This is a genomic window from Saccharothrix sp. 6-C, from assembly GCF_016695385.1.
Taxonomy (GTDB): domain Bacteria; phylum Actinomycetota; class Actinomycetes; order Mycobacteriales; family Pseudonocardiaceae; genus Actinosynnema; species Actinosynnema texasense.
On sequence record NZ_CP064192.1, the window covers coordinates 2,917,775 to 2,975,445 of the forward strand.

Below are 57,671 nucleotides of genomic sequence, written 5' to 3' on the forward strand. Positions count from 1 at the left end.
CGGGGTGGCCGGGCGCGCCGCGATCACGGCCGCGTCCGCGTCGATGAGGACGGTCGGCGTGCCCGCGACGGTCCCCGACAGCCGGGAGTCGGTGACGACCAGCGGCGGCGCGGTGCGGGTCACCAGGTCGGCCAGGCGCGCGGCCGGGAACTTCGGGTCGAGCACGGTGTAGCCCGCGCCGGCGGTCAGGGCCGCGAGCACCGCGACCGCCAGCTCGTCGTCCCGCTCCAGCAGCACGCCCACCACGTCGCCGGGCCGCACGCCGGCCGCCACGAGGTGCTGCGCCAGCCGGTTCGCCCGCTCGACCAGGGCGCGGTAGGGCACGCGGCGGTCGCCGCTGACCAGGGCCACCGCGTCCGGGGTCGCCGCGGCCCGCGCGGCCACCAGGGCGTGCACGGTCGCGGGCGGCGCGGCCGGTCCGCCGTCGCTCCACCCCGCCAGCACGTCGTGCCGCTCGGCGGGGGTCAGCAGGTCGACGTCGCCGATCCGGCGGTGCGGGTCGGCCGCCAGGGCGCCCAGCAGGGACGTGAAGCGGGCCAGGAGGCGTTCGGTGGTGTCGGCGTCGAACAGGTCCGTCGCGTACTCCAGGTAGCCGCCGATGCCGTCCGCCGTCTCGGTCGCGGCGAGCGTCAGGTCGAACTTCGCGGCGGTGTTGGGCACCGGCTCCGGCACGCACGTCGCGCCCGCCAGGTCGACGGCGGCGCCGGCGTTGTTCTGCAGCACCACCATGACCTGGAACAGGGGGTGCCGGGCCGGGCTGCGGACCGGGTTCAGCTCCTCGACGAGGCGTTCGAACGGCACGTCCTGGTGGTCGTAGGCGGCGAGGTCCGCCTCGCGGACCCGTGCCAGGAGCTCCGCGAACGTGGGGTCGCCCGAGGTGTCGGTGCGCAGCACGAGCGTGTTGACGAAGAAGCCGACCAGGTCGTCCAGGGCTTCGTCGGCGCGACCGGCGACGGCGGCCCCGATCGGCAGGTCCGTGCCCGCGCCCATCCTGGTCAGCAGGGCGGCGAACGCGGCCTGGAGCACCATGAACAGGGTCACGCCGTGCGCGCGGGCCAGGTCGACCAGGTCCCGGTGCACCGCGCCGGGCACGCGCAGCGGCAGGGACTCGCCCCGGTGGCTCGGCACGGCCGGCCGGGGGCGGTCGGCGCGCAGGTCCAACCCTTCGGGCAGGCCGGCCAGCGCCGACCGCCAGTGCGCGAGGTCGCGGGCCAGGCGGGACGTCGGGTCGTCGGCGTCGCCCAGCAGGTCCCGCTGCCACCGCGCGTAGTCCACGTAGGACACGGGCAGGGGAGCCCAGGCCGGCGCGGCGCCGCCGAGCCGGGCGGTGTAGGCGGTGGCGAGGTCGTCCAGCAGCGGGCGCAGCGACCAGCCGTCGCCGGCGATGTGGTGCAGCGTCACCAGCAGCACGTGGTCGCGCTCGCCGGTGCTCAGCAGGTGCGCCCGGATCGGCGGCCGGGTGGCGAGGTCGAACCGGTGGCCCGACTCGGCGCGGATCACCGCGTCCAGCCGACCCGCCTCGACGTCGTGGGCGGTGAGCACGGACGTGACGTCGTCCTCGGCCAGCACCCGCTGGTACGGCTCGCCGTCGACGGAGGGGTACACCGTCCGCAGCGGCTCGTGCCGGAGCACCACGTCCGTGACCGCCCGGTCCAGCGCGTCGGCGTCCACCGGCCCGGTGACCCGCGCGGCGAACTGCACGTTGTACGTCGTGCCGCCGTCGACCTGGTCCAGGAACCACAGGCGGGCCTGCGCCGGCGACAGCGGCGGGCGCTCGGGCCGGTCGCCGGCGACCAGCGCCGGCCGCGCCGCCGAGGCCCCGTCCAGGCGCGCCGCCAGGTCGGCCACCACGGGCGCGGCGAACACGTCCCGCACGCCCAGCTCCACGCCGAACGCGGCCCGCACGCGAGCCACCAGCTTCGCCGCCAGCAGCGAGTGGCCGCCGAGCGCGAAGAAGTCGTCCTGCGCGCCCACCCGGTCCTCGGGCACGCCGAGCACGTCGGCGAACAGACCGCGCAGGATCTCCTCACGCGCGCCGCGGGCGGCCCTGCGGGGCGCGGCCGCGTGCTCCGGCGCGGGCAGCGCGGCCCGGTCCAGCTTGCCGTTCGGCGTCAGCGGGAGGGCGTCCACCAGCACGTACGCGGCCGGCCTCAGGTGTTCGGGCAGCAGGTCGGCGACGTGCGCGCGCAGGACCGCCGCGTCCGGCGCGGAGCCCGGCTCGGCCACCACGTAGGCCACCAGCCGCTCGTCCCGCACCACGACCGCGCTCTGCCGCACGCCGGGGTGCCGCTCGACGGCGGTGCGGACCTCGGCGGGCTCGACCCGGAAGCCCCGGATCTTGACCTGGTCGTCGACCCGGCCGAGGAAGTGGAGGACCGCAGACCGGGTCTGATCGTCGGCTCCGCTGACGGCCTGCCACTTCACCAGGTCGCCCGTGCGGTACATGCGACCGCCGGGCACGAACGGGTCGGCGACGAACCGTTCGGCGGTCAGGCCGGGCGCGCCGAGGTAGCCGTGCGCGAGCCCGCCGGTCATGTACGCCTCGCCGGGCACGCCGACCGGCACCGGGGTGAGCCGGTCGTCCAGCACGTACACCCGCTTGCCCGCGATCGGCGCGCCCACCGGGATCGTGGCCAGGCCCGTGTCGGCGAGGGCGATGTCGCGGCACAGCGTGAAGATCATGTTCTCGACGGGCGAGTAACCGTTGACCAGCCGCAGGTCCGGGCGCGCGGCCAGCAGCCGGCCGACGTGGGCCACGGACGCGGGCTCGCCACCGGTCATCAGCTGCCGCACGCCCCGCAGGGCCTCGGGGTGCTCGTCGACGAGGTGGTTGAGCAGGCTCGCGGAGAAGTGCGCGGTGGTGACGGCGTGCTCGGTGAGCAGGCCGGCGATGACGGCCGGGTCGGTGACGTGGCCGGGTTGCAGCACGCACGCCGCGCCGTGCAGGAGCGGGCCGAACAGCTCCAGCGCGAACGCGTCCCACGAGACCGGCGAGCACTGCAACCACACGTCGTCGGCGGTGAACTCGACGTAGTCCTGACCGGTGAGCGTGCCCACGAGAGCGCGGTGCGTCGACAGGACGCCCTTCGGCTCCCCTGTGGAACCGGAGGTGAACATGACGCAGGCCAGGTCGTCCGGGTGGACGACGACGTCCGGCGCGGTGGGGGGAAGCGCGTCGAGGCCGGTGACGTCCACGGTCGTCACGCCCGGGAAGCCCGCTGTGGACACCACGTGCCGCAGCCCGGCCCGGTCCGCCACGGCGGTGAGCCGGCCGGCCGGGAACCTCGGGTCCAGCACGGTGTACGCGGCGCCGGCCTTGAGCACCGCCAGCACCGCGGTGACCAGGGTCGCGTCCCGGTCCAGCAGCACGCCGACCACGTCACCCGGCACGACACCGGCCTCGACCAGCCGGTGCGCCAGGCGGTTCGCCGCCGCGTCCAGCTCGGCGTAGGTGACCGTGCCGCCCGCCACCAGGGCGACCGCGTCCGGCGTGCGCCGCGCCTGCTCGGCGAACACGACGTGCGCGGGCCGGTCGTCACCCCGCGCCGGCGCGCCGTTCCACGTCGACAGCAGGCGTTCCCGCTCGTCGGCGGCCAGCAGGTCGATCGCGGTGATCGGGGTGTCGGGCGCGGCGGCCACCGCGGTCAGCAGGCGGGTGAGCGCGGTGGCGAACCGCTCGGCCGTGGCGCGGTCGAACAGGTCGGTCGCGTACTTGAGCGCGCCGGTGAGGCCGTCGCCGGTCTCGGTGAGGTCGAGGGTGAGGTCGAACTTCGCCACGTCCAGGTCCACGACCCGGTGCTCGGCGCGCAGCCCGGTGAAGTCGACCGTCACCGGCGGCGTGTTCTGCAGGACCAGCATCACCTGGAACAGCGGGTGCCGGGAGAGCGAGCGGGCCGGGTTCAGCTCCTCCACCAGCCGGTCGAAGGGCACGTCCTGGTGGTCGTAGGCGGCGAGGTCCGCCTCGCGGACGCGGGCCAGCAGCTCGGTGAACGTGGGGTCGCCGGAGGTGTCGGTGCGCAGCACGAGCGTGTTGACGAAGAAGCCGACCAGCTCGTCCAGGGCTTCGTCCGACCGGCCCGCGACGGGCGTGCCGATCGCCAGGTCCGTGCCCGCGCCGAGGCGGGTGAGCAGAGCGGCCACGGCGGCGTGCAGCACCATGAACACGGTGCTGCCGGTCCGCCCGGCGAGCGCCTTCAACGCGGCGTGCGGCTCGGCGGCCAGCGCCAGGGGCACGGTGTCGCCGCGTGTGCCCCGGATCGCGGACCGGGGGCGGTCGGCGGGCGGGGTGGACTCCTCCGGCAGGCCGGCCAGGGCGGTGCGCCAGTGCTCGTGCCAGGAGTCCTGCTCCCACAGCGCGTAGTCCGCGTACTGCACGGGCAGCGCCGGCCACTCGGGCGTCGTGCCGTCCAGACGGGCCCGGTAGGCGGCGGCCAGGTCCCGCAGCAGCGGCGCGGTCGACCAGCCGTCGCCCGCGATGTGGTGCAGCACCAGCAGGAGCACGTGGTCGTCGTCGGCCAGGCGCAGCAGGTGGGCGCGCAGCGGCGGTTCGACGGCGAGGTCGAACGGTTCGGCCGCCAACGCGCGGACCAGCTCGTCGGGGTCGGCGCACGCGCGCTCGGACCACGCCGGCGCGGCCCGGTCGAGGATCCGCTGCACCGGCGTGCCGTCGACGACCGGGAACACGGTGCGCAGCGACTCGTGCCGCGCCACCACGTCGCCGACGGCGGCACGCAGGGCGTGCGGGTCGAGCGGGCCGCGCAGCCGCACGGTCACCGGGATCGTGTAGGTCGCGCCGCCCTCGACCTGGTCGAGGAACCACAGCCGGGACTGCGCGAACGACAGCGGCAGCACCTCGGGCCGGGTGGCCGCGGTGACCGGCGGGCGGGCCGGCGCGGCCGACGGCAGCGCGGCGGCCAGCGCCCGGGGCGTGCGCGCGGCGAACACGTCGGCGATGCGCAGCTCCACGCCCAGCGCGGCGCGCACCCGGCTGACCAGGGTCGCGACCAGCAGCGAGTGGCCGCCGAGGTCGAGGAAGTCGTCCAGCGCGCCGACCGCGGGCAGCCCGAGCACGTCGGCGAACAGCCCGCAGAGGACTTCCTCGGGCACCGTGCGGGGCGCGTCGGCCGACGTCGTGACGCCGGGCGCGGGCAGCGCGGCCCGGTCCAGCTTGCCGGTCGCCGTGCGGGGCAACGCGTCGAGCAGGACCACGGCCGAGGGCACCAGGTGCTCGGGCAGGCGTCCGGCGACGTGGGCGCGCAGCTCGCGCGGTGTCGTGCCGCCGGCCACCACGTAGGCGACCAGGCGCTTGTCGCCGGGGCGGTCCTCCCGGACCACGACCGCCGCCTGCCGCACGGCCGGGTGACCGGTCAGCGCGGCCTGCACCTCGCCGGGCTCGACCCGGAAACCGCGGATCTTCACCTGGTCGTCGGCGCGGCCGAGGAAGTCGACGGCCCCGTCCTCGCGCAGGCGGCCGAGGTCGCCCGTGCGGTACATCCGCCCGCCCGGCCGCGTCGGGTCCGCCACGAACCGCAGCGCGGTCAGCCCCGGCTGCTTCAGGTAGCCGTGCGCCAGGCCGCCGCTCATGTAGATCTCGCCGGTCTCGCCGGGCGCGACGGGGCGCAGGTCCGGGCCGAGCAGGACGGCGGTCTTGCCCGCCAACGGCCGGCCGACCGGGACGGTCGCGCGGCGCGCGTCGTCGCGGGTGACGTCGTGGCACAACGTGAAGATCATGTTCTCGACCGGCGAGTAGCCGTTCACCAGCCGCAGGTCCGGGCGCAGGTCCAGCAGGGCCGCCACGTGCCGGGTCGACGCGGCCTCGCCGCCGGTCATCAGCACCCGCAGACCCGCGAACACCGCGGGGTGCTCGTCGAGCAGGAAGTTCAGCAGGCTGGCCGAGAAGTGCGCGGTCGTCACGCCGTGCTCGGCCACGAGGTCGGCGATCAGGGCCGGGTCGGGGGTCTCGCCGTCCTGCAGCACGCACGTCGCGCCGTGCAGCAGGGGGCCGAACAGCTCCAGCGCGAACGCGTCCCACGAGACGGGGGAGCACTGGAGCCACACCTCGTCGGCGGTGAAGCCGGCGTAGTCCTGGCCGGTGAGGGTGCGGACCAGCGCCCGGTGCGGCGCCACGACGCCCTTGGGCTCGCCGGTCGAGCCGGAGGTGAACATGACGCACGCGACGTCGTCCGGGGAGGTGGCGACCCGCGGGGCGGTGGCGGGGAGCCCGGCGACCTCGGGCGCGGCGGGGTCCACGGCGGTGCGGTCGCCGACGCCGTCCGCGGTCACGACCACGTCGACGTCGGCCCGCTCGCACACCGCGATCAGCCGGGCGGCGGGGAAGCGGGGGTCCAGGACCGTGTAGGCCGCGCCCGCCTTCAGCACCGCGAACACCGCGACGACCAGCTCCACCCCGCGCGGCAGGCGCACGCCGACCACGTCGCCCGGTCGCACGCCCGAGCCGATCAGGTGGTGCGCCAGCCGGTTGGCGCGGGCGTCGAGCTCGCCGTAGGTCACCCGGTCCCGTCCGCTCACCAGCGCCGTGGCGTCGGGGGTCCGCCCGGCCTGGCGGGCGAACAGTGCGTGCACGGCCGGGAGGGCCGTGTCGATCGGGTGTGTCGTGGTCACCGCAAACCAGCTCCCCAGTCGTCGCGTGTCGTGGGCGGGTGTCGTCAGCCGCGCAGGGCGGCGAGGCTCGCCGGGCGCAGGTCGGTCCAGGTGGTCTCGATGTGCTCCAGGCAGGCGGCGCGGGTGTCCGGGCCGTGGGTGACGTCCCACCCGGCCGGGACCGCGATGTCGCCGGGCCACAGCGAGTGCTGGCCCTCGTCGTTGACCAGCACGAGGAACTCGCCGTCCTGGCGGTCGAAGGGGTTCGTCATCGGGATGCTCCTTGTCGTTGCGGGACAACGGTTTCGCTGCAAGGGCAACGCTAGGGCGGCGGGGTCGCGATTCCGGCAGTGCGGGCGGCAGATAGGCGGCAGCTCCCAGCCCGGAATCCCTGCCCCTGCCGCGGGCCGAGGCCTGTGCCCCAGCCCGATGCCGTGCCCGTGAACGACGACGGGGCCGGCACGGTCGGGAGGTTCCCCGCCGTGCCGGCCCCGTCCCCGGCGCTCGCGCGCTACGCCTCCGACAAGCGGGGCGCCCGTCGGTCCCCGCACACCGCCTCCACCGCGGCCGCGAGGGTGAGCGCCTCGAACGTGTCGCGCGGCCCGAACACCGACATGCCGAACGGCAGGTGGTCGAGGAAGCCCGTCGGCACCGTCACGTTCGGCACGCCCGCCATCGCCGGGATCGTGGAGGTGTTGCGGGTCGGCGGGTCGCCCTCGGGCGAGAGCCGCCACGCCGGTTCGCTCGTCGGCGCGACGATGCCGGCCAGCGCGTGGTCCGCCAGCACCGCGCCGATGGCGTCACGCGCCCACCACCGCGCCTGCGCCCGTTTCGCGGACGCCCCGGCGAGCTGCTCCTCGGTGACCTCGGCGGCCCGCTCCAGCACGTCCTGGCCGAACAGGCTCAGCTCGACGGCGTCCTCCCGGTTGCCCTCCACCAGCTCGGCCAGCGACGTCACCGGCCCGCCGCGCGCGGCCAGGTAGCCGTCCAGGCCGATCCGGAACTCCGCGAGCAGCGCGTCCATCCCGGCGATGAGCGGCGGCGCGTCCCAGGGCAGTTCGACCGGCACCACGACGACGCCCGCCGCGCGCAACCTCTCCGCCACGCGCGCCACTCCGGTCAGCACGGCGTCGTTCATCCGCCGCCCGTGCCACAGGCCGATCCGCAGGCCGCGCGCCGGGATGGGGCGCACCGCCGGACCGCCGGTCAACGCCGCCAGGCACGTGGCCGCGTCGACGACGCTCGGCGCGAGCACCCCCGCGGTGTCCTGCACCCGGGACACCGGCACGATCCCGCGCCCCGGCAGCAGCCCGAGGGCCGGTTTCACGCCGACGACCCCGTTGAGCGCGGCGGGCACGACGATCGACCCGTCGGTCTCCGTGCCGAGCGCGAGCGGGACCATGCCCGTCACGACCGCCACCGCCGAGCCCGACGACGACCCGCCGGGGCTGTGGTCGAGGGCGTGCGGGTTGCGGGTCTGCCCGCCGACCGCCGACCAGCCCTCGACCCCGCCGGTGGAGCGGAAGTTGCCCCACTCCGACAGGTTCGTCTTGCCCACCACCACGGCGCCGGCGCGCCGCAGGCGGATCACCACGTCGGCGTCCGCGCTCGGCGGCGCGCCGGCCAGCAGCCGCGACCCGGCGGTGCTCGCCAGGCCCGCCGTGTCGATGTTGTCCTTCACCAGCACCGGCACGCCCTCCAACGGGCGGGCCCGGCCGGCGGCGAGCCGCGAGTCGCTCTCCGCGGCCTGGGCGCGGGCCGTCGGGTCGAGCGCCAGGACCGCCCGCACGAGCGGGTCGACGTCCCCGATCCGGTCGAGGCACGCCGACAGCAGGCCGTCCGCGGTCAGCTCGCGGCCCGTCAGGCGGGCGCGCAGGTCGGTCAGCGACGGCCACTGCGCCGCGGTCGTCTCAGTCAAGGCGGGCTCCCCTCAGGACGGGCGAGGACGCGTACACGCACACCGCCACGACGGCCGACAGCGCGTGCAGCGCCATCGTCGTGGGCAGGCCGAACAGGTCGATGGAGGCGCCGATGACGGCGTTGCCCAGCAGGGGCGCGCCGAACACGACCAGCGCCATGATCGACATGACCCGGCCGCGCACCGGCGCGGGCGTGCGGCGCTGGACCAGCGAGGTCAGCACGACCCCGGACAGCGCGGTGACCAGGCCGAGCACGCCGTAGCCGCCGAGCAGCGCCGGCAGGGTGCCCAGCACGCCCAACGCGCCCAGCACCACGGCCTGCGCGCACACGCCCAGCACCAGCACCGGCCCGGCGCGGCGGCCCACCGGGCGCACCAGGGTGAGCAGGAAGGCCAGCGTCGCGCCGACCGTGAACGCGGTGAGCAGCAAGCCCGCGCCCGCGACGCCCGCGCCGATCGAGTGGGCCAGCAGCACGAGCCCGATGTTCACCGGACCCGCCGCGGCCAGCTCCACCAAGCCGACCACCAGCACGAGGGTCCGCAGCGCCGGGTCGCCGGCGACGTGCCGCAGCCCTTCGGCGACCCGCGTGCGCACGGCTACGCGGTCGTGCCGGGTGACGGCGCCGTCCGGTCGACTGCGGGCCACGGCCGCCGCGGACACCAGGAAGCCGGCGGCGTTCGCCGCCGCCACCGCCGCCACCCCGCCCAGGCCCAGCAGCGCCGCGCCGACCGGCCCACCCGCGGCCTGCCCGGTGCGCAGCCCGATGAGGTAGAGCGCGTTGCCGCGCACCAAGTGCTCCTCCGGGAGCAGCAACGGCCGCAGCGCGCCCGACGCCGGGACGAAGAACGCGCCGAGCACGGTCAGGACCGCGGCCACGACGGCCAGCAGGGCGGCGGTCGGCTCGACCGCCAGCACCAGACCGGCGGCCGCCACCATCACCGCGCAGCGCGCCAGGTCGGCCCACACCATCACCCGCACCGGCCCGTACCGGTCGGCGGCCACCCCGCCACCGAGCAGCGCGACCACGCGCGGCACGCCGGCCAGCGCGATCAGCAGTCCGGCGGTGGTCGCGCTGGAGACGCCGACGAGGGTCGTGGTGAGCGCCAGCACCCACGCCGCGTCGCCGAGCGAGGACAACCCGGTGGCGGACACGAAGGCCAGGTAGGGAGCCGAGAGCGGGCCGCGTCGGGTCCGCGCGGGAGCGGTCACCACGCCACCGCCGCGGCCGTGCGCCCCGCGCGGTCGGCCGGGTGGACGAGGCCGGTGGTCGGCGGCCCGCCGCGCCGGGCGGGGCCGCTGGGCGTCACCGGGTCACCGTCCCGGCCGGGGTGCGGGCCGGGACGGTCCAGCCCGTCGGCGACCACAGGTCGTCCGGCGTCAGCGCGCCGGCCCGGTACTTGCCCAGCGCGCTGATCAGCAGCCGCAGCTCCAGCGCCAGGCATTCCACCAGGCGGGTGAGCCCGGCCTCCGGGTCCTCGTCCACCGCGATCAACGCCGCCCGGCCCAGCCCCACCGCCCGCGCGCCGGCGGCCAGGCACTTCGCCGCCCGCAACCCCTCCCACACCCGCCCCGACGCCAGCAGGCACCCGGCCGGCCCGGCGATGCGCCGCAAGCACTCGGCCAACGGCAGCCCGACGCCCGCCAGGAACGACGTGGGCGCCCACCCGCTGCCGCCCTCCGCGCCGTCCACCGTCACCGCGTCCGCGCCCGCCTCCCACGCCACCGCCGCCGCGACCGCCACGTCACGTCCGGGTGGCAGCTTCACCCACACCCGGGCACGCGGGAAGTTGTTGCGCATCAACCGGATCTGCTGGCGCAGGATCTCCTCGGTGAACGTGCCGGGGCTCGCGCACCGCAGCACCCGACCCGACTCCGCGCCGAACACGGGCTCCACCGCGAACTGCTCCGACAACCGGTCGCCGTCCGCCGAGCTCACCACGGTCAGCCCGCCCAGCCCGGGTTTCGCGCCCTGGCCCACCTTCAGCTCGAACCCGAGCCGGCCGGAGTCCAGCAGCGGCCGTGCCGACGGGTCGCTGTAGACCAGGTTCCACACCTCGGCGTCCGCGTCCTCCGTGCTCTGCTGCACGACCACGCCGCCCACCCCGTCCGGCACGGCCTCCGCGTACGCCGAGATCCGCCCCAGCAGGGAGCGCCCGCCGCCACCGGCGAGCCGCCCGTACCCGTTGACGGGCACGACGTTCTCGCCGATCACCATCGGCACGCCCAGCGCGCCGGCCTGCGCGCCGGCCGCCCGCCCCAGGTCGGCGCTCGCCACCTGGGTCGACCCGAACGCCGACAGGTACACCGGCAGCGGCGAGGTGAAGCCGCCGACCTCCGCGCCCAGGTCCACGTCGCCGTGCAGCGGCTCGCGGGCCAGGTCGATCAGCTTCTCCAACCGCTCGGGCACGAACACCGGCGGCACGAGCCGCGCCGCGTCCAGCTCGTCACCCGGAGGCCCGCCCGACGAGCCCGCGTCGGGCGCGCCGAACAGCGCCCGCCCGTAGTCCTCCAACGCCGGGAACGCCGCGCCCGCGCCGACCCGGGCACGTTCCCGCACGGCCGCCTCGGGGAACGTCCCCGCCCGCAACCCGCTCACGGCGACACCACCCCGGGGACCTTCGGGTACGCGCTGGCCTGCCACACCGACTCCAGGCCCGCGATGTACCGGGTCAGCCGCTCCAGGCCGATGCCGAAGCCCGCGCTGCCGGGGATGCCCTCGCGCACCATCTTCAGGTACCAGCCGTACTTGGCGGGGTTCTCGCCGGTCTCCCGCATCCGCGCGATGATCGTGCCGTACTCGTGCTCGCGCTCGCTGCCGCTGCACAGCTCCCCGTACCCCTCCGGCGCGAGCAGGTCGAAGTTCAGCAGCCGTCCCGCCCGCGCCGGGTTCTCCTTGTCGTAGAACCCGCGCGAGCCCTTCGGGTAGTCGGTGAGGAAGAACGGCCTGCTGGACTTCGCCGACAGCACCGCCTCGCCCGCCCAGTCGATCTCGGCGTCGGGGTTCTGGTCGTGCCCGAGGCCGTGCAGGTCGGCGACGGCGGCGGTGTGCGTGCGCCGTTCGAACGGCGTGCCCGACAGCAGGTCGGCGAACGCGTCGGGGTCGCGGCCGAGGACCTCCAGCTCCCCGGCCGACCGCTCCACGACGCGCCGCACGACGTGCGCGACCACCCCCTCGGCCACCGCCATCGCGTCGTCGCGGGACGCGCCGGCGATCTCCACGTCGATCTGGTGGAACTCGGCCAGGTGCCGGCTCGTCGAGCTGGTCTCCAACGGTTCCAGCCGCACGTTCGGCGCGATGCAGAAGATCCGGTCGAACGCCGTCAGCGACGCCTGCTTGTACAGGATCGCGCTGGTCATCAGCTTGTACCGGTGGCCGTAGTAGTCGACGTCGACCTGCTTCGCGCCGCGCGCGCCCGGGTCGGTGACCGGGCCGATGATCGGCGGCAGCAGCTCGGTGAAGCCCGCGCCGCCCAGGTGCTCCCTGGCCGCGTCCAGCACGGTGTGCTGCAACCGCAGGACCGCGCGGGTCACGGGTGAGGACAGGTGCTCGCGCGGGCTCCCGGGCAACGGGGTCGCCGGGCGCGGGGTCGCCGCGTCGGCGGCGCTCGTGGTGTCCATGTCGCTCTCGCTCCTTCGGTGGGTGGGGCAGGCGGTGCGGCCGGGCACGGTGATCAGCCGGAGCCGATCGGGTGTGCGCCGACCCGGTCCAGGGCCAGGTCGTCGAACGTCCGCTCGACGTGCGACAGCGAACGCAGCAGCTCGGTCGAGGTGATCTCGGCGGTCACCCCGGTCTCCACGACCCCGGTCAGCGGCAGCGAGCCGGTGCGCGACCAGCGCAGCCGCCCGGTCCGGTCGACCACGGCCCTGGTGCGCCCGGCGTTGTCCGGGTGCAGGCAGTACGGCACGTCGAGGTAGCCGCGCTCGACCGCGCGGACCAGCGCGACGCCGAGGTCCGGCGCCAGGTCCAGCACCGCCTCCACGATCGCGCGGGCCTCGGCGAGGACGCCGCTGTCGTCGAGCGCGGCGGTGCCGGCCGGTCCGCCGCGCGGGGCCCGGGCCGCCGCGCGGCTCGCGGTGCGCAGCGCCGCCACGTTCTCCTCGACCGTCGGGATGCGGTGCGCCTCGGCCGTGGTCTTGACGATCAGGCGTTCCGCGCCGGTGCGCACGGCCAGCTCGGCGGCCTGCTCGAGCAACGCCGACGCGCCGCGCCGGGTGCGGGGGAAGACGCCCATGTAGGTGTAGAGCACGACGTGCCAGTCCACATCGGACAGGTGCTCGGCGGCGAGGGCGCGCAGCGCCAGCACCGCCTCGGCGTCCTGCCCCGGGTGGGTCTGCTGGGCGTAGCTCAACGACACGCTGTCCAGGCCGTGCTGGCGGAAGAACAGGCCCTCCAGCACGCTGATCGCCACCAGCAGCCCCGGCGGGCACAGCTGGCCCATCATGCAGCCGCCGAACGACTCCAGGTGCGGTCGGCCGCCCCGGTCCCGCAGCCCGGCCAGCAGCAGGCACGACTCGGCCCACGCGCGCACCGCCTCGGCCACCGGCACCCGGCTGTAGGGCAGGCAGTACGACAGGGGACCGCCCTCGGTGGCGTGCAGCCCGGCGTCGAGCAGCGCCACCACGATGTCCTGCGGTCGGGCCGAACCGTGCCGCACCTGCACCGGGAACCCGTCGCCGGCCAGGCCGCGCAGCACGTCCCGCGTGGTCGACGGCGGGTAGGCGACGATCGGGTAGCCGTTGAGGGCGTCGCCCGCGGCGAGCGCGGCGCGCACCGCGCCGTGGTCGCCGACCCGCGTGTAGCTGTCGAGCGTGATCGTGCCGACCGCCCGCACCCCGGCCGCGCGCACCGCCGCGAGCCCGGCGCGCATGCCCGCCGGGTCGCCGATGCCCATGCGCGGCTGGACGACCAGCTCGCCCGACGCGGCGGCCCGTGCCACGAACTCGCCGAACGAGCTCATGAGCGCACTCCCACCGGCAACCGGTCGAGGAACGCCCGGAAGGCGGCGATGCTCCCGGCGTCCTCGAACACCGCGTCGTACCCGGCCGCGGTGAGGGTGGCCGCGCGGTCCCGGCCGCCCGGGCCGTCGATGCCGAGCTTGCCGCCGACGACCACCGGCGTCGCGGTCAGCCCGGGTTCGGCGCGCAGCTTGGCGATCACCCGCTTCGCCTCGTGGAAGCCGTGCCCGTTCACGCTGCTCACCACGACGAGGTCGGGTGAGCGGCGGGCGCACTCGGACACGAGCAGGTCGTCCGGGACGCACGCGCCGAGGTTCACCACGCGGTGGCCCAGTTCCTCGAGCACGAGCTGGAGGAACACGAGGTTCCAGGTGTGGGCGTCGGACGCGAGGCTCGTCACCACGATGTCGAGTCCGGCGTCGTTCTCCACCAGGTCCATGGCACTCCCTCGGTCGCAGGATGGTCGTCGAGCCGACGCTAGGAGTCGCGTGACGCGTCGAGCGGCAGCCCGACCGGCAGCCGGGAGGCAGTTAGGGCGCGGGCCAGGGCCAGCACGCGGAACCGGTCGTCGCCCACCGGGCGCACCAGGCCGAGCAGCAGCAGGCGCCGGACGAGCCGCGCGCACGCCACCGGCGGGACGCCGGCCAGCCGGGCGGCGTCGGCCACCGACCAGTCGCCCGCCAGCGCCGCGATCGCCGCACCGTCCACGTCGGACAGCGCGTGGTCGAGGGAGTCGCGCAGCTCGGGCAGCCGGTCGGCGACCACGTCCAGCGGGTCGGCGCGCACGAGGTCGAGCAGCTCCTCGGGCCGGTGCACCACCAGCCACGACGCCGCCGCCTCCAGCGCGCCGGGCAGGCCGTCGAGCCGTTCGGCGACCTCGACCAGCGCCGGGTCGGGCTCGCCAGGCAGGCCCGCGAGCCGGTGCAGCAGGCGCGCGGCGTGCCCGGGGGTCAGCGGGGGGAGCGCGACGACGCGTTCACCGGGGATCGGGCGGGACCCGCGCGTCGTGCGCAGCAGCCGCAGCCGCCGGCAGTGGTGCACCAGCGCGAGCGCCCGGTCCGGGTCGGGCCACGCGGGGTCGTGCCCGTCGAGCACGAGCACCGCCTCCCGGTCGCCGATGAGCCTGGCCAGCGCCTCCCAGCCCTCGCCGTCCTCCGCCACGGCCAACGCCGAGTGCACCAGCAGCCGCAACCGCGCCGCGCCACCGCCGGGAGCCGGCGCGGTGGCCGCGTCCCACAGCACGCGGGCCGTGCCGGACCCGTGCAGCCGTCCCGCGACCTCCACGACCAGGCGCGTCTTGCCGACACCGGGCAGCCCGGTGACCGCGACCAGCCGTGAGCCGCCCTCGCCGAGCAGCGCGAGCAGTGACGCGACCTCGGCGTCCCGGCCGACGAGCACGTCCAGCGCGGCGGGCGGCGGCACGGCCGCGAGGTCCGGCGCGAGGTCGATCTCCACGCCGCCGCGCGCCCTCATGGCCGCCGCCTCGAACGTGGTCAGCTCGCGTCCGCTGAGCCGCAACCCGTCGGCGATGAGCCGCACGGTGTCGCGGCGCGGCCGGCTCGCTCGTCCGGCCTCCAGGTCGCGGATCGCGCGGACGCTGACGGTGGACAGGTCGGCCAGTTGCCGCTGGGTGGCTCCGCGCTTCATCCGGTGTTTTTTGAGCAGTTCGCCGAATTGCCCGTACATGAAATTCCCGTCCATGCCTGCTCCGGTGGCGATGAGGTCGTGCCGCTGCGAGGTGCGGTGTGCCGGTGTACCCGCTTCGACCTGCGAAGAGAGCACTTCCGGCGGTTCTCCTCCCAGCATCGTCACGCCGGTATCGCGCCGTTATCGCGGCAGTGCCCGTGCCGCGAAACCGGGATTTCGCGGGGCGTTCGTCGCGCGATAATTCGGCAATGCCCCGCATTCCTAATGTCGGTTCCAGCAGCACGGCCCGGAACACGACCTCCAGGAAAAGGGAGCAGGACAATGCGCATCGACCGCATCCTCGCCGCCACCGCAGTCACCGCCGCGATCCTCTTGGCCCCGGTGGTCGCCGCCACCGCCGCCCACGCCGCCACCACCCCGGCCGTCGGCACCGCGACCGCCGCCGACGACACCCCGTGGGGCCCGACCACGGACGACACGCCTTGGGGCCCGACCACGGACGACACGCCCTGGGGGCCGACGTCCGACGACACCCCCTGGGGCCCCACCGGTGACGACACCCCCTGGGGCCCCACCGGTGACGACACGCCCTGGGGCCCGACGGGCGACGACACCCCGTGGGGCCCGACGGGCGACGACACGCCCTGGGGTCCGACCGCGAGCTGACCTCAGCCGGTCCTGATCCGCTCCAGGACCTGTTGCGCGCGAAGCCTCGCCGCACCCATGTTCCGCTCCGCGAACGTCGAGATCGCCCGGCCCAGCAGGCTCACCGCCGCGGCCCGGTCACCCCGCTCGGCCAGCACCACCGCCAGCTCGGCCCGCGTCTCCGCGGCGCCACCGTGGTCCATGGCCCGCTCCCGCACCTCCAGCGCCTCCCGCAACAGGCCCTCCGCGGCCTCCTGGTCCGCCAGCGCCAGCTTCACCACCGCCAGCTTGTGCAGCACCCGCGCCTCGCCGACGGTGTCACCGGACGCGCGCACCGCCGCCAGCAGCTCGGTCAACGCCTCCTCCGCCTCCCAGTGCCGCCCCTGCCGGACCATCAGGTCGCTCAACCGGTACCGGACCTGCACCTCCACCCGCTGGTTGCCGAACCGGCGGCAGATGTCCAGCGCCTCGTACAGCCGGTCGGCCGCCTGCTCCTGCTCGCCGTGCTCCAGGTCGATCTGCGCGACCTGCGTCAGCACCCACGCCTGCCCGACCGGGTCGCCCGAGGCCCGGAACCCCTCCAACGCGGCCAGGTACAGCGGCGCGGCGTTCTCCAGCTCGCCGAGCCGGTGGTGCGCCAGCGCCAGGTTGCGCCGCGCCAGCGCCACCCCGCGGTCGTCACCCAGCGACTCGAAGGTGCGCAACGCCGGCTCCACCAGCTCGCGCGCCGCCCGGGCCCGCGACCAGGACAGCTGCAACGACGCCAGCGAGCACGACAGCGCCGCTTCGCCCCGGGTGTTGCCGGCGCGGCGGACGGCGGCCAGCGCCTGCTGGTGCGTGCGGTCCCAGTCGGCGAAGTAGCACCGCGCCTCGAACAACGTCACCAGGGTCACCGCCAGGTCCCACGACGCCTCGTGCAACCCCTCCTCGGCGCTCACCTCGACCGCCGAGCACAGGTTCGGGTGCTCGGTCTCCAGCCACAGCAACGGGTCGGCGAGCAACCGGTCCACGTGGGACCGCGCGGGCAGCCAGCGCGGCGCGTCACCGTGCAGCGAGGTGAAGTCGCCGCCGTAGACGCGCGTGTGCGCCTCGCCCGCCAACGCCAACCAGCCGCCGACGACCCGGCGCAACGCCACCAACCGGGCCTCGCCGCCCTCGTTGAGCTCCAGCTGCTCCCGCGCGAACAGGCGGATCAGGTCGTGGAACTTGTACCGCGGGCTGCCGGTCGCGTCGACCGCCACGACCTCCAGCATCTGCGCGTCGACCAAGCCCTCCAGCAGGTCCGCGGCCTCGAACACGTCCACGTCCAGCAGCGCCGCCGCGACCCACGTGGGGAAGCTCAGCCCGTCGAGCGAGCCGAGCAGCCGCAACAACCGGCGCGCGTCGACCCGGAGGCCGTCGTAGGTGAGGGCGAGGCTGGCGCGCACCATCATCTCGCCGTGCGCCAGCTCGTCGAGCCGCCGGCGCTCGTCGGACAGCCGTTCCAGCATCCACGCCAGCGACCAGCCGGGTCGTGCGGCCAGCCGGGCGGCGACGATGCGCAGCGCCAACGGCAGCGAGCCGACCAGCCGGACCAGCGCCGTCGCGGCGGCCGGTTCCGCGTCCACCCGGTCGCGGCCGATGACCGTGGCGAGCATGTCCAGCGCCTCGTCGTGCCCGAGCACGTCGATCTCCAGCACGCGCACGCCCGGCAGGCCGGTGAGCCGCGTCCGGCTCGTCACGATCACCGAGCACGAGCTGCTGCCCGGTAACAGGGTCCGCACCTGGCGCTCGGTCGCCGCGTCGTCCAGCACGACCAGCATCCGCTTGCGCGCCACCAGCTGCCGGTACATCTCGGCGCGCTCGTCCTCGGCGTCGGGGATGGACGTGCCGGGGATGCCCATCGCGCGCAGGAACCGGCCGAGCACGTCGGCGGCGCTGGTCGGGTGCTCGCGGGTGCCGCCCAGGTCGCAGTAGAGCTGCCCGTCGGGGAAGTGGTCCTCCACCAGCAGGTGCGCGACGTGCACGGCGACCGCGCTCTTGCCGATGCCGGGCTTGCCGACCAGCGCCACCACGCGCGTCGCCCGACCGCCCTGCGCCAACAGCTCCCGGGCCTGCGCGACCAGCCCGGCCCGGCCGGTGAACTCGCCGATGTCGGCGGGCAGCTGGAGCGGGACGACGGTCGCCGCCGGGGGAGGCGACGACGACCGCGCCGGCGGCGGCTGCGGTTGGCCGGGATCGGGGCGCACCGCCAGCGACGGGTCTCCCGCGAGGATCGCCGTCTCCAGCCGGCGCAGGTCCTCGCCGGGCTCCAGGCCGAGCTCGTCGACCAGCAGCTCCCGCGTCGTGCGGTAGGCCTCCAACGCCTCGGCCTGCCGCCCCGAGCGGTACAGCGCGAGCATCAGCTGACCGCGCAGCCGTTCCCGCAGCGGGTACTGCGCGACCAGGGCGCTGATCTCGCCGACGAGCTGGCGGTGGCGCCCCGCGTTCAGCTCGAGGTCGAACGTCGTCTCCAGCACCGCGAGCCGGTCCTCGTCCAGCTTCGCGGCCTTCGCCCGCAGCCTGCTGCCCGCCGTGCCGCCCAACGCCGGTCCGCGCCACAGCGCCAAGGCCTGGCGCAGCAGCGCCAGCCCGGCCTTGGGATCGCCCGACCGCACCAGCGACTCGCCCTCGGCGGTCAGCGCCGCGAACACCTGCACGTCCAGCTCGCCGTCCGCGACGCGCAGCAGGTAGCCGGGCGGGCGGGTGACGATCGCCTCACCGCGCCCGATCGACGCGAGGTTGGCACGCAGCGCGGACACGCAGATCTGGATCTGCCGGCGCGCGGTGGCGGGCGGCGCCTCGTCCCACACGGCGTCGATGAGGTGGTCGATGCCGACGACCCGGTTGGCGTCGAGCAGCAGCGCGCCGAGCACCATCTGCTGCCGTCCGGGTGGCACCCGGCTGACCCGGTCGGGTCCGGCCGCCACGTGCAGCGGTCCCAAGATCCGGTACACCGGGATGGGCGGCGACCCGACTGCTCCCAATTCCACGGGCTGCTCCCACTTGCATCGACCCCCGAACTGAAGATAACCGGTGGTCACCGTGGTCGCACACAGCCGGAAGCCGGGTTCGTGCCGGTCATTCGGCGCACGCCGATCGGCGTGCCGCGCCCCTCAGCGGGGAGCCGCGAAGAAGAACGACTTCTGCGACCGCAGCAGCCCGTGCTCGGTGAGCGTGAACAGGTCGACGAACTCCACCTCCCGCCCGGCGCCGGTCACCCGCCCGACCACGACCACCCGCCCCGGCGCGGCGATCACCTCCTCGACCACGTGCCGCCCACCGTCGACGGCCCGTTCTGCCTGGTAGGACTCGATTCCCGCCCGCCCGCGCACCACTCCGGCCACCGGCGAGGACAGCTCCGCCTCGTCGTCGAACAACGACCCGTACCCGTCCATGTCCCGCCGGTCGAGGTACTCGTAGCTGAGCCGGACGTGCTCGACCCCCACGGTCGTGACCACGTCGCCGACCCGCCCGACCACGTGCCGCCCGTTCGCCGACATGTCCCTGTCCCTCCGTAGACGTCCCTGCGCCCCCACCGTCTCCCACGGTGATCAAAGATCGTTATCGCTGCGGTATCACGAACCCCCGTGCCTGGTCCGCGCCACGCCGGGCGAAGCGCGGGTCTTCCCACGGGTGGTTCGCGCCGGGTGGGGCCGGGACGTCGGGACAGCCCCGGACCCGGGCGCGGCGGCGGGCCGGTCAGCCGGCGGCGGCCAGGGGCATCAGGTAGACCAGCGCGTCGTCCACGCCGTCCAGGCACAGCACGTCGTGCGCCATGTCGTCGTAGAAGCCGCCGATCATCCCCAACGCCAGCCCCGACGACGCGGCGACCAGGGCGAGGTTCTGCGCCAGGTGACCGGCCTCGGTGAACGCCAACCGCAGCGCCCGCAGGCCGTAGGCCGCGCGGAGCGCGCCGACCCGGGCGTAGAGCGCCAGCACGGCCGGTGTCCCGGCCGGGTCCACCCGGCCCTCCCCGTCGCCGAACCACATGGAGCTCGCCCGCACGTCGGCCACCGGCGGCGCGGGCGCGACGTGGACCAGCGTCCGCCGCGCCTCGTCCACTTCGTACACACCCGGCTCCAGCCCGGTCACCCGCCACGCCAGCACCCGCAGCCGCGCGCTGTGCCGGGCGCCCGCGCTCGGGTACGGCCTGCGGCCGTCCGGCAGGGCGCCCTGCGCCGTCCACAGCAGGGTCGCCAGCTGCCCGGCGTCGAGCGAGCCCGTCGGCTCGGCGCCGCGCGCGGTGCGCCGGGTCAGCAACGCGTCGGCCAGGCCGCCGGTCACGGGAGCGGCCTCGGGCAGCGGCACGTCCGGCCACCACGGCCGCAGCGGCGAGCCGAGGCCGACCTTGAGCGGGCCCTGGTCCGGCACGCCGGCGTGGAACTTGCTGGCCGCCAGGTAGCGGCGGTCGGCCGCGGCGGCCCCGTCCTCGTGGAACGGGGTCGGCCCGTCCGGCGCCTCGGCCGTCATCGCCACCAGCCGGCAGACCGTGCGCTCCTCCTCCGGGTCGAGGCCGAGCCGGTTGCACAGCATGTGCAGCTGCGAGGCCCAGGCGTACCGCGGCAGGTCCGCCGACCGCACCTGGTCCACCCAGTACGCCACCGCGCCCGTGGCGTGCGACTCGAGCCGGTCCCACCGGGCCGCCAGGTGCGCCGCGCGCGCCTCGTGCAGCTTCCGCGCGGCGACGTGGGAGCCGAGCGCCGGCGGCGCGACGGGCTCGCGCGCCTGCCGCCACCCCGTCGCCAGGGAACGCAGCCACGACGCCGCCTCCACCCGGTCCAGCCCCAGCGCGATCGTCGTGGCCATCACCAGCTCGACGCCCGCGGTGAACCTCGACCCGGCCGACCGCAGCACGGCCACCGCCACCTCGGTGCTGCGGCAGAACACGTCCTCGGCCACGGGCAACGCCGCCGGCCCGCCGTACCGCTCCACCTCCGGCTCGTACCGCGTCTCCCGGACGTCGCCGTGCGGCAGCCAGTCGGGTCCCGGCTCCGACACCGGGTGGCGGGCCTCGGCCACCAGCGCGCGCAACCGGTCGGCCAGGTCGACGGTCGCGTCGCGCACCCGGACGCGCAGGTGCGGCCCTTCCTCCCAGTACCGCACGTAGAACCAGTCGGCGACCCGTCCCGCCGCGCGGTGCCCGTCCAGCTCCGGCGCGAGGACGCCGGCGATGAACGCGTCGACGTCCTCGACCGCCCACCACAGCCGCACGTGCAGGCCGGTCCAGGTCATCGCGCCTCCAGCGGGGTGAGGTCGTAGGTGAAGCCGTTGCCGCGCGAGCGCCCGGCCAGCAGCAGGTAGAGCAGCGCGTGCGACGCGGGCGCGCCGACCGCGGCCTCCAGCGGACCGTCGTCGGTGCTGCGCGCCGGCCGGCAGAACGCCCCGCCGGCCGCCGCGGCCGTGCACACGTGCTGCGCCGTCGCGCCGGCGGCGCGCAGCAGGGCGCGGTAGCCGTCCGGACCGTCGGACGCCACCGCGGCGGCCGGGTCGCCGGTCGTCACCAGCGCGAGGTTCATCGAGGCGACGTCGATCGTCCCGGGCGGGTGGCCGAACACCGGGCGCAAGCCGGCCACCGCCGGTCCGGGCGACACCAGCCGCAGCCCGCCGGTCACGTCGTACCAGCCGTCGGCGACGCCTTCGACGTTGCGCACGGCCAGCCGGTGCCGCAGGTCGTCGCGCACGGGCGACCCGGCCGGCGGGTCGTTGACGGCTTCGACCACGGCGTGCAGCACGCGGGCGGGCAGCGGCCGGGGATCGGCCGCGACGCCGCGCGGGCCCACCCCCGAACCGCGGACCGGAACCGGCGCGGGACCGGCCGCGGGCGTCCCGCCGAACGTCACGGTGACCGTCAGCCCCGAGACGCTCGCCGCCAGCCCGAGCCGGGCCGCGTGCTCGACCAACGCCGCCGCCACGTGCCCCACCTCCAGCTCCGTGAGCACGTCGCCGAACTCGCGGTAGCCGGGGGAGAGGCGGTCGCGCCGGCGGACCAGCCCGATCCGCGCCGGCCCGTCGACCACCGGCGTCCCGTCGCCGACCAGCGCCCGCCGCACCGGGTCGAGCGTCCACCGCCCGTCCAGCACCAGGTCGACGGTGGCCGCGGCCCGTGCCGAGGGATACGCCCGGTGGTCGTTGTACTGGTTCCACGGCTCCCACCGCAGCGGTGTCGCCACGTCGGTCAGCAGCCGCGCCAACGCCGCGCCGAACCGTCCCCGCAGGGCCGTCAGCGGCACGCACGGCCCGTGCGGAGCCGCCGTGCGCGGCGACGTGCCGGGCTCGACCACCCGCCCCGGACCGTGGGTGTACGCGGCGAGCAGTGCGTCGGCGGTCACGGGAACGGGTGGGGCAGCGGGGCGCCGGCGAGGCGCAGCCTGGGCAGGCCGTGCGTGCGCCGGTTCAGCTCGCCGAACGTCATCGGCAGCGCGCCGGGCACGATCACCTTCGCCGAGTGCAGCCCGAGCCGGTCGCGCACCACGGGGTCGCTCTGGTCGACCGCGATCACCTCCAGGTCCAGCGCCGCCCACTCGCGCACGTAGTGCTCCAGCAACGCGTCCAGGTCGTCCCGCGGCACGTCCGGCACCGCCAGGTCCACCTCCGGTCCGGGCGTCAGGAAGTCGTACCGCTCGACGGCCTCCGCCAACCCGTTCACGTTGACGTGGTCGTCCATGCTCCGGAGCAGCCGGGGGTCGCGCAGCATGTCCCGCAGCCGGTCCACGTCGTAGTCGCCGGGCTCGACCCGGTAGCGCTTCGCGCCCGCCTCCACGTCCATCGCCACCTCGGCCGCCGCCGACCGCATCGCCGAGTCCGGGTCGAGCCCGGCGCCCGCCGCGAAGAACGCGTGGGGCCGCCGAGGCGACCGCGCCAGCGACAGCACGGACGGCACGCCCAGGTCGTTGGTGGCGTCGTAGAGCTCCAGCCGGTAGCCGAGCTGCTCCAGCCGGTCCGCGAGGTGCGCGGTGACGTCGTCGCGCACCCGCAGGCTCGGCAACGGCGTCCGCTGGTACCAGGCCATCAGGAACGCGTCCCGCTCGGCGACCTCGAACAACCCGTACAGCACCGCTTCGGTGAGGCTGTTGCCCGTGCCGCAGCCGTTGGACGTCTCGTCCACGAACCGCGCGCCCCTGCCACGACCCCAGTAGGCCACGTGCTCGGGCACGGCGACCGGCCGCCCGTGGGTGTACGACCAGCCGTGCACCCACCGGGTCCGCACGTCCGGGTGGTACGGCACGACGTGCGGCGACTCGTGGTCGGGCAGGCCGAGGCGGGTGGGGTCGAGCGCGCGTTCGCCCAGTTCGGCGTACGAGGCCTCCAGGACCGTGGTGACGCGCCGGGGCCGCAGGCCCGCGTGCCGTTCCACCGCTTCGTACAACGCGACCCGCTCGGCCTCGGCGTAGTCGGCGGTGCGGCCGAACCCGGCCTGCCCGCCGCCCAGCTCCGCGCTCACCGCCGCCACGGTCAGGTCGCCGATGCGGTGCATCCCGCCGACGGGGCCGTGCCTGAGGTCGAACAGCTCCCGGCGCAGCGCGTCGCCCTCGGCGAGCGGGTTGGGCCCCCGCAACGTGCCGGGCACCGGCGGAACGGGTCGGCGCACCACCGCTTCCGGGGCGTCCTCGGGCAGGGGGCCGCACGTCGCACAGCCGCCGGACCGGGGCCGGACGCGGTGCTCGCCCACGGTCGCCAGGTCGGTCCGCAACGCCAGCACCTTGTCGCGGTGGGCCTCCGGATCGGCCAGCGCGCGCGCGACCAGCACGTCGATCAGGGGCCGCAGCGCCGAGGACGCCAGGCCGCCCACCTTCATCCGCCGATCGCCACGCGGCACGGACGCGCCGAGCGTGGCCAGCCGCGCGTCTTCGGCGCAGCTCACGCACACGCCGTCCGACACCGGTCCGATCAGCACCAGCGCGCCGTCGAACCGCACCGGCAGCACCGGGCCGTCCGCGCCGACGCCGTCCAGGTCGCCGAGCGCGTAGTCGGTCAGCTCCACCACCCGCGCGGTCACCGGCCCGCCCCCGACACCGCGAACGCCACCAGGCCGGCGGCTTCCAGCACCGGACCGAGGGGCACCGGCTCGACGTCGCCCGCGAGCGCCCGCAGGTCCTCCTGGAACGCCTCCTCGCCGTCACGCAGCCCGTACGGCCAGTGCCAGTCCCGGTTCGTCCAGGGCGCGGCGGCGCCGTCCGGCTCGGCGAACGGGGCCGCGCCGCACAGCACGACGGTCCCGGCGACCCCGGCCTGCGCCCGCCCGGCGGCGGCCATCGCGGCGAACGCGACGGCGTCCGCCGGCTCGGCCTCGACCGCCCAGGACAGCTCCTCGCCGTCCGCCCGCACCACGGCTCGGACCACGCGTGGACCGAGCCTGGTCACCTCGACCTCGGCGGGCAGGGCGAACCGGAGCGTGACGGCCTTCCACCAGCGCCGGGCGGTCGGGTCGGCGGCCCACTCGTCCTCGGCCACCGGTGTGCCCTCCAGGGGCCGCACGGCCGTGCGCAGCGCCAGGCCGAGCGCGTGCACCCGGTCCGCGCCGAGCGCCACGCCGTCCGGCGCGAGGGCACGTGCGGCGCGGAGCAGGGCGTCGAGCCGCGAGGCGTGCTCGGTGGCGCCGAAGCCGACCACGTCGCCGGAGGCGGCCAGCTTCACCGGCAGCTGCGGCAGCGCACCGGGCAGCGGCGCGGGCACCGGGCCCAACTCGCGGTCACCCAGCAGGTCCAGCACCGGGCCGCCCGGCTCCCGCGGCCGGACCTCGGACAGCCACGGGTGGTACTCGGCGTGCAGCGGGTCGACCCGCGCGACCAGGACGGCCTGGTGCGGCGGCCCGGTCGGCGGCACGTCGCTCCACATGTCCACCACCTCGGTGGACGGGTCCGGCAGACCGCCCAGCGCGCACACGAGCCGGTGCGACGCGGCCGACGCGACCAGCGCGGCCAGCACCTCCGGCGGTGCGCCCGCCGCGCCGGCCAACCGCCGGGCCACCGCCGCCGCGTCGGCCGCCACGTCCGCGACCGCGCCCGGCGCGACCACGAAACCGACGTCGGCGGCGCACCCGGCGGCCACGGCGTGGGTGTCGGCGGTCAGGAGCAGACCGGCGCCCGGCCGCACCGAGGAGACCTCGACCCCCGCCGCGACCAGCGCGCGGCGCGCGTGGGCGGCCAACGGCCCGTCGCCGGTCACGGCGACCGCGGCCGACCGGAGCCGCTGCCACGCTTCGACCGGTGACGGCGCGACGGCGGCCAGCCAGTTCGCGATGTCCTCGGGCGGGGCGTGCCCACCCCAGTGGGCCGGCACCTCCACCAGCATGTCGTGCTCGTGCAGCTGACCGATCAGCAGCTCCAACGCGCGCGCCACGGCCGGTGGCGCGTTCTCCGGCACCGCCAGCTGCGCCGGCGGCACGCCCTCGGCCAGCGGACCGGCCAAGCGCTCCCAGATCGTCCACAGGCCCTTGCCGCCGTCGAGGGAGAAGCTGGACCGCCACCCCCGCACGTGCAGGCCGGTCGCGGTCGGCGTCGCGTGCACGATCGGCCGCAGGCGCAGCAGGTTCCCGCTCATCGAGCCACCTTCGTCATCTGCGCGACGTGCTCGGACCAGCCGATCCCGGCGATCCGCTGGACCGCCCGCACGACCAGGCTCGCCGCCAGGTAGCGCTCCGCGGGCGTCACGTCGCACACGGCCAGCAGTTGGTAGAGCATGTTGGTCCCGAAGCGGTAGACGGTCACGGGCCGCTGGTAGTCGGGGTGGTCGAAGTCGACCTCCCGCAACCGGTCGTGGTAGTCGCTGATCCGGTCGGTGTGGTCGCGGTGCCAGCGCCGGATCGCCTCCTCCTCGCCCATCTCCAGGGCCCGCTCGCCGAGGTGCGCCGAGTACGCGGTGGGCAGCTCGCCCCGGTCGTGCACCTCTTCGACCAGCGCGCGCGTGCCGTCCGTCCACGCCACCCACGGCGTCGTGACCGAACCCTCGGCGACCTCGCGCACGGTCCGCACCACCTGCTCGGCGTTGCGCTGCCACACACCGTCGAACCGGTCGCGCAGCACGCCGTCGGGATCGCTGTGCAGCAGGAAGCTCTCCAGGTGCGACAGGAACGAGTGGTAGCCGTTGACCAGGCCCGCCGGGAACCGGCTCGCGTGCGCCGTCATCGCCACCATCGCCAGCCGCACGCGCGACTGGCTGGTGCCGTCGGCGGCCACGGCGTCGCGGATCGCGGGCACGCCGAGCCGCAGGCACCGGGCGCGCAGGTCGATCAGCACGTCGGAGAGCAGCAGCCGCCGCAACGCCGTGAGGTCCGTCGGCTCGACGAGCACGGTGTTGTCCGGGTGGATCGGCTCGTAGGGCGGCGGCACGAGCTCGGCTATCCCGTTCTGCCTGGCCCGGGCGAGCAGCACGGCGTCGTCCGAGTCCACAGCGGACGGATGTTCGGCGAGGTGCGCGCGCAGCCGTGACGCGAGCTGTTCGGCGACCTCCTCCGGCCCGTGCAGCCGCACCCGCACGTGCGGGCCGTGCAACCAGTGCCGCTCCACGTGCCCGGTCGCGCCGGAGCGCTCCGCCTCGGCGAGCGCGGGCAGCACGGCATCGCGGAGCAACGGCGCCTTCACCGGGTCGTGGTAGTAGCAGACGACGTCGGTCACGAGGCCCTCCAGTACGTTTCCGCGATCAGTTCGACCACCCGGCCGCCGCCGGCGCCGGGCACGGGCAGCGCCTCGGTCAGCCGCACGCCGTCCGGGAACCGGGCCAGCAGGCGCGGCAGGCAGCGCAGGTGCAGCGGGTCGCCCAGGTCGGCGTACTGCGGTTTGCCCGCCGTGAGCGCGTGCCGGTAGGCGTCGGCCGACATCGGCGCCCGGTCCGGTCCGACGAACACGTGCTCCGGCAGGCCGTGCCGGGCGCGCAACCGGGCCACGTCGAGCGCCGCCCGCTCCTCCGCGCCGACCGCCGGCGGCACGGCGAAGTCCCAGGAGCGGCGCGCCAGCACGACGTCCCCGTAGGTCAGGCGGCCCTGGGCGGTCACCCCGCCGTCGGTGGTGGCGGCGCGCAGCCGGTCGAGGTCCACCCAGCCGCAGGCGAGGTCGGAGTACAGCGGCACCTGCCGGTCCGGCAGCGCCAGCGGGATCAGGAAACCCAGGTACAGCACGTCGAGCGGGACACCGCGGTGGGTCAACCGGACCTCGTCGGTCGCCGGGTCGTGCCGCACGTCCAGCTCGTCCGCCGCCAGGTCCGCCCAGCGGGGGTCCTCGCCGACCTCGCGCGCGCCGAGCAACGGGTGCAGGTTGGCGTTGAAGCCCTGCACCGGGCGGAACTGCACGGGGTTCGTGGTGTGGCGGCGCACCTGGCCGGTCACCGCGTCGCGCGCGCCGGGCAGCAGGTCGAGGAAGCGGCTGGTGAACTTGCCGAACCCGGCGTAGACCCGGTTGACCACGAGCCGGCCGTCGTGGGTCGGCTGGGCGAAGAAGCCGTACGAGCCCGTGCGGCGGGTCGCCCACGCGGGCAGCAGGTCGGCGGCGGAGGCCAGCACGTCGTCGGTGACCACCCCGTCGTGGACCTGCCCGGCCAGCTTGTCGCGGGTCTCGACGACGGCCCGCACGTCGGGGTCGTCCAGGCCGTCGACGTCCATCGACTCCTGCCACGCCTGCGACAGCGGCCCGGAGCAGTCGGCGAGGGTCGCGACGCCGCCCACGCCGAACCGCGCCACGAACCTGGTCCGGATCAGCCGGCGCAGCAGCACGTGCTGGTCGAACGCCACCAGCAGCGGGGTCAGCGCGGTCAGCGCGGGCGCGGCGCCGGGCGGCACGGGCACCGGCTCGGGCAGCACCACGTCCTCGACCACCGGCGTCACGCCGGTCAGGTCCGCGCCGACCCGCTCACCGAGGTCGCGCCAGCCGGCGGACAGCTCCGCGAGCACGGCCGCGCGACCCGGCGGGTCGGCGGTGCCGAACGCGGCGGTGGTCGTGGCCAGCGCGGTCAGCCGGCCGGCGGTGTCGCCGTCGGCCGGCGCCAGCCAGGAGGCCAGCGCGCCCATCGCGTCCGGGTCCTGCGGGTGGATCGGGGAGACCGGCACGAGCAGCCCGAGGTCCAGGGTCTTCGCGACGAACCCGCGTGCGGTGCGGTCCGCGTCGGGGGTGGTCAGCTTCGCCGCCAACGCGGCGGCGATCCGGTCCGGCGCCAGCCCTTCCGGGCCGGCTCGGCGGACGACCTCGACCACGAACCGCACCGGGCGGGTCGCCGCGACGTCGACCTCCTCCTCGCGGACCACCGCCGCCCGCCCGACGCCCTCGACGGGCACGTCCCGGCGGAACAGCACGCGCCCGTCGCGTTCCCGCAGGGCGGGCGCGAGCCGGTGCGGCAGCCTGGGCCCCAGCGCGTCGACCACCCTCGTCACGAGCAGGCGGTGCGCCGCCGGGTGCGACACCGGCTCCGCCGCCGGCCACGGCCCCTCGCCCCACACGCCCCAGCCGACGTGCGTGTACCACGACAGGGGGCTGGTCTTGGACGTCGCGCGCAACGCGTACCGCAGCACGGTCGGCTCCGCCTTGCGCGCCTTGCGGTCGGGCTCGCCGCCGCCGCGCGCGGTGCGGTCCAGGCCGTGCAGCAGGTCCGGGCCGGTCAGCGCGCTGGCCCGGCGCAGCTCGTCGGACGCGCAGACCTCGGCGAGCCAGGCACGTGACGCGGCCAGGTCGTGCGGCCACGCCGCCAGCGTCGCGTCGACCGCCCGTGCCAGCTCCTCGTGCGCGGCGAGCCACTGCGCCAGGCGCGGCACCCGGGCCGGCAGGTCGCCGAGGTCCGCCGGGCGCGGGACGCGGCCGTTGTGCACGTCGCGGCGCAACGGCAGCACGACCGCGCGGTGGAACGCGGGGGAGTGGCCGTCGGCGCTGTCGTGCAGCGCGTCGGCGAGTTCCGGCGCCAGCGCGGCGATCCGGCCTTCGGCCGCGACGACCGCGGCCAGGGCCGCCCGGAAGACCGACCCGGCCGGCCGGGGGTGCGGCAGCGCGGCCACCCGGACCAACGCGTACGGCGCGAGTTCGGTGGTGGTGCGGTCACTGGCCATCCGGTGCTCCCGTGGTGTGGGCCGGGGGCGTCCGCGCGCGGACGCCCCCGGCTCGGCTCGACTCAGCCCTGCGTCGGCAGCGTCGGCAGCTGGGGCTGCTGACAGCAGCAGCACGAGGTGCTGCTGCACGAGCACGCCGCCGCCGAGGCGCCGGTCTCCGGGAGCGCGACGGCGTCACGCATCGCGGTGACGGCCAGGTCGCCGAGGTCGAGTTCCGAGTCGTCGAAAGTCAGGTCCATCGGTCACGTCCTTTCCTTCAGGGGCGCGGTGGCGCCGGTCGGCGCGCCGCGTCTGTGGTGCGGTCGACCCGCCCCGGATCGTGCCCGGCCCCACCGTGCCGACCGGACCGCCGCGCGCGTGGCGTTGCGGTACCCCGAATCGGGATCCGGCGAGGTCATCGGGCGCCTCTCCGCGGTGCGGGCGCCGAGCCGCACGCTTTCACCTGCCGGTATACGTCCGGTATGTGCTGCGGCGACCGATGGATCGGGCCGTGCGGTCCCCCGTCGCGCACCCGTGGCCCGACCTACCGTGTGCGGTGACCGATGGGGGTTGCGAAGTGGGGAGATCCGGGGTGTCGACCTGTTCGACGTCACGTGGGCAGTGGGAGATCGACATCAAGCTGTTGGCCGGGCCCGCGGTGTGCGGTCCGGGTAAGGCCGGGGTCGTGCCGGGAGGGGTGAAGTCGCGGACGTTGTTGGCCGCGCTGGCGTTGGACGCGGGTTCGGCCGTGTCCACCGAACGCCTGATGGACTACTTGTGGGAACGGGAGCCGCCGCGCAGCGCGCACAAGAACCTCCAGCTGTACGCGTCGCGGCTGCGCCGCTGCCTGGACGCCGCGAACGCGGGCTTCTCGCGCCTGCTGGTGCACGTCGGTCACGGCTACCGGCTCGACGTGCCACCCGGAGCGGTGGACGTGCTGAGCGCGGGCGGGCTGCTCCGCTGCGGCGTGGACCGCCTGCGGCACGGCGACCCGCACAGCGCGGTCGCCTCGCTCACCGCCGCGCTGGCGGGGTGGCCGGTCGACGGGCTGGTCGGGCTGGTGCCGTCCGGCCCGGCCACGGCGGTGGCGGCGTTGTGGCGGGAGCGCCGGATCGCCGCCGTGGAGCACCTGGCGAGCGCCAAGGTCGAGCTCGGCGCGTGGGAGGAGGCGGCCGACATCCTCGCGCCGCACGCGTCCGCCCACCCGACCCGGGAGTCGTTGCAGGTGCTGCTGATGCGCGCGTTGGCCCACCTGGGCGACCGCGTGGGCGCGATCGACACCTACCGCCGGCTGTGGCGGGTGCTGGACGCGGACCTGGGCATCCGGCCCGGCCGTGAGGCGCGGGCGGTGTTCGAAGGGCTGCTGAGCAACGCCTAACGCCGCCGGTCGCCGTCGGGCCGACCCGTGATGGCGCCGGTGATCGTCTCCTTGATGGCGAGCGCGGCGCCGGACCGGGCCCACTCGCTGAAGCCGAACGGCCGCACGTCCAGCTCGACCAGGTCGGGGTCGTCCTCGTAGGTGTCCTCGATCCCGTCGTGCACCAGCGGGGCCGACACCTCGTACAGCGGCAGGCCGTCGCCGGTGAGCAGCACCTTCTGCGGGTCGATGACGTTGGCGACGGTGCCGATGAGCACCCCGAGCGCGTAGCCGGCCTCGTCGAACACCTGCCGGGCCTGCGGGTCGCCGGCGCGGACCCGGTCCAGGGCCTCCTCGTAGCCCGGGTGGCCGGTCAGCCGGCGCAGCAGGACGTGCGTCATCAGGTAGCTGGAGATGCAGCCGCGCCGGCCGCAGCCGCACTGCGGGCCGTTGGCGTCGACGAGGGTGTGGCTGAAGTGGGGCGGCAGGCCGTGCGAGCCCGCCACGAGCGCGCCGCCCACGACCAGCCCGGTGCCGACGCCCGCGCCGACGGTGATCACCGCCAGCGACCGCAGCCCCGCGCCGGGGCCGAACCAGTGCTCGGCGGCGGTGAGCGCCTGCACGTCGTTGTCCACGGCGGTGGGCACGCGGGTCGCCCCCGTCACCGCCGCCTTGAGCGGGACGTCGGTCCAGCGCAGGAACTCGTCGCGGGCCACCACGCCGTCGAGCACGATCCCGCCCAGCGTGACGCCGATGCCGGTGATGCCCGGGAACCGGCGCGCGACGGCCGCGATCTGGGCGACGACCCCCTCCGGGTCGGTGGAGCGCAGCGGCTCCTCGGCCGTGGCGACGGGGGTGGCGGTCAGGTCGGTGACGGTGGCGAAGAGCCGTTCGGCGGTCAGCTTCACGCCGAGGAACCGGTGCGCCGCGCCGCGCACGTGCAGCATCTCCGACGGCCGGCCGGCCGAGGCGCGCGGTCTGGTGTCGCCCTCGACCAGCAGTCCCTGCGCCACCAACGACCTCGTCACCCTGGTCAGGGTCGGCCGGGACAGGCGCAGCCGGGCGGCGATCTCCGCCCGGGACAGCGGGCTGTGGATCAGCACCTCCAGCAGGACGTCGCGCGCGACCTCGGACAGCGTCGGCCAGGAGGAGGCGGTGAGGCGGGTGGCGGCTTCGGAGGTCACCGCTCGAAGATAGCGGCGATGTGGGATCGCTCCCAGACGTCGACCGGTCGGACGATCACCCAGCGCGATGTTGCGCAAGTCGGATCTTGACGCCCCAACGGCGTTGACCGTAGCGTGGGCGCATAAGTTCCCCTCGGAAACTAATAGTGCGCCTTGCAGGTGTCACTGAGCGAGAGTTTTTCTGGGAGCGCTCCCAGAACTGTCGGAGCCGGTAGGTACGTCGACTCAATGAGGTGTCGAGGAGCCATGAGAAGCAGGATCGCCATGATCGGAGCCGCGCTGCTGGTCGTCGCGGGCTTCGGGCTGACGGTGTTGCCGCAGGCCCAGGCCGCGGTGGGCCTGCACGTCAGCGGCACGAAGATCGTCGAGGCCAACGGGCAGCCGTTCGTGATGCGCGGCGTCAACCACCCGCACGTCTGGTACACGGGTCGGACCAACTCGTTCGCCGACGTCAAGGCGCTGGGCGCGAACACGGTCCGGGTCGTCCTGGGGACCGGCAAGCGGTGGGGGCCGTCCACGGACACCGCCGCCGTCGTCGACCTGTGCAAGCGCAACCGGATGATCTGCGTGCTGGAGGTGCACGACACCACCGGGTACGGCGAGGAGGCCGCGGCGGCGTCGTTGGACGAGGCGGCGGACTACTGGATCAGCCAGAAGAGCGTCCTGGTGGGCCAGGAGGACTACGTCGTCGTCAACATCGGCAACGAGCCGATCGGCAACACCGACGCCGCGCAGTGGACCGACGCCACCGCCGGCGCGATCAAGAAGCTGCGGGCCAACGGCTTCCGGCACCTGCTCATGGTGGACGCGCCGAACTGGGGCCAGGACTGGCAGCACGTGATGCGGGACAACGCCCAAGAGGTGCTCGACGCCGACACCGCGCGCAACACGGTGCTGTCCGTGCACATGTACTCGGTGTTCAACACCGCGTCGAGCATCACCGACTACCTCGACCGCTTCCAGGCCAACGGGTGGCCGCTGGTGATCGGCGAGTTCGGCTGGAGGTTCGCCGCCGGCGAGGTCGACCACGAGACGATCCTGAGCGAGTCGCAGAAGCGGGGCCTCGGCTACCTGGCCTGGTCGTGGAGCGGCAACTCCGACCCGATCCTGGACATGGCCCTCGAGTTCGACCCCGCCCGGCTCACCACCTGGGGTCAGCGCATCTTCCACGGCGCCAACGGCATCAAGGCCACCGCCGAGGAAGCGTCGATCTTCGGCGGCACCCAGCCGACGAGCACGACCACCACCACGACCACTACTACGACGACGACCACCACCACACCCGGTGGCGGACTCGCCTGCACCGCCAGGTACACCGTCACCAACCAGTGGCCGGGCGGCTTCCAGGGCGAGGTCCGGGTCACCGCGGGCGCGTCGCCGATCAAGGGCTGGACCGTCACCTGGACGTTCGCCGACGGGCAGGCCGTCACCAACTCCTGGAACGCGGTGGTGACCAGCAGCGGGTCGACCGTGACCGCGCGCAACGCGAACTACAACGGCGACCTCGGCGCCGGGGCCGGCGCCTCGTTCGGGTTCACGGCCACGTCGGGCGGCGCGAACAACGCCCCGGCGGTGTCCTGCACCGCGAGCTGACCGGCTCCACCGGTGCGCGGACGTGGCGGCGTCCGCGCACCGGTGGTCACTCGAACCGGATCGACTCCGCCCGCGGGTACTTGCGGCCGGGCGACGGCACCGGCGACCCGGTGAACGACACCGGTGTGCCGGTGGGCAGCATGGCCAAGCCCGTGGGCAGGTCGTCGCGGGAGGCGTACCACGAGCCGCCGCGGCTGTCGGTGATGAACCCGTGCGGCTGACCGGGCTTCCAGCCGGTCACGGTGCCACGACGGCGGCCGCGAGGCGTACCGGCGGGGGAGGCCACCACCTCGGTGGAACGCACGAACGGACGGCTCAACGGGTAGCCGAGGCGGTCGGCGGGCGCGAACAGGTCGTCGAACGCGGGCGTGAGGGTCGCCGCCGCCCGCAGCGGCGCGGCCGTGCGCGGCGTCCAGGCGGGCTGGAGCTCCGGGGCCGACCGGTCGTCGACCACGGGCACCACCACGTTGATGCCGCGACCGGTCAGCCGGGTGGCGAGCGGGGTGAAGTCGGCGTCGCCGGTGATCAGCACGACCCACTGCAACGGCACGGTGGTCGCGAGCTCCCACGCCTCGAGTGCGAAGTGGACGTCGACGCCCTTCTCCTTGCCGCCGTGCAGCGGCAGGTCGTGCCGGATGACCCCGGCGGCGGCCAGGGCCGCGTCGAACGACGCCGCGGGCGTCTCGATGCGCCCGCGCACGTAGTGCGCCTCGTGGACCACGCAGTCGTCGAGCGCCACACCCGTCCGGGTGTGCAGGTGCCAGCGCACGGCGTCGTGCAGGCCGCTCAGCGAGATCCGCGCCCGGCGCGGATGGGCGGTGGCGTAGAAGTCGCTCAGGTAGGCGAACCACGTCCCGTCGTAGAACACCCCGATGCGCACGATCTCCCCTGCCGGTCCGGTCCGTCACCCGAAGGGATACACCATGCCGATGACCACACCGGAACCCGACCCCGCCGCGGCGGACGAGCCGGACCTCGCCGACGAGCAAGCGGGGTCCGCGAACACCACACCGGACGAGTCGACACCGGACGGCACGGCCGGCGCCGGCGGGATGGACCCGGACTAGGCGCCGCCACGCGCCGCCCGCGCCGGGCGGCCGGCCGGCCCGGTCACCGACCCGCCGACCCGGCCGGCGCGTCGACCCGGTGGACGGTGCGGGCGGTGACCGCGCCCAGCTTGTCCGGGTTGGCCACGTTGTGGATGGCGGTGATGCGGCCGTCCTCCGCCAGGTCGAAGGTGACGGTCGCGATCACCCGCCCGCCGCCGCCGAACACGATCCCGGTGCCGCCGTTGAGCTCCACCACCTCGGCGGTCATGTCCGCGGGCAGCACTCCCTGGTACGGGCGGTCCGCGAGGCCGGCGAACCAGGTCGCCACGCGGTCCCGGCCGACGACCGGGCGCATCGCCTGCCGCACCTTGCCGCCGCCGTCGGTCCACAACGTCACGTCGGGCGCCAGCAGGTTCATGAGGGTGTTGATGTCCCCGCCGGTCGCGGCGGCGAAGAACGTGTCCGCCACCTGCCGCTGCCGGGCTCGGTCGGCCTGGAAGCGGGGACGCCGGGCCCGCACGTGCGCCCGCGCCCGGTGGGCCGCCTGCCGCACGGTGTCCTCCGACCGCTCGACCGCGGCGGCGATCTCGGCGTGGCTGAAGCCGAAGGCCTCCTTCAGCACGAACACCGCGCGCTCCAACGGGCTCAACGTCTCCAGCACCACCAGCAGGGCCATCGACACGGACTCCGCGGCGTCGGTGTCGCGGGTGTCGGTGAGGATCGGTTCAGGCAGCCACGGCCCGACGTAGGTCTCCCGCCGCCGGGCGACCGACCGGAGCCGGTCCATCGCCAGGTTCGACACGATCCGCACCAGGTACGCCTTGGGGTCGGCCACCTGCGAGCGGTCGGCCGCGGACCACTTGAGCCACGCGTCCTGCACCGCGTCCTCGGCGTCGGTGGCGGTGCCGAGGACGCGGTAGGCGACCGAGAACAGCAGGTTCCGGTGCTCGCGGAACGCCTGCTCCGCGGTCATCGGGTGTGCCGCCCGCCGCGCGGCCACACCGAACCGAGCGCGGGGAGGCGGACGATCCGGCCGAACGTCGGCCACGGGGCGCTGGTCACCGCCTCCTTGTACCAGACGGCGCGGCGACCGCTCAGGAAGAACGGCCGCGGGCTGCCGTCCGGCTTGGTGAACTGCACCACCGCGTCGTCGCGACCCAGGCTGATCGGCGTGTGGTAGTAGCCGAACCGGAACGGCCTGGGCCTCCCGCCCCGCACCTCGCGGGCGAGCGAGGCGGCGACGTGCCCGCCGGTCGGCATGCCGCTCTGGCAGGTGCCGTGCAGCGGCCCGTACCCCTGCCGGACCGCCGCCGCGTCGCCGATCGCGTAGACCTCGGGGTGCGTCACCGACCGCAGGGCCGGGTCGGTGACGACGCGGCCCCGGTCGTCCACCTCGAAGCCGGCGAGGGCCGCCAGCGGCGACACCCGCACCCCGCTCGTCCACAGCACGGCGTCGGCCGCGATGCCCTCGCCGCCGGCCACCTCCACCGAGTCCGGCAGCACCTTGACGACCTCGACGCCGGCGCGGACCTCGACGCCGAGCCGGTCGAGCGCGGCGCGCAGGTAGGCCTTGGCCCTCGGACTCAGGTCGGCGCCCGGCTCCTGCCGGCCGGCCAGCACGACGTCCAGGTGGGGGTGCTGCCCGGCGATCTCGGCGGCGGCCTCGACCCCGGTCAGCCCGCTGCCGCACACGACGACGGCGCCCTTCAGGCCGGCCAGGCGCCGGGCCAGCACCCCGGCGTCGTGCGCGCTGTTCAGCGTGTGCGCGTGGTCCTCCACGCCGGGCACCGCGGCGGTGTCGGCGACCGCTCCCAGCGCGTAGACCAGGCGGTCGTACTCGAGCACCCGCTCGTCGTCCACGCGCACGGTCCGCGCCGCCGCGTCGACGCCGGTGACCCAGCCGGCCACGAACTCCACGCCCGTGCCCGCCAGCAGCTCCGGGATCCGCAGGTCGGCGACCTCCTCGCCCGACGCGACCTGGTGCAACCGCAGCCGCTCGGTGAACCGGTCGGTGGCGTTGACGACCGTGATGCGGACGTCGTCGCGGCCCTTGGTCCGGCCGGCCAGGCCGACCGCCGCCATCATGCCCGCGTAGCCGGCCCCGACGATCACGATCTTGTTCATGGCGCGCCCTCTTCCTCGTGCTTCCCGGACTGACGACCACCAGACGGGGCAGGCCGACCCGAACGTGAAGCGGGGTGGCGCAGGTCACGTCTCCGGGGCGGCCGGGGCGCGGTCGGCGGGCTCGGCGGCGAGGCGGCGGCGGTGGAAGCGGGCGATGGCGGCGATGCCGGTGAGCGACACGGCGGCGCTCGCGACCAAGGCGATCACGACGCCACGCCCGGCGCCCCGGGTCTCGTCCAGCAGCACCATGCCGATCACCGCCGCGACGGTCGGGTCGACCACCGTCTGGCCCGCCACCACGAGGTCCGCCGGACCGCTCGCGTACCCGAGCTGGATCAGCGCCGCGCCGACCGGGAAGGCCACCGCCGGCCCACCGAACGACACCCACGACGGCTGCGGCAGCGAGGTCGTCACGTCCCGCACCAGCACGGCGACCAGCCCGTACGCGGCGTCCGCGCCGGCGGCGAGCGCGAGGGCGCGCGTCGTCCCGCTCCGCAACGCCCCGATGACGACGAACGCGCACACCACCCCGGCGACCACCTGGCCCGCCCGCAGCGCCGCCGCCGGGGACACGTCGGTCGTCACGGCGGACCGCGCGGCGACCGCGACGAACGTGGCCACCCGCCCGTCGCCGCCGGCACGGCCACCGCGAACCCCCGCGTCACGTGCCGGACGCCGATCGCCGCGATGACCGGCAAGGACATGACGGCCGGCGGCGCGACGACCGTCACCGGGGCCATCGCCAGGGCGAGGACCTGCAGCACGGCGGCCGCGAACAGCACCGCGAACCCGAGCAGTCACCGCCGGCTGCGGGCCAGCCGGGTGAACCGGCGCACGGTGAGGTCTCCGACGTCGCGGACGCCCGCGTGCTGGAGCGCGGCGCCGACCGCGCTCAGCACCGCACCCGCCGGCGCGCACAGGACCGCGATCCCCACCCGACCAGGGTAGGTCCGCTCCGGTGGCGCCGGGGGTGACGTGGAGGCGCCCGAACGGCCGCCGATCGTGTGCCGACGTGCTGCTTCCGGTGACGCGGAGTCCACCGGCGGCGACCCGGGCATCACGGTCGGCGGCACGTCCGGCACGTCCGGCACGTCCGGCGCAGCGCCGACACCGCCACGCCGGGACGACGCGGCGGTGTCCGACCTGGGCTCACGGGCTGACGCAGGTCATCTCGCTCGGCGGGTTGGCGTTCGGCCCGTTGGCCACGTAGCCGAACGTGGTCGACGCGCTGCTGCCCAGCGAGCCGTTGTACGGCGCGTTGCGCACCGACACGGCCCCGCTGGTCCCGGTGTTCACGCCGCCCCAGAGGTTGTTGACGGCGTGTCCCGACGGGAGGGTCAGCCGGACCGTCCACCCGTTGAGCGACGACGTGGAGGTGTTGGCCACCTTCACCTCCGCCTGGTAGCCGCCACCCCACGCGTTGACCACGCGGTAGGTCGCGGTGCACGCCCCGCCGACGGGCGGGCTCGTAGTCGTGGTGGTGGTCGTCGTGGTGGTCGTACTGCTGGTGGTCGTCGTGGTCGTGCCGGGGTCGTCGACGCTGCCGGGGACGGACAGCAGCGCGTCGTACCAGGCGGTGGCCATCTTCGAGTAGCCGCCGGCGTTGGGGTGCACGCCGTCGGCGAGGTCGGCGGTGGTCAGCGCGCGGTACATGTCGACCAGGTGCACCTTCTTGCCCGCGCCGGCCCTGCTCTGCACCAGCGGGGGGATCGTGGCGTTGAAGGCGCGGACGGTCGCGTCGCCGGAGGACAGGGGCACGATCGTCGCGACGAACAGCTCCGCGTTCGGCGCCAACGAGGTGATGCGGTCGACCAGGGTGGCGAGGCGTTGGGGCGCGCCGCCCGGGTCGCCGCCGTACATGTCGTTCGTGCCGATGTGCAGCAGGATGGTGCGCGGGGTGTAGGTGCGCAGCCAGTTGGTGATGTTGCTGTCGATCTGGGCGATGGTCCAGCCCGAGTGGCCTTCGTGGTTGCGGTCGCCGAGGCCGGCCGGGCCGTTGGTCATCGACCCGACGAAGTCGACCGTGCGGCCACCGGCGACGAGCTTCTGCCACAGGTCGACGCGGTAGCCGCCGGGGACGTTGAAGCCGTCGGTGATCGAGTCGCCGAGCGGCATGACCTTCACGCCGCTGTCGGCCTGCGCGGTGCCCACGGCGAGCACGGCGCCGGCCACCAGGGTGAGCGCGGCGGCCGCGCTCGCGAGCAGGTGCCTTCGTTTCATGGTCCGGACCTCCGGAGAAGGTGACGTCCAGGAGTGTCCGTCGGCGCAATTGCGTTGGCAAGGCAATCGAGACGCGGGCGCGACCGGTCGCCGTGCGTCGCGTGCGGCCGATTGCCGACGCGCTCCGACCCGACGCGCGCCCCGGCCGGCCTCCGGGCGACTGCGCCGATCGATTCGGTGAACTGCACGATCGCCCGTCCGTCGACAGCCCGGGAACGTTGCGGTGGACCGAGGACCGCGCGGTCGCGCGACCGGGCGTGGTGAGCTGTTCGGGCTAGCCGGGCGCGGTCGGCCGGGTCGGGAACTCGACGTCTCGTTTCGGGACTTTCAGCTCAATGGCCGATGGCGCGGCCCGACTTGAGCCACCAGGGCGCGATCTGGCGCGGCCGCAGGGTGATGGCGTCGCAGATCAGCGTGACCACGTCGGTCCCCACCAGTCCGGTGTAGACGCTCGTGGTGGTGACGCCCCGGCCGCGCGCTTTCCGGGCCAGGCCGCGGAACCAGGTGTCGAACGCGGCCTTCGACGCGCGGTGGCCGCCCCAGCGGGCCGGCAGGGGCAGGCGGAGGTGCGCGGGGGAGACGTTGATCAGCTGGGCCGAGCCGTCGTCGCGCAGCGCGGGCAGCAGGCCGCGGATGAGCGTCGTCGGGCCGACGTAGTGCGTGTTGATCGGGTGCCGGGAGTTCCGCGCGGACGGCTGCTTCGGCGGTGTGCCGGCGGTGTGGATCACGATGTCGAGGCGGTCGTGCTCGTCGAGCAGCTGTTCGGCGAGCACGCGCATGGTGGCGGGCGCCGCCGGGTCGGCCCGGTAGACCCACACCTCGCCGGTCGACCGGTGCGCGGGGTGGGTGGCGACCAGGACCCGCGCGCCCGCGCGGCTCAGGTGACGCGCGGCGGCGTCGGTGACGGCGCAGGACGTCCCGGTGAGCAGGATCGTCCGGCCGGCCACGGCGTGCCGGAGCCGGGTGTCGGTCATGCGTGGCCTTCCGTCGGTGACTCGACCGGGCCCGCGTCCGCGGGGACGGCGGCGAACGGGCAGGAGCACCGGGAGCGGGTGGAGCCGCCGGTCACCGGCCCTGTCCGTCCGGTGTGGACGACCAGCCCCCGCCGCCGGTGCGGCAACCCGGGCCGAGGTCCCGCCGGCGCCCTCGTGACCCGTCCGGTCACCGGCCCTGTCGGAGATGCCGGCGACCACCGCCGCCTCGCTGCCCGCGAGTGCTTCGCGGGCAGCGGAGTGGTCCTCGCGATCGTTCGCACTGTGCACTCCCCACCCTTCGCGACCGCCGGCCCGGTCCGCCCCCAGCCTCGTCGGCCGCCGCGCGGCCCCGCCAACGCAGACCGTCAGGTTCACCCGGACCGGTGTTCCGAAGGCGGTGGCACCCCGTGCCGGCGCACTATCCACACCGGACTGGCGGACCGGATGGGTGGCGCCGGGGCCTGCCGACCCGACCGGGCGAACACCGCCGGTGTGAGCGAGGTTTCCCGTGCGCGACCGGCCACGGCGTGCCGCTGCCGACGCCGCCGGACCGGCCGAGGGGGTGTCAGCGGGGTTCGTCCCGCACCGAGTGGTAGCGGCCGTCGTGGTAGAGCAGGGGAGGGGTGGCGTCGCGCAGATCGGTGGCGGTCACCCGGGCGAGCACCAGGTGGTGGTCGCCCACCGGGATGAGCGCCTCGACCTCGGCCCGCAGCCAGCCCGCCGTGTCGTCGAGCACCGGCTCGCCGCCCGCGAGGCGGCGCCACCCGGTCGGCGCGGCGAACCGGTCGAGGCCGCTCGTGGCGAACCGCCGGGCGACGTCCTCCTGGTGCGCGCCCAGGAAGTTGACGACGACGCTCGTCGCCGTCCGCACGTGCGGCCAGCTGGAGGACCCGGCCGAGACCCCGAAGGAGACCACCGGCGGTTCGGCGGACACCGACGTGAGCGACGTCGCGGTGAACCCGGCCGGACCGCGCTCGGCGTCGACCGTGACGACCACGACGCCCGCCGGGTGGCGGCGGAACACCCGCCGGAACTCCGGCACGTCCACCCCCGGCGCCTGGTCGGTCGAGGCGCTCACCGGCCGACCCCGCGGTCGGGTGGCCCGTCCACCGGGCGCGCGGTGACCGGGGCGGGCGTCGCGGTCGTGCGCTCACCTGCCGACCGGGGGCCGCCGTGGCGGCGCGTGCGGAGCGTGGATGCCTGGGACACACCCCGATGCTGGCACCCGACGTCGGCACGGCCAAGGAGGCTCACGATGTGGGAGGGGCTTCACCGGCGTCGCGGCGAAGTGCCGGCGGCGCCGGACCCCGGGCAACCCGCACGGGTGATTTGTCGGCGGATCCCGGATGGGCCGTGCTGCACTGGACCAGGTGTCCGCGAACCCGGTCGCGCACCACGACGACCCCCGACGCTGGATGTGATCCCGTGACCGTGCCCGAACCCGCGCCGTGCCCGGACGACCTCCGGGTCGAGGTGAGCGGTGTCGCGCCCCCGGTGGGGCCGGAAGAACTGACCCAGGGGTACGGGCTGACGGAGTTCGGCGCGGACTGCGAGTGCGGTTGCGGCGGGGGACTCGAAGCCCTCCTCTGACCGGCGGGCCGCCACCCCCGCGCCGGTGCCGAGTCTGGAGGAACCGCATGGCTGAACCGGTTCGCGACTGGGTCGGCGCGCACGTCTTCCACCGCGGCGACCAGGACCTGCTCGTCACCGGGGCGATGGCGCCGGTGTGCGAGGACCTGACCCGGACCGGCCGGGCCCGCGGGTGGTTCTTCCTCCGCTACTGGGAGGGCGGGCCGCACGTGCGGCTGCGGGTGCTCGCCAAGGCGCCGGCGGAGGTCCGGTCGGCGGTGGCGCGGTCGTGCGCCCGGCACCTGGCCGACCACCCGTCGCCGCCCGGCGGCTGGTCCCAGGGCGAGTACGAGGCCGTCGCCCGCCGCCGCGCCGAGGACGAGCACCTGACCGGGTGGGACCGGCGGCTGCGGGAGGTCGACACCGTGGAGTTCGTCGCCTACGAGCCGGACCACCGCGCCTACGGCGACGGCCGGGCGTTGCGCGCGGTGGAACGGCACTTCACCGACTCCAGCCGCGTCGCCGTCCACCTCCTGACCGCGCCCCCGGACCGGCGGGCGGGCGCGGCGCTGGCCATGCTCACGCTCGCCCTCGCGGTGTGCGAGCCCGACCTGGACCGGGCCGCCGCCCGCTTCGCCGCGGTGCGCACCCGGCTGCCGTCGCCGTCGCGCCCGGACCGCCGTGACGACCTGCGCGAGCAGACCCGGCGGCTGTGGGCGCGCGCGTCCGCCGACCCCGTCGACCTCGCGCGCGCCGACGTCCTCGCCACGTGGTGGCGGTCGGTCCGGGCCCTGCACGCGACCCTGAGCGGGCTGCGGGCGCGGGGCGACTTCGCGCCGGTGCACGCGCTGTCGCCGTTCTCGGGCCTGGCGCGGGCGCTGCGCCCCGACGACCCGGTGGTCGCGCACGTGGTCCTGCGCTGCGCGCACCTGCTGTGCAACCGCCTCGGCCTCCCGGCGGCCACGGAGGCGCGACTGGGCGCCCTCACCGCCCGGACGCTGTCCGAGCTCCCCGAACACCACGACGAGGTGGCCCCGCTGTGACCGTCGAGACCGAACACGCCCGCCGGGACACCCTCACCACCTGGCACAGCCTGCACGTGCACTACCACGACCCGGACCAGGACCGGCTCATCCTCGACGCGGTCCGCCCCGCCTTCCAGCACCTGCGCTCCCGGGTCGCCGGCCTCTACCTCGCCCGGCACTGGCGGCAGGGCCCTCACCTGCGCCTGTTCGCCAGGACGGACCCGGACACGTGGGCCCGGGTGGTCCGGCCGCGCATCGAGGCCGTGGTCGGCGAGTACCTGGCCCGGCACCCGTCCACGACGCGGCCCGACTTCGAGCACGACCTGGCCCAGCACCGCCTCCTGGCCCGCCGCGAGCAGGAGCGCGGGCCGCTGCTGCCGTGGTTGCCGGACAACTCCGTCCACGAGCAGCCCTACGACACCCGGCCGCACGTGATCCGCAGCCCGCTGACCGGCGAGCTGATGGCCTCGTTCGCCTCCGAGAGCACGAACCTGCTGTTCCGGATGCTCGACCGGGCCCGTGCGGGCGTCGACGCCAAGGAGCTGATCGCGCTGGAGCTGGTGCTGGCCACCGCGGTCGCCGCGGGCCCGCCCGGCACGTCGGGCTTCGCGTCCTACCGCTCCCACGCCGAGGGGTTCCTCTGCTCGTGCGCCGACCCGGACGCCGTCCGCGCGGCGTTCGACGCGCACTACGAGTCGCACCGCGGCGCCCTGATCTCCCGGACGCGGGCCGTGCTCGCCACCCTGGGCGGCGGCGCGAGCACCACCCCGTACGCCCGCCGGTGGGCCGCCCGGTGCGAGGACTACGGCCGCCGCGTCGGCCCGCTGATCGAGCGGGACCTGGTCTTCCCGCCGGCGCCCACCGAGGCGCCGGCCGCACCACCCGCCGACCGGCCCGCCACCCGGCCGGCGGCCCCGCTGCACGCGCTGATGCTCGGCAGTCGCGCCTACCGGGAGGCCGTGCTCCGCCACCCGGACTTCCTCCGCTACCGGTTCCTGCTCACCTGCACCCACCTGCAGATCAGCCGGCTCGGCCTGACCCCGTTCCAGCGCTTCCGCACCTGCCACGCGGCGGCCAACGCGGTGGAGGAGATCCACGGCGTCTCCGCCGCGGACACCATCCGGGCCTACGGGGAGGGCCACCCGGACCCGGTGGCCTGACCGAGCCGGCCGCCGCCTCCGATCGCCCCCGTCGCCTGCGTCCGTCCGCCGGTCGAAGAGTGCTCGTGTTCACTGGACCGGGGTGATCGCGGGCGTGCCCCCGCGCGGAACCCGCTGGATAGTGGAATGGGATGGTCCTACCGTGGGGTACAGGGTGTTCTGACCGAGCGTGACCGGTTTCGGTGGGTGGGCCGTCGGGGCGAGACGGCGCTGTGGGGACGTTCACGAGGGGGCCGGAATGGGGTATTCGGCAGATCGGTCGTGGTCTCGGGGGAGCAGGGACGCTCCGCTGTTCGAAGCCTTCCTGCCGTTGGGGCGGAGCGCGGTCGTGCCCGTCGAGCACGTCGACGCGGCCACGGGGCAGCCGTGCGCGGCCGATCGCGCGTTGCGGCTGCTGGTGGTCGGGCGGGACTGGGTCGGCGCGATGCGTTGCGCCGAAGAGGCGTTGGAGGACGAGGCCTGTCGGAGCCGCGAGGTCTGCGTCGCGCGGGCGCTGTCGACGTTGATCTACGGCGGCGAATTGGTCACCGCCGACGCGCACAGCCTGCTCAACGCCGACCGGCCGGAGGTCTCCGGCGTGGTGGCGCTGCTCCAGGCGCGCATCGCACGGCTGTTCGGCGACGTGGACCGCGCGCACGCGCTGCTGGGGCCGCTGATGTCGGCCGGCACGCCGCTCGAGACCCGCCTGGTCGCCGCCGGCTGGGCGGTGGAGCTGCTGGCGGAGTGCGGCGACGTGACCGCCGCCCGCGCGCTGGCCCGGGAGCACCGGCTCGACGAGGCGCTGGACGCCGGCGTCGCGTGCCGCCCGGTGCTGCTCGCCGCGCGCGGCGCGGTGGCGATGGCGGACGGCCGGCCGGGTCTCGCGGTGGCCCAGTACCTGGGGTGCGGCCGGGAGCTGATCGCGCGCGGCGTGGCCAACCCGGCGGTGACGCCGTGGCGCAGCGAGGCGGCGCTGGCGGCGTTCTCGGCCGGGCGGGACGAACTCGCCGTCGCCCTCGCGCGGCAGGAGTACGAGGCCGCCGTGCTGTGGGGCGAGTCCCGCACGGTCGGGCGGGCGTTGTGCGCCTTGGCCGTCGTGGACGCCGACGGCCAGGAGGTCGAGCGCCTCAGCGAGGCCGGGCAGCTGCTGGAGCTGGCGCAGGCGTGGCCCGAGCTGGCGCGGGCGCAGTACGAGCTGGGCATCCGGCTCGCCGCGCGCGGCGACGTGGTGGCCGCCCGGCAACGGCTGCACTGCTCGCACGCGCTGGCCCGGCAGACCGGAAACCCGCGCCGGGTGCAGCTGGCCGAGCGCGCGTTGGCCGCGGTCGCCGCGCCGCCGCGCAGGCCGGCGCTGACCCGCCAGCAGGCCCGGATCGCCGAGCTCGTGGTCGCAGGATACTCGAACAAAGAGATCGCGACGAAACTGTTCCTGGCGCTGCGCACGGTCGAGTTCCACCTTTCCAACACCTACGAAAAACTCGGGGTGACCGGCCGCGACGAGCTGCGCGCCGCACTGGAGCACGACGCCTGAGGCACTACCCCGACCGTCCTGTGTCCCATGAGGACACAAAGGGTGGTGACGTGGGTCACAAATTATTGGTCGGGACTTTGCGGGTCGACCGTAGTATCCGGTCGCCGCCCTTGTCGGTGTCGAAGGGGCCGTGCCAGCATCGATCTCGGATGAATGAGTTGTGTCCCCCACCGACAATGCCGATAAGTGGTGGTCGGGGACCGGCTCCGCTCCTCACGAATGTGACGAAGGGTATCGCGAGCCATGGCCGAAGAACCCGATCTGGCGACCCAGGTGAAGGTGCTCGCCGCCCGCGTCGACGAGTTGGAGCAAGCGCGCGCGCTGCACGAGCTGCGCAACCGCCTGCCCCGGCTGATCAACGACGACGCGTGGGGGAGCGTCGGCGAGCTGTTCACCGAGGACGCGCACCTGGACTACGGCGACGTGGGCCGGGCCGACGGCCGCGCCGCCATCGCGGCGTACTTCGCGGGGCTGCCCGCGCGGATCGACGCGGACAACCCGGTCGCCTCCGGGGTGCTGGTCAAGCAGTTCGTGCACGGGCACGACGTGGAGATCGACGGCGACCGGGCGACCGGCGTGTGCTTCTTCGAGGAGAAGGTCGTCTTCGACCGGGAGACGTACCTGGTCGCGGGCAAGTTCACCGACTCGTACGCGCTGGTGGACGGCCGCTGGCTGTTCGACCGGATCACGCTCACGCCGTACTGGGTGATCCCGCACGACCGCGGCCACGGCCGCTGACCGCGTTCGCCCGAGGGGGAGGGTCCATGCTCCAGCAGAACACCACCAAGCGCATCGGCTACTGGCTGCTCCTGCTGCACCAGGCGTTCGACGCCGCGACCACCGCCGCGCTGCGGGACGTGGGGCTCAACCGGCGCCAGTGGCAGGTGCTGCACGCCGTCGCCATCGGCGTCGGCACGGTCCCGGAGCTCGACGAGGCGTTCGAGCCGTTCCTGGTCGCCGACCGCGAACGGTCCTACCGGCCGGTCGTCGAGGATTTCGCCGCCCGCGGCTGGGTCGAGCTGCGCGGTGACGCGGTCACCCTGACCGAGGCGGGCGTCGAGGCGCACGCGCGCGCCGAGGTGCTGGTCGACGCGCACGCCGACAAACAGTTGCGCGGCATCACGCAGGAGGAGTTCCTCGCGGCCAACGACGTGCTGCGGCGGATAGCCGAGAACATGCGCGACAACGGTTCGCGCTGACCGTCCGGTCGAATGCTCCGCAATTCTTTCGTGGGTGGCTGAATGCTGCCCGGGCACGGTCGTGGTTCGTAACGGGGATGGGGGTCCTGCCGTGCGGAAAGTGCTGATCGCCAATCGTGGCGAGATCGCGGTGCGCATCGTCCGCGCGTGCCGCGACGAAGGGTTGGAAAGCGTGGCGGTGTACGCCGACCCCGACCGGGACGCGCCGCACGTGCGCCTGGCCGACGAGGCGTTCGCGCTGGGCGGCGACACCCCGGCGACGAGCTACCTCGACGTCGACAAGGTGCTCGCCGCCGCCCGGGACTCCGGCGCGGACGCCCTGCACCCCGGGTACGGCTTCCTGTCGGAGAACGCCGGGTTCGCCCAGGCCGTCCTGGACGCCGGGTTGACCTGGATCGGGCCCCCGCCGGCCGCGATCCGCGCGCTCGGCGACAAGGTCGAGGCCCGGCGCATCGCCCGCGAGGTGGGCGCGCCGCTGGTCGCGGGGACACCGGCGCCGGTGTCCGGGCCGGCGGACGTGCTCGCGTTCGCCGACGCGCACGGGCTGCCGATCGCGATCAAGGCGGCGTTCGGCGGCGGCGGCCGCGGCCTGAGGGTGGCCCGGACCCGCGAGGAGATCCCCGAGCTGTTCGAGTCGGCGGTGCGGGAGGCGACCGCCGCGTTCGGGCGCGGCGAGTGCTTCGTGGAGCGCTACCTGGACCGGCCGCGGCACGTGGAGACGCAGTGCCTGGCCGACCGGCACGGCACCGTCGTGGTCGTCTCCACCCGGGACTGCTCGGTGCAGCGCCGGCACCAGAAGCTGGTCGAGGAGGCGCCCGCGCCGTTCCTCACCGAGGCGCAGGACGCCGAGCTGCGCCGGGCGTCCAAGGCGATCCTGGCGCACGCCGGGTACGTCGGCGCGGGCACGTGCGAGTTCCTCCTCGCCCGGGACGGCACGCTCTCGTTCCTGGAGGTCAACACCCGGTTGCAGGTGGAGCACCCGGTGACCGAGGAGGTCGCGGGCGTCGACCTGGTGCGGGAGATGTTCCGGGTCGCGCGCGGCGAGCGGCTCGACGACGTGGACCCCGCGCCGCGCGGGCACTCCCTGGAGTTCCGCCTCAACAGCGAGGACCCGGGGCGGGGCTTCCTGCCCGCGCCGGGCGAGGTGACGCGCTTCGACCCGCCGTCCGGGCCGGGCGTGCGGCTGGACTCCGGCGTGGAGGCCGGCACGGTGGTGCGCCCCGCGTGGGACTCGCTGCTGGCCAAGCTGATCGTCACCGGGGCGACCCGCGAGCAGGCGCTGCGGCGGGCGGCCCGCGCGCTGGCCGAGTTCCGGGTCGACGGCGTGCCGACCACGCTGCCGTTCCACCGGGCGGTGGTGGACGACCCGGCGTTCGCGGGTGAGCCGTTCGCGGTGCACACCCGGTGGATCGAGACCGAGTTCGACAACCGGGTGCCGCCCTACGACGGCGAGCCGCACGACGGGCCCGCCGCCGCGCCGCGCGAGACGGTGGTGGTCGAGGTCGGCAGCCGCCGCCTGGAGGTCTCACTGCCGTCGTTGGCGCCCGTGCCGCGCGGCCCGGTCGCCACGGCGGTCCGCAAGCCGCGCGCGTCGGCCCGCAAGACCGCCGCGACGGGCGACGAACTGGTGTCGCCCATGCAGGGCACCGCCGTGAAGGTCGCCGTCGAGGAGGGCCAGCGGGTCGGCGAGGGCGACCTGGTCCTGGTCGTCGAGGCGATGAAGATGGAGCAACCGCTGCTCGCCCACCGCGCCGGGGTCGTGCGCGGCCTCACCGCGAAACCGGGCGACGCGGTCGCCGCCGGCGCCGTCGTCTGCCGGGTCTCCGAATGAAGCCGTCCACCCCAGGGGAGGGGACTGTGTACGCATCGGTCGTGGTCGTGGGCGCGGGGCCCGCCGGGCTCATGCTGGCCGGCGAGCTGAGGTTGGCGGGCGTCGACGTGGTCGTGCTCGAACGGCTGCCCGAGCGCTCCGGCGAGTCGCGCGGCATCGGGTTCACCATCCGCACGATGGAGGTGTTCGACCAGCGTGGCCTGCTGCCGCGGTTCGGCGGGATCGCGACCGGCACGTTCGGGCACTTCGGCGGCATCCCGCTGGACCTCGGCGTGCTCGGCGCGGCGCGGGAGTCGGCGAAGACGGTGCCGCAGCACCGCACCGAGGCCGTGTTGGAGAGCTGGGTGCGCCGGCTGGGCGCGGACGTCCGGCGCGGCGTCGAGCTGGTCGGGTTCGAGGAGGACGCCGACGGGGTCACCGTGCACGTGCGCGGCACCTCGGAGACGCTGCGGACCCGTTACCTCGTCGGGTGCGACGGCGGCCGCAGCACCGTGCGCAAGCTGGCCGGGTTCGACTTCCCCGGCACGGACGCGACGACCGAGCTGCTCATGGCCGACCTGCGCGGCATCGACATCGAGCCGCGCATGATCGGCGAGCAGGTGCCCGGCGGCATGGTGATGACCGCCCGCCTGCCCGACGGCACCACCCGCGTCATCGTCGGCGAGCGCGGCACACCGCCGCGCCGCCGCAGCGGACCGCCACCGTTCGCCGAGGTCGCGGAGGTGTGGAAACGGCTCACCGACACCGACATCTCGCACGCGGAGCCCGTGTGGGTGAGCGCGTTCGGCGACGCGGCCCGCCAGGTCACCGAGTACCGCCGGGGCCGCGTGCTGCTCGCGGGCGACGCCGCCCACGTGCACCTGCCGGCGGGCGGGCAGGGCATGAACACCGGCATCCAGGACGCGGTGAACCTGGGGTGGAAGCTCGCCGCCGTGGTCAACGGCGCCGCCCCGCTGTCCCTGGTGGACACCTACCACGCCGAGCGGCACGAGGTCGGCCGCCAACTGCTGGTGAACACCCGCGCGCAGAGCATGTTCATCCTCGGCGGCGCGGAGGTCGCGCCGCTGCGCGAGGTGTTCACCGAACTGCTCCGCCACCCCGAGGTGGAACGCCACCTCGCGGCGCGGGTGAGCGGCCTGGACATCCGCTACGACGTCGGCGGCGGCGCGAACCCGTTGCTGGGCCTGCGGTTGCCCCACCTCGACCTGACCCGGGGCCGCCACCGCACGAGCGGCGCGGAGCTGCTGCGCCGGGGCCGGGGCGTCCTGCTCGACCTCGCGGACAACGCCGTCCTGCGCCGACGGGCGGCTCCCTGGGCCGACCGGATCGACGTCGTCACCGCGACCGCGGCCGACGACCTGCCCGGCGGGACCACGGCGGTCCTCGTCCGGCCCGACGGCCACGTGGCCTGGGCCGCGCCGGGCAGCCACCACGACCTGCCGACGGCCCTGGACCGCTGGTTCGGGCCGGCCGGCTGACGCAGGAGGAGGGGCAATGCACAGCACCTTGATCGTGGCACGGATGGACCCGGGTTCCGCGGGAGACGTCGCGTCGCTGTTCCGCGAGTTCGACCGCAGCGACATGCCGGGCCGCATGGGCACCCGCCGTCGGCAGCTCTTCCACTACCGCGGCCTGTACTTCCACCTCCAGGACTTCGACGACGACAACGGCGGCGGGCGCATCGAGGACGCCAAGGACGACCCGCGCTTCGTCCGGATCAGCGAAGACCTGAAGCCGTTCATCGAGGCCTACGACCCGAAGACGTGGCGCTCGCCCGCGGACGCGATGGCGAGCCGGTTCTACCACTGGAGCACACCGTGACCAACCGTCGAGTGGTGATCACCGGGGTCGGCGTCACCGCCCCCGGCTCACCGGGCGTGAAGAACTTCTGGGACCTGCTGACCGCGGGCCGCACCGCCACCCGCCGCATCTCGTTCTTCGACCCGTCGCCGTTCCGCTCCCAGGTGGCGGCGGAGGTCGACTTCGACGCCGAGCTGCACGGCCTCGGGCCGCAGGAGATCCGGCGCATGGACCGGGCCGCGCAGTTCGCCGTCGTCACCGCCCGCCAGGCCGTGGAGGACAGCGGGCTGGAGTTCTCCTCGATCGACCCGGACCGGGTCGGCGTGACCATCGGCAGCGCGGTCGGCGCGACGATGGGCCTGGACCAGGAGTACCGGACGGTCAGCGACGGCGGCCGGCTGGAACTGGTCGACCACCGCTACGCCGTGCCGCACCTCTACAACTACCTGGCGCCCAGCTCGTTCGCGACCGAGGTCGCCTGGGCGGTCGGCGCGGAAGGGCCGAGCACGGTCGTCTCCACCGGCTGCACGTCGGGCCTGGACGCGATCGGCTACGCCACCGACGTCATCCGCGAGGGCTCGGCGGACGTGATGGTCGCGGGCGCCACCGACGCGCCGATCTCGCCGATCACCGTGGCCTGCTTCGACGCGATCAAGGCCACCACGCCGCGCAACGACGACCCCGAGCACGCCTCGCGGCCGTTCGACGCGAGCCGCAACGGGTTCGTGCTCGGCGAGGGCGCGGCGGTGTTCGTGCTGGAGGAGCTGGAGAGCGCCCGCGCCCGCGGCGCGACGGTGTACGCCGAGGTCGCCGGGTACGCGACCCGGTCCAACGCGTTCCACATGACCGGGCTCAAGCCGGACGGCCGGGAGATGGCCGAGGCCATCCGGGTCGCGCTGGCGCAGGCGCGGCTCAACCCGGAGGACATCGACTACGTCAACGCGCACGGCTCGGGCACCCGGCAGAACGACCGGCACGAGACGGCGGCGTTCAAGCGCAGCCTGGGCGAGCACGCCTACCGCGTGCCGGTCAGCTCGATCAAGTCCATGGTCGGCCACTCGCTCGGCGCGATCGGCTCGATCGAGGTCGCCGCCTCGGTGCTGGCCATGCAGCACGACGTGGTGCCGCCGACGGCGAACCTGCACCGCCCGGACCCGGAGTGCGACCTGGACTACGTGCCGCTGGTGGCCCGCGACTGGCGGACCGACGCGGTGCTGTCGGTGGGCAGCGGCTTCGGCGGCTTCCAGAGCGCCGTGGTGCTGGCCGACCCGGGGCGGGTGCGGCCGTGAGCGTCGTGGTGACGGGCCTCGGCGTGGCCGCGCCGACCGGGCTCGGCGTCGACGCCTACTGGGCCAACACCCTGGCCGGCGCCGGCGCGCTGGACCGGATCTCCCGGTTCGACCCGTCGGGCTACCCGGCCCGGCTGGCGGGCGAGATCCGCGACTTCGTCGCCGAGGACCACCTGCCGGGCAGGCTGCTGCCGCAGACCGACCGGATGACCAGGCTCGCGCTGGTGGCCGCCGACTGGGCGTTCGCCGACGCCCGGCTGGTGCCGTCCGCGCTGGCCGACTACGACATCGGCGTGATCACCGCCAGCCACTCCGGCGGGTTCGAGTTCGGCCAGAACGAGCTGCGGGCGTTGTGGAGCAAGGGCGGCCAGTACGTCAGCGCCTACCAGTCGTTCGCCTGGTTCTACGCGGTGAACAGCGGCCAGATCTCCATCCGCAACGGGCTGCGCGGCCCGAGCAGCGTGGTGGTGAGCGACCAGGCGGGCGGCCTGGACGCGGTGGCGCAGGCCCGCCGGCAGATCCGCAACGGCACGTCGGTGGTGCTGGCGGGCGCGGTGGACGCGTCGATCTGCCCGTGGGGGTGGGTCGCGCAGCTGACCAGCGGCCGGCTCAGCGAGCACGACGACCCGCGCCGCGCCTACCTGCCGTTCGACGACGACGCCGCCGGGCACGTGCCAGGCGAGGGCGGCGCGCTGCTGGTGCTGGAGGACCGGGAGCACGCCACCGCCCGCGGCGCGCACGTCTACGGCGAGGTCGCCGGCCACGCGTCCACGATGGACCCGGCGCCCGGCCGCGACCGCGCGCCGACGTTGCAGAAGGCGATCCACCGCGCGCTGGCGGACGCGGGCGCCGTGGCCGAGGAGATCGGCGTGGTGTTCGCCGACGCCGCCGCCGTGCCCGAGCTGGACCGGGCCGAGGCGGAGGCCATCACCAAGGTCTTCGGCCCGCGCGGCGTGCCGGTGACCGCGCCGAAGACCGGGACGGGCCGGCTGTACTCCGGGGCCGCGCCGCTGGACCTGGCCGCCGCGCTGCTCTCGCTGCGCGACGGCGTGATCCCGCCGACGGTCAACACCCGCCCGTCCGAGCGCTACGAGCTGGACCTGGTGACCGGCGCGCCGCGCCGCGCGGACCTGAGGGCCGCGCTGGTGATCGCCCGCGGGCACGGCGGGTTCAACTCCGCGGTGGTCGTCCGCGCGCCCGAACCGACCTGAGACTGCCGAGAGGAACCACCCATGTCCGTCGAGTTCACCATCGAAGACCTGAAGCGCATCCTCCGCGAGGGCGCCGGCGCCGACGAGGCCGTCGACCTCGACGGCGACATCGCCGGGAGCGACTTCGAGGAGCTGGGCTACGAGTCGCTGGCGCTGCTGGAGACCGGCAGCCGCATCGAACGCGAGTACGGCATCTCCCTCGACGAGGACGCGCTGGCCGACGCGCGCACACCCGGCGCGCTGGTCGACCTCGTCAACTCCCACCTCGCCGCCCGAGCGGTCTGAACCGGAAGGAAACCCATGACCGGGAACGGAAAGGTCGCGCTGGTCACCGGCGCGACGAGCGGCATCGGCCTGGCGACCGCGCGGCTGCTCGCCGAGCAGGGCCACCGGGTCTTCCTGTGCGCACGCGGCGAGGACGCGCTGCTGCGCACCGTCAAGGACCTCCAGGACGAGGGCCTCGACGTGGACGGCACGACCGGCGACGTGCGCGAGAAGGCCGACATCCGGCGCGTCGTGCAGGCCGCCGTGGACCGCTACGGCCCGATCGACGTGCTGGTGAACAACGCTGGCCGCAGCGGCGGCGGCGTGACCGCCGACATCGAGGACGACCTGTGGCTCGACGTCATCGCCACCAACCTCACCAGCGTCTTCCTGGTCACCCGCGAGGTGCTCACCACCGGCGGCATGCGCGGCAAGGACCGCGGCCGGATCATCAACATCGCCTCCACGGCGGGCAAGCAGGGCGTGGTGCTCGGCGCGCCGTACTCGGCGTCCAAGCACGGCGTCGTCGGGTTCACCAAGGCCCTGGGCAACGAGCTCGCGCCGACCGGCATCACGGTCAACGCCGTCTGCCCCGGCTACGTGGAGACGCCGATGGCGCAACGGGTCCGGCAGGGCTACGCGGCGGCGTACGGCACCACCGAGGAGGCGATCATGGAGAAGTTCACCGCCAAGATCCCGCTCGGCCGGTACTCCACGCCCGAGGAGGTGGCCGGCCTGGTCGGCTACCTGGCCTCCGACCCGGCCGGTTCGATCACCGCGCAGGCGCTGAACGTCTGCGGCGGCCTGGGCAACTTCTGAGCAGCACCCACCCCGGACGACACCAACCTGAGGGGACACCCATGACCGGCTTCCCGGTCCGCGAGGTCGAGCACGAGATCACCGTGCAGGCGCCGCCCGCGGACGTGTACCGCATGCTCGCCGAGGTGGAGAACTGGCCGAGGCTGTTCCCGCCCTCGGTGTACGTGGACTACGTGGAGCGCGACGGCGACCACGAGCGCATCCGGATCTGGGCCACGGCCAACGGCGAGCCGAAGAACTGGACCTCGCGCCGGGAGCTCGACCCGGACAACCTGCGCATCACGTTCGCGCAGGAGGTGTCGTCGCCGCCGGTGGCGGAGATGAGCGGCACCTGGGTCGTCGAGCCGCACGGCGACCAGACCCGGTTGCGCCTGCTGCACAGCTACCGCGCGATCGACGACGACCCCGAGGGGCTGGCCTGGATCGACGAGGCGGTGGACCGCAACAGCAAGGCCGAGCTGCCGTCGTTGAAGGCGAACGTCGAGCTGGCCACCCGCACCGCCGAGCTGACCCTGTCCTTCGTGGACACCGTCACGGTCGACGGCGCGGCCAAGGACGTCTACGACTTCGTCAACGACGCCGGCCGGTGGACCGAGCGCCTGCCGCACGTGGCGTCGGTGGTGCTGACCGAGGACACGCCGGGCTTGCAGGTGCTGCGGATGGAGACGCTCACCAAGGACGGCTCCTCGCACACCACCGAATCGGTCCGGGTCTGCTTCCCGCACCACAAGATCGCCTACAAGCAGACCACCCTGCCCGCGCTGATGACCCTGCACACCGGCTACTGGACGTTCGAGGAGGACGAGAACGGCGTCACCACGGCGTCCTCCCAGCACACCGTGGTCATCAACGCGGACAACATCGCCAAGGTGCTCGGACCGGACGCGGGCGTGGCCGAGGCGAGGGCGTTCGTCCGGGACGCGCTGGGCAACAACAGCCGGGCGACGCTCGGCCACGCCAAGGCCTACGCGGAACAGCGGCGCTGACGGGATGGACACCGACGTCGTCGTGGTGGGGGCGGGCCCGGTCGGCCTGCTGCTCGCGGGCGACCTGTGCGCGGGCGGCGCGCGGGTCACCGTGCTGGAGCGGCTGACCGAGCCCACCACCGAGTCCCGCGCCTCGACCCTGCACGCCCGCACCATGGACGTGCTGGCCGAGCGGGGCGTGCTGGAGGCGCTCGGCGGGCTGCCGCCGGGCGGCCCCGGCCACTTCGGCGGCCTGCGGCTCGACCTGACCGCGGCCGACCCGGGCCACCGCTTCGCCGGGCAGTGGAAGTGCCCGCAGGCCGCCCTGGAGAAGGTGCTGGGCGAGCGCGCGGTCCGGCTGGGCGCGCGGGTGCTGCGCGGCCGGGAGCTGACCGACCTCGTCGACCGCGACGACCACGTCGTCGCGGTGGCCGGTGGGGACCGGATCACCGCCGCCTACCTGGTCGGCTGCGACGGCGAGGAGAGCGCCGTGCGGGTGCTCGCCGGGTTCGACTTCCCCGGCCGGGACGCCACGCTGGAGATGCTGCGGGCCGACGTCGAGGGCGTCGACCTCCCGGACCGGCGGTTCGAACGGCACCCGAACGGCCTGGCCACCGCCCACCGCTGGCCCGACGGCAGCACCCGCGTCATGGTGCACGTGTTCGGCTCCACGCCCGTGCCGCGCACCGGCGCGCCGACGTTCGCCGAGGTGGTCGAGGCGTGGGCGGCGGTCACCGGCGAGGACATCGGCGGCGGGCGACCCAGGTGGCTCAACGCGTTCGGCAACACCCGCCGGCAGGCCGCGACCTACCGGCGGGGCCGGGTGCTGCTCGCGGGCGACGCCGCGCACCGGCAGATGCCGGTCGGCGGCCAGGCGCTCAACCTCGGCCTGCAGGACGCCGCCGAGCTCGGGCACCGGCTGTCGGCCCGGCTCGCGGGCGGCGACGACGGACCGCTGGAGCACTACGACGCCGTCCGGCACGCCGCGGGCGCCCGGACCGTGACCAACATCCAGGCGCAGGCGCTGCTGCTGCTCGGCGGTCCCGAGGTGGAGCCGCTGCGCGAGATCTTCGGCGAGCTCATGCGCTTCGACGGCGTGCAGGCGCACCTCGCCGGGATGGTCAGCGGCCTGGGCACGCCGCCCGCACCACAGGACACACCTCAGGAGGGGACCACGATGGGCAAGCTCGACGGCAAGACCGCGCTGGTCACCGGCGCCAGCCGGGGCATCGGACGGGCCACCGCGCAGCGGCTGGCCGAGGAGGGCGCGCTGGTCGCCGTCCACTACGCGAGCAACGACGAGGCGGCGGCCGAGACCGTGGCGCTCATCGAGAAGGACGGCGGGCGCGCGTTCGCGGTGCGGGCGGAGCTGGGCGTGCCCGGCGACGTGCACGAGCTGTTCCTCGGCCTGGAGCGGGGACTTCGCGAGCGCACGGGCGCCACGACGTTGGACATCGTGGTGAACAACGCGGCGGCGCAGACCGCGGCGGGGCTCGCGCCGGAGGACGTCACGCCGGAGGACTTCGACCGGCTGATGGCGGTCAACGCCAAGGCGCCGTTCTTCATCGTGCAGCGCGCGTCGTCGTCGTTGGCCGACGGCGGGCGGATCATCAACATCTCGTCCGGCGTCACGAGGGTCGCCAACCCGGAGCAGCTGGCGTACTCGATGAGCAAGGGCGCGCTCGAGCAGCTGTCGCTGCACCTGGCCCGCCACCTCGCGCCGCGCCGCATCACGGTGAACTCCGTGGCGCCGGGCATCACCGACAACGGCAGCCCCGTGTTCGACATCCCGGAGGCCGTCGAGGCGATGTCGCAGCTGTCGGCGTTCAAGCAGGTCGCGAAGGCGGACGACGTCGCGAACGTGGTGGCGTTCCTGGCCACGGAGGACGCGCGCTGGATCACCGGCGCGTTCATCGACGCCAGCGGCGGCACCCTGCTGGGTTGAGATCGGGGGAAGCATGACGACAGTCCGCGAACCGGGGACCCACGTCGACCGGATCGACGAGTTGGCCGCGGTGAAGGAGCTGGGCAGGGTCGGCGCCGACCCGCGTGCCACCGAACGGCAGCACGCGAAGGGCAAGCTGACCGCGCACGAGCGGATCGAGCTGTTGCTGGACAAGGGCAGCTTCACCGAGGTGGAGCCGCTGCGCAGGCACCGGGCCACCGGGTTCGGGCTGGAGGCCAAGCGCCCGCACGGCGACGGGGTGGTCGCCGGCTGGGGCGCGGTCGAGGGCAGGCGCGTGTTCGTCTACGCGCACGACTTCCGCGCGTTCGGCGGCGCGCTCGGCGAGGCCCACGCCCAGAAGATCCACAAGGTGATGGACCTGGCCATCGCGGCGGGCGCGCCGCTGGTGTCGTTGAACGACGGCGCGGGCGCCCGCATCCAGGAGGGGGTGTCCGCGCTCGCGGGCTACGGCGGCATCTTCCAGCGCAACGTGCGCGCGTCCGGGGTGATCCCGCAGATCAGCGTGATGCTCGGGCCGTGCGCCGGCGGGGCCGCGTACTCGCCCGCGTTGACCGACTTCGCGTTCATGGTGCGGGGCATCTCGCAGATGTTCATCACCGGGCCGGACGTGGTGCGCACGGTGACCGGCGAAGAGATCTCCATGGAGGGGCTGGGCGGCGCGGAGGTGCACGGCGGCACGTCCGGCGTGGCGCACTTCGTCTACGACGACGAGGAGAGCTGCCTGGCCGACGTCCGGCTGCTGCTGTCCATGCTGCCCGCCAACAACCGCGAGCTGCCGCCCGTGGTGCGCGGTGACGACCCGGTGGACCGGCGTGGCGACGGGCTGCTCGACGTGGTGCCGGTGGACGGCGCGCGGTCCTACGACGTGCGGGACGTGATCGAGGAGATCGTCGACGACGGCCACCACTTCGAGGTGCACGCGCTGTGGGCGCCGAACCTCGTGTGCGCGTTCGCCCGGCTGGACGGTCAGCTGGTCGGGATCGTGGCCAGCCAGCCGGCCGTGCTCGCCGGGGTGCTGGACATCCGGGCCAGCGAGAAGGGCGCGCGGTTCGTCCAGTTCTGCGACTCGTTCAACATCCCGCTGCTGACGCTGGTGGACGTGCCCGGTTTCCTGCCGGGGGTGGGCCAGGAGCACGACGGCATCATCCGGCGCGGGGCGAAGCTGCTGTACGCGTTCTGCAACGCGACCGTGCCCCGGGTGTCCGTGGTGCTGCGGAAGGCCTACGGCGGCGCGTACATCGTGATGGACTCGCGGTCGATCGGCGCGGACCTCGCCTACGCCTGGCCCACCAACGAGATCGCGGTGATGGGCGCGGACGCGGCGGCGGACGTCGTGTTCCGCCGGGAGATCGCCGCGTCCTCGGATCCCGCGCGCACCAGGCAGGAGATGGTCGACCGGTACCGCAGCGAGCTGGCGCACCCGTTCTACGCGGCCGAGCGCGGCCTGGTGGACGACGTGATCGACCCGCGCCGAACGCGCGAAGTGCTGATCCGCGCTTTCGCGATGCTGGAAGCCAAGGACGCCGACCTGCCGCGCCGCAAGCACGGCAACCCGCCGCAATGACGGCCGCGGACCGGCGGCTCCCGGTGGTGGGTGCGATACGGCTCGCCAAGCCGGACACCGCTCGCCGACCAGCTGCCGTGCGCGAGCGCGAGCCCAACCCGGAGGTGGCGCGATGAGCGAGCCCGACCCGCTCCCCGAACTGCTGCTGCGCGTGGAGAAGGGCGATCCCGACCCGGTGGAGCTGGCGGCGTTGGCGGCCGTCCTGCG

Annotated in this window: 49 protein-coding genes (2 of these 49 running past the window's edge); 21 read left to right on the forward strand and 28 right to left on the reverse strand. The window is 75.0% G+C overall.

Going from position 1 to position 57,671, the window contains the following annotated elements; genetic code table 11:
• From IOD16_RS12915 to IOD16_RS12955, 9 genes are all read right to left on the reverse strand, one after another.
• A protein-coding gene (locus tag IOD16_RS12915) for a non-ribosomal peptide synthetase (RefSeq protein WP_201440236.1) crosses the window boundary here: on the reverse strand, nt 1–6,621 show its beginning. The gene continues 7,695 nt to the left of window position 1, outside the view; the window shows 6,621 of its 14,316 coding nt (coding positions 1–6,621); it begins with the start codon at nt 6,619–6,621; its stop codon lies off the left edge, out of view.
• Between the two features lie 44 nt (nt 6,622–6,665).
• Nucleotides 6,666–6,872 carry an MbtH family protein gene (locus IOD16_RS12920; protein WP_123742020.1) on the reverse strand — a complete coding sequence of 69 codons (207 nt, stop codon included), beginning with the start codon at nt 6,870–6,872 and terminating at the stop codon, nt 6,666–6,668.
• A 239-nt stretch (nt 6,873–7,111) separates the two neighbouring features.
• On the reverse strand, nt 7,112–8,518 hold the full coding sequence (locus tag IOD16_RS12925; protein WP_201440237.1) for an amidase family protein: 1,407 nt from the start codon (nt 8,516–8,518) through the stop codon (nt 7,112–7,114).
• Nucleotides 8,511–9,728 carry an MFS transporter gene (locus IOD16_RS12930; protein ID WP_201440238.1) on the reverse strand — a complete coding sequence of 406 codons (1,218 nt, stop codon included), beginning with the start codon at nt 9,726–9,728 and terminating at the stop codon, nt 8,511–8,513. Before IOD16_RS12930 ends, IOD16_RS12925 begins: the two co-directional genes overlap by 8 nt.
• Before the next feature lie 94 nt (nt 9,729–9,822).
• Nucleotides 9,823–11,115, reverse strand: a complete 1,293-nt coding sequence (locus IOD16_RS12935; RefSeq protein ID WP_201440239.1) for a glutamate synthase-related protein — start codon at nt 11,113–11,115, stop codon at nt 9,823–9,825.
• Complete coding sequence (locus tag IOD16_RS12940; RefSeq protein ID WP_201440240.1) at nt 11,112–12,137, reverse strand: asparagine synthetase A; 1,026 nt, start codon at nt 12,135–12,137, stop codon at nt 11,112–11,114. The genes IOD16_RS12935 and IOD16_RS12940 overlap by 4 nt, the downstream gene beginning before the upstream one ends.
• A 53-nt stretch (nt 12,138–12,190) precedes the next feature.
• A complete protein-coding gene (locus IOD16_RS12945; RefSeq protein ID WP_201440241.1) occupies nt 12,191–13,477 on the reverse strand; it encodes a methylaspartate mutase in 1,287 nt (428 codons plus the stop codon).
• Entirely contained in the window at nt 13,474–13,914 is a 441-nt protein-coding gene (locus IOD16_RS12950) for a cobalamin B12-binding domain-containing protein (protein ID WP_201440242.1), read from the reverse strand. Before IOD16_RS12950 ends, IOD16_RS12945 begins: the two co-directional genes overlap by 4 nt.
• Before the next feature lie 38 nt (nt 13,915–13,952).
• Entirely contained in the window at nt 13,953–15,176 is a 1,224-nt protein-coding gene (locus IOD16_RS12955; protein ID WP_236594944.1) for a helix-turn-helix domain-containing protein, read from the reverse strand.
• A gap of 267 nt (nt 15,177–15,443) precedes the next feature.
• Between IOD16_RS12955 and IOD16_RS12960 the strand changes: the two genes are divergently transcribed.
• Nucleotides 15,444–15,788 (forward strand): hypothetical protein, encoded by a 345-nt coding sequence (locus IOD16_RS12960; protein ID WP_201440243.1) that lies wholly within the window; start codon nt 15,444–15,446, stop codon nt 15,786–15,788.
• Nucleotides 15,789–15,790: 2 nt separating this feature from the next.
• Here the strand turns inward: IOD16_RS12960 and IOD16_RS12965 are convergent, their stop codons facing one another.
• From IOD16_RS12965 to IOD16_RS13005, 9 genes are all read right to left on the reverse strand, one after another.
• On the reverse strand, nt 15,791–18,778 hold the full coding sequence (locus IOD16_RS12965; protein ID WP_268957706.1) for an AfsR/SARP family transcriptional regulator: 2,988 nt from the start codon (nt 18,776–18,778) through the stop codon (nt 15,791–15,793).
• A 123-nt stretch (nt 18,779–18,901) separates the two neighbouring features.
• Nucleotides 18,902–19,288 (reverse strand): nuclear transport factor 2 family protein, encoded by a 387-nt coding sequence (locus IOD16_RS12970; protein WP_201440244.1) that lies wholly within the window; start codon nt 19,286–19,288, stop codon nt 18,902–18,904.
• 199 nt (nt 19,289–19,487) lie between these two features.
• A complete protein-coding gene (locus tag IOD16_RS12975) occupies nt 19,488–21,020 on the reverse strand; it encodes a thiopeptide-type bacteriocin biosynthesis protein (RefSeq protein ID WP_201440245.1) in 1,533 nt (510 codons plus the stop codon).
• A complete protein-coding gene (locus tag IOD16_RS12980; RefSeq protein WP_201440246.1) occupies nt 21,017–22,117 on the reverse strand; it encodes a hypothetical protein in 1,101 nt (366 codons plus the stop codon). Before IOD16_RS12980 ends, IOD16_RS12975 begins: the two co-directional genes overlap by 4 nt.
• Complete coding sequence (locus tag IOD16_RS12985; RefSeq protein ID WP_201440247.1) at nt 22,114–23,784, reverse strand: TOMM precursor leader peptide-binding protein; 1,671 nt, start codon at nt 23,782–23,784, stop codon at nt 22,114–22,116. The genes IOD16_RS12980 and IOD16_RS12985 overlap by 4 nt, the downstream gene beginning before the upstream one ends.
• Nucleotides 23,781–25,328, reverse strand: a complete 1,548-nt coding sequence (locus IOD16_RS12990; protein ID WP_201440248.1) for a hypothetical protein — start codon at nt 25,326–25,328, stop codon at nt 23,781–23,783. Before IOD16_RS12990 ends, IOD16_RS12985 begins: the two co-directional genes overlap by 4 nt.
• Nucleotides 25,325–26,401 carry a lantibiotic dehydratase C-terminal domain-containing protein gene (locus IOD16_RS12995; protein WP_201440249.1) on the reverse strand — a complete coding sequence of 359 codons (1,077 nt, stop codon included), beginning with the start codon at nt 26,399–26,401 and terminating at the stop codon, nt 25,325–25,327. Before IOD16_RS12995 ends, IOD16_RS12990 begins: the two co-directional genes overlap by 4 nt.
• A complete protein-coding gene (locus IOD16_RS13000) occupies nt 26,398–28,812 on the reverse strand; it encodes a lantibiotic dehydratase (RefSeq protein WP_201440250.1) in 2,415 nt (804 codons plus the stop codon). The genes IOD16_RS12995 and IOD16_RS13000 overlap by 4 nt, the downstream gene beginning before the upstream one ends.
• Before the next feature lie 62 nt (nt 28,813–28,874).
• Nucleotides 28,875–29,051, reverse strand: a complete 177-nt coding sequence (locus tag IOD16_RS13005; protein ID WP_123742005.1) for a thiazolylpeptide-type bacteriocin — start codon at nt 29,049–29,051, stop codon at nt 28,875–28,877.
• A 332-nt stretch (nt 29,052–29,383) separates the two neighbouring features.
• On the opposite strand from IOD16_RS13005, the gene IOD16_RS13010 reads away from it, so the two are divergent.
• Nucleotides 29,384–30,169: an AfsR/SARP family transcriptional regulator gene (locus IOD16_RS13010; RefSeq protein WP_201440251.1), complete on the forward strand. Its 786-nt coding sequence runs from the start codon at nt 29,384–29,386 to the stop codon at nt 30,167–30,169.
• Here IOD16_RS13010 and IOD16_RS13015 read toward each other — a convergent pair.
• The gene (locus IOD16_RS13015) at nt 30,166–31,332 is read right to left on the reverse strand and encodes an ROK family transcriptional regulator (protein WP_236594945.1); all 1,167 of its coding nucleotides are present in this window, start codon (nt 31,330–31,332) and stop codon (nt 30,166–30,168) included. The two genes, IOD16_RS13010 and IOD16_RS13015, sit on opposite strands and share 4 nt — an antisense overlap.
• A 246-nt stretch (nt 31,333–31,578) precedes the next feature.
• On the opposite strand from IOD16_RS13015, the gene IOD16_RS13020 reads away from it, so the two are divergent.
• Complete coding sequence (locus IOD16_RS13020) at nt 31,579–32,925, forward strand: cellulase family glycosylhydrolase (protein WP_201440252.1); 1,347 nt, start codon at nt 31,579–31,581, stop codon at nt 32,923–32,925.
• Between the two features lie 46 nt (nt 32,926–32,971).
• Here the strand turns inward: IOD16_RS13020 and IOD16_RS13025 are convergent, their stop codons facing one another.
• Entirely contained in the window at nt 32,972–33,805 is an 834-nt protein-coding gene (locus IOD16_RS13025) for an NYN domain-containing protein (protein WP_236594946.1), read from the reverse strand.
• A gap of 49 nt (nt 33,806–33,854) precedes the next feature.
• On the opposite strand from IOD16_RS13025, the gene IOD16_RS13030 reads away from it, so the two are divergent.
• A complete protein-coding gene (locus IOD16_RS13030) occupies nt 33,855–33,992 on the forward strand; it encodes a hypothetical protein (RefSeq protein ID WP_201440253.1) in 138 nt (45 codons plus the stop codon).
• A 43-nt stretch (nt 33,993–34,035) separates the two neighbouring features.
• Here the strand turns inward: IOD16_RS13030 and IOD16_RS13035 are convergent, their stop codons facing one another.
• From IOD16_RS13035 to IOD16_RS13070, 8 genes are all read right to left on the reverse strand, one after another.
• Entirely contained in the window at nt 34,036–34,947 is a 912-nt protein-coding gene (locus tag IOD16_RS13035; RefSeq protein ID WP_201440254.1) for an RNA polymerase sigma-70 factor, read from the reverse strand.
• Complete coding sequence (locus IOD16_RS13040) at nt 34,944–36,098, reverse strand: NAD(P)/FAD-dependent oxidoreductase (protein WP_201440255.1); 1,155 nt, start codon at nt 36,096–36,098, stop codon at nt 34,944–34,946. Before IOD16_RS13040 ends, IOD16_RS13035 begins: the two co-directional genes overlap by 4 nt.
• Nucleotides 36,099–36,182: 84 nt before the next feature.
• Entirely contained in the window at nt 36,183–36,719 is a 537-nt protein-coding gene (locus tag IOD16_RS13045; protein ID WP_201440256.1) for a hypothetical protein, read from the reverse strand.
• The gene (locus tag IOD16_RS13050; protein WP_201440257.1) at nt 36,680–36,880 is read right to left on the reverse strand and encodes a hypothetical protein; all 201 of its coding nucleotides are present in this window, start codon (nt 36,878–36,880) and stop codon (nt 36,680–36,682) included. Before IOD16_RS13050 ends, IOD16_RS13045 begins: the two co-directional genes overlap by 40 nt.
• 15 nt (nt 36,881–36,895) lie before the next feature.
• Nucleotides 36,896–37,033: a hypothetical protein gene (locus IOD16_RS13055; RefSeq protein ID WP_201440258.1), complete on the reverse strand. Its 138-nt coding sequence runs from the start codon at nt 37,031–37,033 to the stop codon at nt 36,896–36,898.
• Nucleotides 37,034–37,247: 214 nt separating this feature from the next.
• Nucleotides 37,248–38,318, reverse strand: coding sequence for a cellulose binding domain-containing protein (locus IOD16_RS13060; protein ID WP_201440259.1), 1,071 nt, complete (start codon nt 38,316–38,318; stop codon nt 37,248–37,250).
• Between the two features lie 332 nt (nt 38,319–38,650).
• Nucleotides 38,651–39,292 (reverse strand): SDR family NAD(P)-dependent oxidoreductase, encoded by a 642-nt coding sequence (locus tag IOD16_RS13065; RefSeq protein WP_123741998.1) that lies wholly within the window; start codon nt 39,290–39,292, stop codon nt 38,651–38,653.
• A 565-nt stretch (nt 39,293–39,857) separates the two neighbouring features.
• Nucleotides 39,858–40,370, reverse strand: a complete 513-nt coding sequence (locus IOD16_RS13070) for a flavin reductase family protein (RefSeq protein WP_123741996.1) — start codon at nt 40,368–40,370, stop codon at nt 39,858–39,860.
• A 347-nt stretch (nt 40,371–40,717) separates the two neighbouring features.
• On the opposite strand from IOD16_RS13070, the gene IOD16_RS13075 reads away from it, so the two are divergent.
• From IOD16_RS13075 to IOD16_RS13155, 17 genes are all read left to right on the forward strand, one after another.
• The gene (locus IOD16_RS13075) at nt 40,718–40,882 is read left to right on the forward strand and encodes a hypothetical protein (protein ID WP_201440260.1); all 165 of its coding nucleotides are present in this window, start codon (nt 40,718–40,720) and stop codon (nt 40,880–40,882) included.
• 47 nt (nt 40,883–40,929) lie between these two features.
• The gene (locus tag IOD16_RS13080) at nt 40,930–41,904 is read left to right on the forward strand and encodes a lantibiotic dehydratase C-terminal domain-containing protein (RefSeq protein WP_201440261.1); all 975 of its coding nucleotides are present in this window, start codon (nt 40,930–40,932) and stop codon (nt 41,902–41,904) included.
• Complete coding sequence (locus tag IOD16_RS13085) at nt 41,901–43,046, forward strand: thiopeptide maturation pyridine synthase (RefSeq protein WP_201440262.1); 1,146 nt, start codon at nt 41,901–41,903, stop codon at nt 43,044–43,046. Before IOD16_RS13080 ends, IOD16_RS13085 begins: the two co-directional genes overlap by 4 nt.
• Nucleotides 43,047–43,374: 328 nt before the next feature.
• Nucleotides 43,375–44,556 (forward strand): helix-turn-helix domain-containing protein, encoded by a 1,182-nt coding sequence (locus IOD16_RS13090; protein WP_201440263.1) that lies wholly within the window; start codon nt 43,375–43,377, stop codon nt 44,554–44,556.
• A gap of 243 nt (nt 44,557–44,799) precedes the next feature.
• On the forward strand, nt 44,800–45,294 hold the full coding sequence (locus tag IOD16_RS13095; RefSeq protein WP_201440264.1) for a nuclear transport factor 2 family protein: 495 nt from the start codon (nt 44,800–44,802) through the stop codon (nt 45,292–45,294).
• 26 nt (nt 45,295–45,320) lie between these two features.
• Nucleotides 45,321–45,755: a MarR family winged helix-turn-helix transcriptional regulator gene (locus tag IOD16_RS13100; RefSeq protein ID WP_201440265.1), complete on the forward strand. Its 435-nt coding sequence runs from the start codon at nt 45,321–45,323 to the stop codon at nt 45,753–45,755.
• A gap of 91 nt (nt 45,756–45,846) precedes the next feature.
• Nucleotides 45,847–47,586: an acetyl/propionyl/methylcrotonyl-CoA carboxylase subunit alpha gene (locus tag IOD16_RS13105; RefSeq protein WP_201440266.1), complete on the forward strand. Its 1,740-nt coding sequence runs from the start codon at nt 45,847–45,849 to the stop codon at nt 47,584–47,586.
• Nucleotides 47,587–47,612: 26 nt separating this feature from the next.
• On the forward strand, nt 47,613–49,064 hold the full coding sequence (locus IOD16_RS13110) for an FAD-dependent monooxygenase (protein ID WP_201440267.1): 1,452 nt from the start codon (nt 47,613–47,615) through the stop codon (nt 49,062–49,064).
• A 16-nt stretch (nt 49,065–49,080) separates the two neighbouring features.
• The gene (locus tag IOD16_RS13115) at nt 49,081–49,407 is read left to right on the forward strand and encodes a TcmI family type II polyketide cyclase (RefSeq protein WP_123741988.1); all 327 of its coding nucleotides are present in this window, start codon (nt 49,081–49,083) and stop codon (nt 49,405–49,407) included.
• Entirely contained in the window at nt 49,404–50,675 is a 1,272-nt protein-coding gene (locus IOD16_RS13120; RefSeq protein WP_123741987.1) for a beta-ketoacyl-[acyl-carrier-protein] synthase family protein, read from the forward strand. Before IOD16_RS13115 ends, IOD16_RS13120 begins: the two co-directional genes overlap by 4 nt.
• A complete protein-coding gene (locus IOD16_RS13125; RefSeq protein WP_123741986.1) occupies nt 50,672–51,886 on the forward strand; it encodes a ketosynthase chain-length factor in 1,215 nt (404 codons plus the stop codon). Before IOD16_RS13120 ends, IOD16_RS13125 begins: the two co-directional genes overlap by 4 nt.
• A gap of 21 nt (nt 51,887–51,907) precedes the next feature.
• Nucleotides 51,908–52,171, forward strand: coding sequence for an acyl carrier protein (locus tag IOD16_RS13130; RefSeq protein ID WP_123741985.1), 264 nt, complete (start codon nt 51,908–51,910; stop codon nt 52,169–52,171).
• A 15-nt stretch (nt 52,172–52,186) separates the two neighbouring features.
• The gene (gene fabG, locus IOD16_RS13135; RefSeq protein WP_123741984.1) at nt 52,187–52,969 is read left to right on the forward strand and encodes a 3-oxoacyl-ACP reductase FabG; all 783 of its coding nucleotides are present in this window, start codon (nt 52,187–52,189) and stop codon (nt 52,967–52,969) included.
• 41 nt (nt 52,970–53,010) lie between these two features.
• Complete coding sequence (locus IOD16_RS13140) at nt 53,011–53,955, forward strand: aromatase/cyclase (RefSeq protein WP_201440268.1); 945 nt, start codon at nt 53,011–53,013, stop codon at nt 53,953–53,955.
• 4 nt (nt 53,956–53,959) lie between these two features.
• Nucleotides 53,960–55,879 carry an SDR family oxidoreductase gene (locus tag IOD16_RS41220; protein WP_328809450.1) on the forward strand — a complete coding sequence of 640 codons (1,920 nt, stop codon included), beginning with the start codon at nt 53,960–53,962 and terminating at the stop codon, nt 55,877–55,879.
• Nucleotides 55,880–55,892: 13 nt separating this feature from the next.
• Nucleotides 55,893–57,464, forward strand: coding sequence for an acyl-CoA carboxylase subunit beta (locus IOD16_RS13150; protein ID WP_201440269.1), 1,572 nt, complete (start codon nt 55,893–55,895; stop codon nt 57,462–57,464).
• 112 nt (nt 57,465–57,576) lie between these two features.
• Nucleotides 57,577–57,671, forward strand: partial view of an acyl-CoA carboxylase epsilon subunit gene (locus IOD16_RS13155; protein WP_201440270.1) — the start only. The gene runs 112 nt beyond the window's last position; the window shows 95 of its 207 coding nt (coding positions 1–95); its start codon is at nt 57,577–57,579; its stop codon lies off the right edge, out of view.

What these genes read in the sequence shown, in the direction of transcription:
- IOD16_RS12920 (WP_123742020.1), bottom strand. Translation starts at nt 6,872, where the DNA reads ATGACGAACCCCTTCGACCGCCAGGACGGCGAGTTCCTCGTGCTGGTC.
- IOD16_RS12940 (WP_201440240.1), bottom strand. Translation starts at nt 12,137, where the DNA reads ATGGACACCACGAGCGCCGCCGACGCGGCGACCCCGCGCCCGGCGACC.
- IOD16_RS12945 (WP_201440241.1), bottom strand. Translation starts at nt 13,477, where the DNA reads ATGAGCTCGTTCGGCGAGTTCGTGGCACGGGCCGCCGCGTCGGGCGAG.
- IOD16_RS12950 (WP_201440242.1), bottom strand. Translation starts at nt 13,914, where the DNA reads ATGGACCTGGTGGAGAACGACGCCGGACTCGACATCGTGGTGACGAGC.
- IOD16_RS12955 (WP_236594944.1), bottom strand. Translation starts at nt 15,176, where the DNA reads ATGGACGGGAATTTCATGTACGGGCAATTCGGCGAACTGCTCAAAAAA.
- IOD16_RS12960 (WP_201440243.1), top strand. Translation starts at nt 15,444, where the DNA reads ATGCGCATCGACCGCATCCTCGCCGCCACCGCAGTCACCGCCGCGATC.
- IOD16_RS12970 (WP_201440244.1), bottom strand. Translation starts at nt 19,288, where the DNA reads ATGTCGGCGAACGGGCGGCACGTGGTCGGGCGGGTCGGCGACGTGGTC.
- IOD16_RS12975 (WP_201440245.1), bottom strand. Translation starts at nt 21,020, where the DNA reads ATGACCTGGACCGGCCTGCACGTGCGGCTGTGGTGGGCGGTCGAGGAC.
- IOD16_RS12990 (WP_201440248.1), bottom strand. Translation starts at nt 25,328, where the DNA reads ATGAGCGGGAACCTGCTGCGCCTGCGGCCGATCGTGCACGCGACGCCG.
- IOD16_RS13000 (WP_201440250.1), bottom strand. Translation starts at nt 28,812, where the DNA reads ATGGCCAGTGACCGCACCACCACCGAACTCGCGCCGTACGCGTTGGTC.
- IOD16_RS13005 (WP_123742005.1), bottom strand. Translation starts at nt 29,051, where the DNA reads ATGGACCTGACTTTCGACGACTCGGAACTCGACCTCGGCGACCTGGCC.
- IOD16_RS13020 (WP_201440252.1), top strand. Translation starts at nt 31,579, where the DNA reads ATGAGAAGCAGGATCGCCATGATCGGAGCCGCGCTGCTGGTCGTCGCG.
- IOD16_RS13030 (WP_201440253.1), top strand. Translation starts at nt 33,855, where the DNA reads ATGACCACACCGGAACCCGACCCCGCCGCGGCGGACGAGCCGGACCTC.
- IOD16_RS13035 (WP_201440254.1), bottom strand. Translation starts at nt 34,947, where the DNA reads ATGACCGCGGAGCAGGCGTTCCGCGAGCACCGGAACCTGCTGTTCTCG.
- IOD16_RS13040 (WP_201440255.1), bottom strand. Translation starts at nt 36,098, where the DNA reads ATGAACAAGATCGTGATCGTCGGGGCCGGCTACGCGGGCATGATGGCG.
- IOD16_RS13060 (WP_201440259.1), bottom strand. Translation starts at nt 38,318, where the DNA reads ATGAAACGAAGGCACCTGCTCGCGAGCGCGGCCGCCGCGCTCACCCTG.
- IOD16_RS13065 (WP_123741998.1), bottom strand. Translation starts at nt 39,292, where the DNA reads ATGACCGACACCCGGCTCCGGCACGCCGTGGCCGGCCGGACGATCCTG.
- IOD16_RS13080 (WP_201440261.1), top strand. Translation starts at nt 40,930, where the DNA reads ATGGCTGAACCGGTTCGCGACTGGGTCGGCGCGCACGTCTTCCACCGC.
- IOD16_RS13095 (WP_201440264.1), top strand. Translation starts at nt 44,800, where the DNA reads ATGGCCGAAGAACCCGATCTGGCGACCCAGGTGAAGGTGCTCGCCGCC.
- IOD16_RS13100 (WP_201440265.1), top strand. Translation starts at nt 45,321, where the DNA reads ATGCTCCAGCAGAACACCACCAAGCGCATCGGCTACTGGCTGCTCCTG.
- IOD16_RS13115 (WP_123741988.1), top strand. Translation starts at nt 49,081, where the DNA reads ATGCACAGCACCTTGATCGTGGCACGGATGGACCCGGGTTCCGCGGGA.
- IOD16_RS13130 (WP_123741985.1), top strand. Translation starts at nt 51,908, where the DNA reads ATGTCCGTCGAGTTCACCATCGAAGACCTGAAGCGCATCCTCCGCGAG.
- fabG (WP_123741984.1), top strand. Translation starts at nt 52,187, where the DNA reads ATGACCGGGAACGGAAAGGTCGCGCTGGTCACCGGCGCGACGAGCGGC.
- IOD16_RS13140 (WP_201440268.1), top strand. Translation starts at nt 53,011, where the DNA reads ATGACCGGCTTCCCGGTCCGCGAGGTCGAGCACGAGATCACCGTGCAG.
- IOD16_RS41220 (WP_328809450.1), top strand. Translation starts at nt 53,960, where the DNA reads ATGGACACCGACGTCGTCGTGGTGGGGGCGGGCCCGGTCGGCCTGCTG.
- IOD16_RS13150 (WP_201440269.1), top strand. Translation starts at nt 55,893, where the DNA reads ATGACGACAGTCCGCGAACCGGGGACCCACGTCGACCGGATCGACGAG.